Source organism: Paenibacillus sp. CH40, assembly GCF_024213605.1.
GTDB classification, from domain to species: Bacteria; Bacillota; Bacilli; order Paenibacillales; family Paenibacillaceae; genus Paenibacillus; species Paenibacillus polymyxa_B.
The window spans coordinates 115,343-173,013 of sequence record NZ_JANAVQ010000006.1 but is presented as its reverse complement, the minus strand read 5'-3'; the positions used below and the strand labels follow the sequence as shown (position 1 = coordinate 173,013).

At 44.3% G+C, this 57,671-nt stretch carries 53 protein-coding genes, 1 tRNA gene and 4 pseudogenes (1 of these 58 cut by a window edge); 22 read left to right on the top strand and 36 right to left on the bottom strand.

The genetic code is table 11. The features are described 5' to 3' along the window. Positions 1–56 precede the first annotated feature (56 nt). The 3 genes from NLX73_RS18450 to NLX73_RS18440 all read right to left on the bottom strand — a co-directional run bounded on the left by NLX73_RS18450 (position 57) and on the right by NLX73_RS18440 (position 3,157). Positions 57–1,352 (bottom strand): ABC transporter substrate-binding protein, encoded by a 1,296-nt coding sequence (locus tag NLX73_RS18450; RefSeq protein ID WP_254326941.1) that lies wholly within the window; start codon positions 1,350–1,352, stop codon positions 57–59. An 86-nt stretch (positions 1,353–1,438) separates the two neighbouring features. After that, positions 1,439–2,275, bottom strand: coding sequence for a carbohydrate ABC transporter permease (locus NLX73_RS18445; RefSeq protein ID WP_061829999.1), 837 nt, complete (start codon positions 2,273–2,275; stop codon positions 1,439–1,441). Further along, entirely contained in the window at positions 2,276–3,157 is an 882-nt protein-coding gene (locus NLX73_RS18440) for a carbohydrate ABC transporter permease (RefSeq protein WP_025721893.1), read from the bottom strand. It lies immediately after the preceding gene. Between the two features lie 206 nt (positions 3,158–3,363). Between NLX73_RS18440 and NLX73_RS18435 the strand changes: the two genes are divergently transcribed. After that, on the top strand, positions 3,364–5,178 hold the full coding sequence (locus tag NLX73_RS18435) for a sensor histidine kinase (RefSeq protein WP_254326940.1): 1,815 nt from the start codon (positions 3,364–3,366) through the stop codon (positions 5,176–5,178). A gap of 7 nt (positions 5,179–5,185) precedes the next feature. Next, positions 5,186–6,820 carry a response regulator transcription factor gene (locus tag NLX73_RS18430; RefSeq protein ID WP_254326939.1) on the top strand — a complete coding sequence of 545 codons (1,635 nt, stop codon included), beginning with the start codon at positions 5,186–5,188 and terminating at the stop codon, positions 6,818–6,820. Here the strand turns inward: NLX73_RS18430 and NLX73_RS18425 are convergent. The 3 genes from NLX73_RS18425 to NLX73_RS18415 all read right to left on the bottom strand — a co-directional run bounded on the left by NLX73_RS18425 (position 6,786) and on the right by NLX73_RS18415 (position 9,818). After that, positions 6,786–7,373 carry a GNAT family N-acetyltransferase gene (locus NLX73_RS18425; protein ID WP_061830002.1) on the bottom strand — a complete coding sequence of 196 codons (588 nt, stop codon included), beginning with the start codon at positions 7,371–7,373 and terminating at the stop codon, positions 6,786–6,788. The genes NLX73_RS18430 and NLX73_RS18425 overlap by 35 nt on opposite strands. A 126-nt stretch (positions 7,374–7,499) precedes the next feature. Continuing rightward, entirely contained in the window at positions 7,500–8,624 is a 1,125-nt protein-coding gene (locus tag NLX73_RS18420) for an NADH-dependent flavin oxidoreductase (RefSeq protein WP_254326938.1), read from the bottom strand. A gap of 243 nt (positions 8,625–8,867) precedes the next feature. After that, positions 8,868–9,818: a bile acid:sodium symporter family protein gene (locus NLX73_RS18415; protein WP_254326937.1), complete on the bottom strand. Its 951-nt coding sequence runs from the start codon at positions 9,816–9,818 to the stop codon at positions 8,868–8,870. A 242-nt stretch (positions 9,819–10,060) separates the two neighbouring features. On the opposite strand from NLX73_RS18415, the gene NLX73_RS18410 reads away from it, so the two are divergent. Next, a complete protein-coding gene (locus tag NLX73_RS18410) occupies positions 10,061–10,816 on the top strand; it encodes a tryptophan-rich sensory protein (RefSeq protein WP_254326936.1) in 756 nt (251 codons plus the stop codon). A 328-nt stretch (positions 10,817–11,144) separates the two neighbouring features. Here the strand turns inward: NLX73_RS18410 and NLX73_RS18405 are convergent, their stop codons facing one another. Further along, positions 11,145–11,525, bottom strand: a complete 381-nt coding sequence (locus NLX73_RS18405) for a RidA family protein (protein ID WP_254326935.1) — start codon at positions 11,523–11,525, stop codon at positions 11,145–11,147. A 325-nt stretch (positions 11,526–11,850) separates the two neighbouring features. On the opposite strand from NLX73_RS18405, the gene NLX73_RS18400 reads away from it, so the two are divergent. Together NLX73_RS18400 and NLX73_RS18395 are read left to right on the top strand one after the other, a co-directional pair. Continuing rightward, the gene (locus NLX73_RS18400) at positions 11,851–12,249 is read left to right on the top strand and encodes a MerR family transcriptional regulator (RefSeq protein WP_254326934.1); all 399 of its coding nucleotides are present in this window, start codon (positions 11,851–11,853) and stop codon (positions 12,247–12,249) included. A gap of 65 nt (positions 12,250–12,314) precedes the next feature. After that, a complete protein-coding gene (locus tag NLX73_RS18395) occupies positions 12,315–13,481 on the top strand; it encodes an MFS transporter (RefSeq protein WP_483311708.1) in 1,167 nt (388 codons plus the stop codon). 280 nt (positions 13,482–13,761) lie between these two features. Here NLX73_RS18395 and NLX73_RS18390 read toward each other — a convergent pair whose 3' ends face one another. The 6 genes from NLX73_RS18390 to NLX73_RS18370 all read right to left on the bottom strand — a co-directional run bounded on the left by NLX73_RS18390 (position 13,762) and on the right by NLX73_RS18370 (position 19,634). Next, positions 13,762–14,481, bottom strand: a complete 720-nt coding sequence (locus NLX73_RS18390) for an NAD(P)H-binding protein (protein ID WP_254326932.1) — start codon at positions 14,479–14,481, stop codon at positions 13,762–13,764. A gap of 46 nt (positions 14,482–14,527) precedes the next feature. Next, complete coding sequence (locus tag NLX73_RS18385) at positions 14,528–15,973, bottom strand: ATP-binding protein (RefSeq protein ID WP_250267324.1); 1,446 nt, start codon at positions 15,971–15,973, stop codon at positions 14,528–14,530. Positions 15,974–16,146: 173 nt separating this feature from the next. Next, a complete protein-coding gene (locus tag NLX73_RS18380; RefSeq protein ID WP_254326931.1) occupies positions 16,147–17,649 on the bottom strand; it encodes an HD-GYP domain-containing protein in 1,503 nt (500 codons plus the stop codon). A 785-nt stretch (positions 17,650–18,434) separates the two neighbouring features. Then, positions 18,435–18,743 (bottom strand): LexA family transcriptional regulator, encoded by a 309-nt coding sequence (locus NLX73_RS18375; protein ID WP_254326930.1) that lies wholly within the window; start codon positions 18,741–18,743, stop codon positions 18,435–18,437. A 99-nt stretch (positions 18,744–18,842) separates the two neighbouring features. After that, on the bottom strand, positions 18,843–18,965 hold the full coding sequence (locus tag NLX73_RS25015; protein WP_257785344.1) for a hypothetical protein: 123 nt from the start codon (positions 18,963–18,965) through the stop codon (positions 18,843–18,845). Between the two features lie 339 nt (positions 18,966–19,304). Further along, positions 19,305–19,634 (bottom strand): hypothetical protein, encoded by a 330-nt coding sequence (locus NLX73_RS18370; protein ID WP_023986776.1) that lies wholly within the window; start codon positions 19,632–19,634, stop codon positions 19,305–19,307. A 141-nt stretch (positions 19,635–19,775) separates the two neighbouring features. Between NLX73_RS18370 and NLX73_RS18365 the strand changes: the two genes are divergently transcribed. Continuing rightward, complete coding sequence (locus NLX73_RS18365; protein ID WP_254326929.1) at positions 19,776–20,144, top strand: VOC family protein; 369 nt, start codon at positions 19,776–19,778, stop codon at positions 20,142–20,144. Here the strand turns inward: NLX73_RS18365 and NLX73_RS18360 are convergent. From NLX73_RS18360 to NLX73_RS18345, 4 genes are all read right to left on the bottom strand, one after another. Further along, positions 20,129–21,793 (bottom strand): CoA-disulfide reductase, encoded by a 1,665-nt coding sequence (locus NLX73_RS18360; protein ID WP_254326928.1) that lies wholly within the window; start codon positions 21,791–21,793, stop codon positions 20,129–20,131. The two genes, NLX73_RS18365 and NLX73_RS18360, sit on opposite strands and share 16 nt — an antisense overlap. Before the next feature lie 195 nt (positions 21,794–21,988). Then, positions 21,989–23,281: a homocysteine synthase gene (locus NLX73_RS18355; RefSeq protein ID WP_023986774.1), complete on the bottom strand. Its 1,293-nt coding sequence runs from the start codon at positions 23,279–23,281 to the stop codon at positions 21,989–21,991. Positions 23,282–23,425: 144 nt separating this feature from the next. Beyond that, on the bottom strand, positions 23,426–24,043 hold the full coding sequence (locus NLX73_RS18350) for a nucleotidyltransferase family protein (protein WP_254326927.1): 618 nt from the start codon (positions 24,041–24,043) through the stop codon (positions 23,426–23,428). A 63-nt stretch (positions 24,044–24,106) separates the two neighbouring features. Further along, positions 24,107–24,754: a flavin reductase family protein gene (locus NLX73_RS18345; protein WP_483311707.1), complete on the bottom strand. Its 648-nt coding sequence runs from the start codon at positions 24,752–24,754 to the stop codon at positions 24,107–24,109. 107 nt (positions 24,755–24,861) lie between these two features. On the opposite strand from NLX73_RS18345, the gene NLX73_RS18340 reads away from it, so the two are divergent. Next, positions 24,862–25,551, top strand: a complete 690-nt coding sequence (locus NLX73_RS18340) for an ArsR/SmtB family transcription factor (RefSeq protein ID WP_254326926.1) — start codon at positions 24,862–24,864, stop codon at positions 25,549–25,551. A gap of 24 nt (positions 25,552–25,575) precedes the next feature. Here the strand turns inward: NLX73_RS18340 and NLX73_RS18335 are convergent, their stop codons facing one another. The 4 genes from NLX73_RS18335 to NLX73_RS18320 are packed head-to-tail and all read right to left on the bottom strand — an operon-like array spanning position 25,576 to position 28,192. Then, positions 25,576–25,818, bottom strand: coding sequence for a hypothetical protein (locus NLX73_RS18335; RefSeq protein ID WP_254326925.1), 243 nt, complete (start codon positions 25,816–25,818; stop codon positions 25,576–25,578). Between the two features lie 17 nt (positions 25,819–25,835). Then, positions 25,836–26,702, bottom strand: coding sequence for a hypothetical protein (locus NLX73_RS18330; protein WP_254326924.1), 867 nt, complete (start codon positions 26,700–26,702; stop codon positions 25,836–25,838). 58 nt (positions 26,703–26,760) lie between these two features. Next, entirely contained in the window at positions 26,761–27,354 is a 594-nt protein-coding gene (locus NLX73_RS18325) for a dienelactone hydrolase family protein (protein ID WP_254326923.1), read from the bottom strand. Further along, positions 27,338–28,192: an aminoglycoside 6-adenylyltransferase gene (locus tag NLX73_RS18320; RefSeq protein WP_254326922.1), complete on the bottom strand. Its 855-nt coding sequence runs from the start codon at positions 28,190–28,192 to the stop codon at positions 27,338–27,340. Before NLX73_RS18320 ends, NLX73_RS18325 begins: the two co-directional genes overlap by 17 nt. Positions 28,193–28,367: 175 nt before the next feature. On the opposite strand from NLX73_RS18320, the gene NLX73_RS18315 reads away from it, so the two are divergent. From NLX73_RS18315 to NLX73_RS18305, 3 genes are all read left to right on the top strand, one after another. Further along, positions 28,368–28,910: a GNAT family N-acetyltransferase gene (locus NLX73_RS18315; RefSeq protein ID WP_254326921.1), complete on the top strand. Its 543-nt coding sequence runs from the start codon at positions 28,368–28,370 to the stop codon at positions 28,908–28,910. 17 nt (positions 28,911–28,927) lie between these two features. Continuing rightward, positions 28,928–29,293, top strand: a complete 366-nt coding sequence (locus NLX73_RS18310) for a cupin domain-containing protein (RefSeq protein ID WP_023986767.1) — start codon at positions 28,928–28,930, stop codon at positions 29,291–29,293. A 150-nt stretch (positions 29,294–29,443) separates the two neighbouring features. Beyond that, positions 29,444–30,343, top strand: coding sequence for an alpha/beta hydrolase family protein (locus NLX73_RS18305; RefSeq protein WP_254326920.1), 900 nt, complete (start codon positions 29,444–29,446; stop codon positions 30,341–30,343). 79 nt (positions 30,344–30,422) lie between these two features. On the opposite strand, the gene NLX73_RS18300 is transcribed toward NLX73_RS18305, so the two are convergent. Next, positions 30,423–31,238 (bottom strand): DUF2935 domain-containing protein, encoded by an 816-nt coding sequence (locus tag NLX73_RS18300; RefSeq protein WP_103046830.1) that lies wholly within the window; start codon positions 31,236–31,238, stop codon positions 30,423–30,425. A 530-nt stretch (positions 31,239–31,768) separates the two neighbouring features. Here NLX73_RS18300 and NLX73_RS18295 point away from each other — a divergent pair. Continuing rightward, positions 31,769–32,803 (top strand): SPRY domain-containing protein, encoded by a 1,035-nt coding sequence (locus NLX73_RS18295; RefSeq protein WP_254326919.1) that lies wholly within the window; start codon positions 31,769–31,771, stop codon positions 32,801–32,803. Positions 32,804–33,078: 275 nt separating this feature from the next. Continuing rightward, a complete protein-coding gene (locus NLX73_RS18290; protein WP_254326918.1) occupies positions 33,079–33,723 on the top strand; it encodes a hypothetical protein in 645 nt (214 codons plus the stop codon). A 361-nt stretch (positions 33,724–34,084) separates the two neighbouring features. Here the strand turns inward: NLX73_RS18290 and NLX73_RS18285 are convergent, their stop codons facing one another. Continuing rightward, the gene (locus NLX73_RS18285; protein WP_254326917.1) at positions 34,085–34,327 is read right to left on the bottom strand and encodes a WGxxGxxG family protein; all 243 of its coding nucleotides are present in this window, start codon (positions 34,325–34,327) and stop codon (positions 34,085–34,087) included. A 155-nt stretch (positions 34,328–34,482) separates the two neighbouring features. On the opposite strand from NLX73_RS18285, the gene NLX73_RS18280 reads away from it, so the two are divergent. Continuing rightward, positions 34,483–35,001 carry a DUF3231 family protein gene (locus tag NLX73_RS18280; RefSeq protein ID WP_069290956.1) on the top strand — a complete coding sequence of 173 codons (519 nt, stop codon included), beginning with the start codon at positions 34,483–34,485 and terminating at the stop codon, positions 34,999–35,001. 170 nt (positions 35,002–35,171) lie between these two features. Here the strand turns inward: NLX73_RS18280 and NLX73_RS18275 are convergent. Further along, a pseudogene (locus NLX73_RS18275) lies at positions 35,172–35,342 on the bottom strand (transcriptional regulator); the annotation flags it as partial. Between the two features lie 434 nt (positions 35,343–35,776). Here NLX73_RS18275 and NLX73_RS18270 point away from each other — a divergent pair. Next, positions 35,777–36,769 carry a YiiG family protein gene (locus NLX73_RS18270; protein WP_254326916.1) on the top strand — a complete coding sequence of 331 codons (993 nt, stop codon included), beginning with the start codon at positions 35,777–35,779 and terminating at the stop codon, positions 36,767–36,769. 90 nt (positions 36,770–36,859) lie between these two features. Here the strand turns inward: NLX73_RS18270 and NLX73_RS25010 are convergent, their stop codons facing one another. Continuing rightward, on the bottom strand, positions 36,860–36,982 hold the full coding sequence (locus NLX73_RS25010) for a hypothetical protein (RefSeq protein ID WP_302055478.1): 123 nt from the start codon (positions 36,980–36,982) through the stop codon (positions 36,860–36,862). A 249-nt stretch (positions 36,983–37,231) separates the two neighbouring features. Further along, positions 37,232–38,084 (bottom strand): annotated as a pseudogene (locus NLX73_RS18265) (aldo/keto reductase). Between the two features lie 173 nt (positions 38,085–38,257). On the opposite strand from NLX73_RS18265, the gene NLX73_RS18260 reads away from it, so the two are divergent. The 4 genes from NLX73_RS18260 to NLX73_RS18245 all read left to right on the top strand — a co-directional run bounded on the left by NLX73_RS18260 (position 38,258) and on the right by NLX73_RS18245 (position 43,098). Continuing rightward, entirely contained in the window at positions 38,258–38,752 is a 495-nt protein-coding gene (locus tag NLX73_RS18260) for a MerR family transcriptional regulator (RefSeq protein WP_061830029.1), read from the top strand. A 364-nt stretch (positions 38,753–39,116) separates the two neighbouring features. Further along, a complete protein-coding gene (locus NLX73_RS18255; RefSeq protein WP_254326915.1) occupies positions 39,117–40,733 on the top strand; it encodes a spore germination protein in 1,617 nt (538 codons plus the stop codon). Positions 40,734–40,745: 12 nt separating this feature from the next. Further along, on the top strand, positions 40,746–41,972 hold the full coding sequence (locus NLX73_RS18250; RefSeq protein WP_254326914.1) for a Ger(x)C family spore germination protein: 1,227 nt from the start codon (positions 40,746–40,748) through the stop codon (positions 41,970–41,972). A 28-nt stretch (positions 41,973–42,000) separates the two neighbouring features. Then, positions 42,001–43,098, top strand: a complete 1,098-nt coding sequence (locus NLX73_RS18245; protein ID WP_254326913.1) for a GerAB/ArcD/ProY family transporter — start codon at positions 42,001–42,003, stop codon at positions 43,096–43,098. A 406-nt stretch (positions 43,099–43,504) separates the two neighbouring features. Here the strand turns inward: NLX73_RS18245 and NLX73_RS18235 are convergent. From NLX73_RS18235 to NLX73_RS18225, 3 genes and pseudogenes are all read right to left on the bottom strand, one after another. Further along, positions 43,505–43,675 (bottom strand): annotated as a pseudogene (locus NLX73_RS18235) (transcriptional regulator); the annotation flags it as partial. A 683-nt stretch (positions 43,676–44,358) separates the two neighbouring features. Further along, entirely contained in the window at positions 44,359–44,724 is a 366-nt protein-coding gene (locus NLX73_RS18230) for a cupin domain-containing protein (RefSeq protein ID WP_250268990.1), read from the bottom strand. A 485-nt stretch (positions 44,725–45,209) separates the two neighbouring features. Then, positions 45,210–45,572 (bottom strand): cupin domain-containing protein, encoded by a 363-nt coding sequence (locus NLX73_RS18225; RefSeq protein WP_013308297.1) that lies wholly within the window; start codon positions 45,570–45,572, stop codon positions 45,210–45,212. Positions 45,573–45,796: 224 nt separating this feature from the next. Between NLX73_RS18225 and NLX73_RS18220 the strand changes: the two genes are divergently transcribed. Then, a complete protein-coding gene (locus NLX73_RS18220) occupies positions 45,797–46,660 on the top strand; it encodes a LysR family transcriptional regulator (protein WP_069290826.1) in 864 nt (287 codons plus the stop codon). Between the two features lie 119 nt (positions 46,661–46,779). Here NLX73_RS18220 and NLX73_RS18215 read toward each other — a convergent pair whose 3' ends face one another. The 7 genes and pseudogenes from NLX73_RS18215 to NLX73_RS18185 form a co-directional block, all read right to left on the bottom strand. Continuing rightward, positions 46,780–47,013, bottom strand: coding sequence for a hypothetical protein (locus NLX73_RS18215; protein ID WP_250267307.1), 234 nt, complete (start codon positions 47,011–47,013; stop codon positions 46,780–46,782). Between the two features lie 215 nt (positions 47,014–47,228). Next, positions 47,229–47,582 carry a hypothetical protein gene (locus NLX73_RS18210; protein WP_254326912.1) on the bottom strand — a complete coding sequence of 118 codons (354 nt, stop codon included), beginning with the start codon at positions 47,580–47,582 and terminating at the stop codon, positions 47,229–47,231. Continuing rightward, positions 47,579–48,448 (bottom strand): MSCRAMM family protein, encoded by an 870-nt coding sequence (locus NLX73_RS18205; protein ID WP_254326911.1) that lies wholly within the window; start codon positions 48,446–48,448, stop codon positions 47,579–47,581. The genes NLX73_RS18210 and NLX73_RS18205 overlap by 4 nt, the downstream gene beginning before the upstream one ends. A gap of 135 nt (positions 48,449–48,583) precedes the next feature. Beyond that, positions 48,584–49,030 (bottom strand): annotated as a pseudogene (locus NLX73_RS18200) (NucA/NucB deoxyribonuclease domain-containing protein). Positions 49,031–49,476: 446 nt separating this feature from the next. Beyond that, entirely contained in the window at positions 49,477–50,892 is a 1,416-nt protein-coding gene (locus NLX73_RS18195) for a tetratricopeptide repeat protein (RefSeq protein ID WP_254326910.1), read from the bottom strand. A gap of 515 nt (positions 50,893–51,407) precedes the next feature. Next, a tRNA-Thr gene (locus NLX73_RS18190) sits at positions 51,408–51,479 on the bottom strand. 73 nt (positions 51,480–51,552) lie between these two features. Then, positions 51,553–51,900: an MTH1187 family thiamine-binding protein gene (locus tag NLX73_RS18185; RefSeq protein WP_013308518.1), complete on the bottom strand. Its 348-nt coding sequence runs from the start codon at positions 51,898–51,900 to the stop codon at positions 51,553–51,555. Between the two features lie 525 nt (positions 51,901–52,425). On the opposite strand from NLX73_RS18185, the gene NLX73_RS18180 reads away from it, so the two are divergent. The 3 genes from NLX73_RS18180 to NLX73_RS18170 all read left to right on the top strand — a co-directional run. Continuing rightward, positions 52,426–54,759 (top strand): ribonucleoside-diphosphate reductase subunit alpha, encoded by a 2,334-nt coding sequence (locus NLX73_RS18180; protein WP_250259623.1) that lies wholly within the window; start codon positions 52,426–52,428, stop codon positions 54,757–54,759. Positions 54,760–54,779: 20 nt separating this feature from the next. Next, a complete protein-coding gene (locus NLX73_RS18175; protein ID WP_029517885.1) occupies positions 54,780–55,811 on the top strand; it encodes a ribonucleotide-diphosphate reductase subunit beta in 1,032 nt (343 codons plus the stop codon). Positions 55,812–55,976: 165 nt separating this feature from the next. Next, positions 55,977–57,671: the 5' portion of a methyl-accepting chemotaxis protein gene (locus NLX73_RS18170; RefSeq protein ID WP_254326909.1), read on the top strand. 57 nt of this gene lie beyond the right edge of the window; the window shows 1,695 of its 1,752 coding nt (coding positions 1–1,695); its start codon is at positions 55,977–55,979; its stop codon lies beyond the right edge, outside the window.

Below are 57,671 nucleotides of genomic sequence, written 5' to 3'. Positions count from 1 at the left end.
TTCAGGATCATGCAATCTCCCTGAAATATGAAGGCTTTATCGCGTGCTTTTGTTCATTATTTGGTCTTCAAATTATCCCATGTTCTCTGGAAATCCTCGAATAGCTTCCCGGCATCCGATTTACCTGCCACATAAGCTTGCATCTGACTTCCGAATTCTTGCTGTGCTCCTTCAGGATAGCGGCTAAAGAACCAGCCCAACAGTTTGTTTTCCTTACTGTATTTCACCACTTCCGCACCCAGTTGGCCCATATCAGCCTCTGCCCCTTCGATGCTCTTGAACGCTGGAATAAACTTGAATTCCTTGGTGATATACTTTTTACCCTGCTCGGATGTCACCATCCAGTTTAAGAACTCCTTCGCCTCGGGTTTGACAGTCGAATTTTTATTAACTACCCAGTTGTTAGCGACACCTACAAACAGCTTATCTCCGGCTGTTGCGTCTTCACCAATCGGCATAGGCAAAATACCCAAATTCAGCTTCGGATTAATACCGTCAATTTGGACCTGAGTCCAGTTCCCTTGCTGCATCATGGCAGCCTTTCCAGTGGCGAAGTTCGTTACCTGCGTGTTGTAATCGGTCGTGAGCGGCTTCGAATTGCCATACTTCATTGTCAGATCGAACAGCTTAATCCACTCGGCGAATACAGCGTTGCCCGGAATCTTTGCTGTTCCATCATTTAGTCCTTTGACGAAGGCCGAAGGGTCCGGCTGATTGGCAAATGCCACGTTCAGCAAATGATTGCCCAGCACCCAAAACTCCTGATATCCATTAGAAAATGGAGTTATCCCTGCGGCTTGGAGCTTTTGCGCAGCGCCCTCCAGTTCGGACAATGTTTTAGGGGTCTCCGTAATCCCCGCCTTCTTGAACAAATCCTTGTTATAAATAAAGCCGTACCCCTCCAGATTCATCGGCTGGCCATACAGTTTGCCGTCTTTGGTCATCGGTTCTTTGGCGACATCGACCACATCGCCAACCCAAGGCTGGTCAGACAGGTCCTCCAAATATTCCAGCCACGTATCCAGCTCGCGGTAACCTCCTACGTTAAAAATATCCGGCTGCTCCCCGGAGGCGAACTTCGCCTTTAACGCCGCTCCATAGTCACTGCCCCCGCCCACGGTCTGAATATCGAGCTTGATCCCTGGATGAGACGCTTCGTATTCCGCTTTCATGCGATTTAGTGCTTCTGCAATCTCTACCTTAAACTGAAAAATGTGAATTGTTTTTTCCTTCACTTCCTCTTTGCCTGCGTTTTGTCCGCCACTGCTGTTACAACCTGCCAAAACCAGGGCAAAGGCCGCGAGAAGCAAGATCAGTGCTTGAGCTTTCTTTTTAAAAGTATGCGTTTTCATTTTTATGTTCCTTTCTATTCTAAATTTCAAAGTGTCCTCCGTTTGCGGAGTGGCACACCGTGTACATTTTCTGCTCATCGCCACACTCAACCTTTGACCGAACCAGCCATAATACCTTGTATAATATATTTTTGCATGGCCAGAAAGAATACGATGACTGGCAAGATGCCCAGCACCAGAGCAGGCAAAGCCAAATCCCACTGCTTCGTGTATTGTCCAAAAAAGGCATAGGTCGCAATCGGAATCGTGCGCAGTTCAGCCTTTTGCAGTACCAGAGAAGGCAGGAGATAATCATTCCAAATCCAGAGCGTATTTAAAATAATAACAGTTACCATCATCGGTAGCATCAACGGATACACAATTCGGAAAAACACTCCGTAAGGCGTACAGCCGTCCACCGTAGCTGCTTCTTCCACCTCGACTGGCACACCTTTGACGAATCCATGAAAGAGAAAGATCGACATAGGGGCTCCGAATCCCAGATAACAGATTACCAGACCACTTATACTGTTCATTAAATCCAGTGTACTTACAACCTTGACCAAAGGAATCATCACCGATTGAAAGGGAATAACCATGGCAGCTACGAACAGGCTGAACAACACTCGATTATAACGCGTCGGACGCCGGACCATTCGGTAAGCAGCCATTGAGCTGATCAGTACGAGCAGTAGATTACTAACTACCGTAACTATAAGTGAATTCCATAAAGCTTCGGGAAAACGCGTGATGCTCCACGCTCTAGCGTAGTTGCTCCATACAAAGGTTTGTGGCCAGGCCGCAGAATCGGTGAGCAGGTCACCAAAGCTTTTGACCGAATTCACGAATAAAAAGTAAAACGGGACGAGGAATAACAATGCGACGAGGATCATCACCATCTCGGTCGCCCATGTTCCAAAGCGGTAGCGCTTGCTTGTTTCCATTTACGCTTCCACCTCCCGACTTTTCGTCAGTCGTACCTGAAGGCTCGTAACCAGAGCAACAATGATAAAGAAAATGAGTGCTTTAGCTGTTCCCAGCCCATAACGATTATTCACAAACGCTTCATTGTAAATATTGAGTGCAACCGACTCTGTGGACCCGAAAGGACCGCCCTTGGTCAGTGACAAATTGAGATCGAACATTTTGAATGACCATGATATCGCCAGGAAAAGACATACTGTAACGGCAGGCATGATCAAAGGAAGTATAATCGACCGCAAAATTTGCATCCGGCTTGCTCCGTCAATTTCAGCTGCTTCCAGCATATCGCGGGGCACATTGGTCAGGGAAGAGATATAAATAACCATCAAATACCCGGCAGTTTGCCAGATAAACACGATTACAATGCCCCAGAAGGCCGTGATCTCATCTCCCAACCAGGACAGATTGAAGAAGGACAAGTTCGTGCTCTCTCCGATTGCTGCAAATCCCTTGACGAAAATAAACTGCCAGATAAAGCCCAGCAACAGACCTCCGATCACATTGGGCATAAAAAAGATGGTCCTGAGTACATTTTTTGTTTTCAGCGGTTTGGTTAGAAAATACGCCAGCAGAAAGCCAAAAATATTAGCAGCCACCACTCCTACTACCGTAAAACGGACCGTAAACCAGAACGCTGTCCCAAATTTGTCATCATTCCATAAAATGTGACTAAAATTATCCAGCCCGACCCACTTTGCCTCATTGGCTACCCCATTCCACTCTGTAAAAGAATAGTACATTCCGAGCATGAAAGGGATTACAATAATGATAACGAAAAATAACGTCGACGGCCCTACAAAAATACATTGCTGGAGCCATTGCGACGACTTGGCGCGATTCAAACCGATCCCCCCTTTGTTGTCTATTGGTGTCTGGAACGCTCCCTTACGGCTTTCTTTCAGCAGCATGATGCTTGGGCCGTACGGATATGCGATTCACATGTTCATTATGTCGAATAAGCGCTCTCGAGAACACGTAGGATCGTGAACCATTAGGGGGGAAAATATTGACCTCTGGCTCAACTTGAATTGTGAAAGGAGCTCACTGCATGAAATTTCACAGTATTCGTTCCCGCCTGATCTGGTTTTTGCTCATTGCGGTCACTCTGCCGCTGCTGCTGTCGATGACTATGACCTTCGTTCTCACCAAGCAATCCTTACGTGAGCAGGCCACACAAGAAAATGAACGGCTTATTTTTCAGGGAATTACGAATTTGGATAACTATTTACAGGGGCTGAATCGCGCGTCCATCGGAGTCTATAATGACCCCCATTTTCTGCGTAATCTGGCCAAAATTCCGGATGATTACCGGGCCGTCGCTGAAATTTACACTACACTGCAAACGATGATGAATGCTTCGTCAGGCATTGACCAAGTGTATTTGCATTCTTTTGAGGCTGGGCAATCCACGTTGATTACCAGTACAGTCCCGCTACGGGAATTCCGACTGGAGCCCTTTACCGGTTCTATTCATTACGGCCCTTCCGGACTATTCATACAGCCTTCGCACATGAAGCATATGTACGGCTTTTCGGCGGTTTCCTATGCGGAGCACAGCACAAAGCGGCAGGTATTTACACTTCATCGGGCGATTCGGAACATTCCTGCCTCAGAGACGCTTGGGGTACTGGCTATAGATGTTGATCTGGAGCCGCTGCGCAGTATTTGCCGTCAATTGTATGATGCGGATACAGAGGAGCTGTTTTTGATCGATCGGAACGGAACAATCATATATAGCGGAAAAGAAGCAGCGATTGGAACACACTGGAAGGAATCTGACCTGCTCAATCGAATTTCTAAAGAAGGCGAGCACGGAGTGATTGAGGATGATACGGCACTGCACGTGTACGGCAAGCTGGATGCCAACCTGTCAGGCTGGACGCTCGTCAAGAAAATTCCACATCGTACGCTGTATTTACGGGCTACCCGCCTGACTCAGATTAATGCGGTCATTACAGGCGCAGCGTTGCTACTTGTCATTGTTGCCACGTTATGGATTTCGATAAAAATCACGGAACCTATTAAGCGACTGACTCGCTACATAAACCAGATTCAGTCCGGTCAACTGGATGTAGACATTCGGGCCATGAGTAACGATGAGATCGGAGTACTGTCGCGCCGTTTCAGACAGATGATGGATACCATCAATAACCTCATTTTGCGGGAATACAAGCTGGAGCTGGCTAATAAGACACATCAGTTGAAAGCGCTTCAAGCACAGATTAATCCTCATTTTTTATATAATACGCTACAATCGATTGGAACCCTGGCTCTACAGCATGAGGTACCGCGGATTTATTCTCTGCTCTCTTCCCTTGCCAAAATGCTGCGCTATAACATGCGGGACCATACGGTCGTTACACTCAAGGAAGAAGCCGAACATGTAAAACAATATCTTGATTTACAAAAGGAACGCTTCGGTGAGCAATTAGAGGTCACTTACCAGTGGGAAGATGAGGTCCTGAATGATCGGGTGCCTAAAATGATTCTCCAACCGTTGGTAGAAAACTACTTTAAACACGGTGCCGATCCCCGGCTGGGGCCCGGTGAAGTTCGCATTACAGGCAGACGAATCCGGGAAGGCATTGTGAAAATAACCGTGGAAAACAACGGAACTTCCATTCCACAGGCCGAATTGGAGCAGCTCCAGCATATGTTAAAACGTCCGCTGAAAGCCTACGAAGAGCCGGACACTAGCGAGCAGGATTCCATTGGCCTTCGTAATGTTCTATTGCGTATTCAGCTTCACTCGGAGGATGGTTCCAACACCCTGTGCGTAGACAACATCCTGCCTCATGGTGTCCGTTATACACTCGAAATTCGCACTGAAGCCCCTGCAGAAATTCATATTAAGGGAGAGTGATCTGTCAATGAAAGTCCTGATTGTGGATGATGAGAAGCATGTACGCCATGCCATTCGGATGCTCGTACATTGGGAAGCGTGCGGTGTGAGCGAGGTACTTGAAGCTGAGTCGGGCGATCAGGCGATTGAGGTCATTACCGCCCTTTCCCCACCCGTTGTACTTACGGATATGCGGATGCCCGGCAAGGATGGAGTAGCACTGATGGAGTGGATTCAAGTGAATTCCCCAGCAACCCGAGTTGTGGTGGTCAGTGGTTATGATGATTTTGACTTGGTTCGACAGGTCATCCGCCGGGGAGGCATGGACTATATTCTTAAGCCCGTAGATCCAGTGGAGATTAACGAGGCTCTAAATAAAGCCACTCAAGCCTGGCGGACAGCGGAGCAAGACAGGAACAGGCAGACGATGCAGGCCATGGAGGTCAACCGGATGAGGCCGCACTATGCTGATAAGCTCCTGACTGAGATCGTTTCCGGTATAGCGAGTACCCCTCTTTCCATTACGCCCTTACGTGAGGAGTTACGTCTTCCTGCAGCTATTCAGATATGTAATGCAGCTGTGATGAGTACCACGCAGCTGGATGCCGATATACTGGACAAATATAAAACGCGTCGTGCGCTTTTGAGCTTTTCCCTGATTAACATCTGCAACGAATTCCTTGGAACTTCTCAAACCGGAATTGCATTCCGTCATCTGGAGCGTATGGACGAAATTATTCTGCTATATTGGGGCGAGCCAGCTCGTTGGCCGCTGCTCTTGCAGGATATTCACACAGGGATCAAAACGGCTTTACGGTGTTACATGCACATCGGGGTTGGCTCTTTTGGCTCTTTTGGCGCTTTTCCCATAGCGGCAGCCACTGCCTACCAAGAGGCACGGCAAGCGTTGTGGAAACGGGATGTGTTGCAAACCGTCGACTGGATGCACCAGAGTTCCCAGGCACGGCAGAGCATTCGTCTTCCCCAGTTGCCTGAGATGGAAGAGGAACTGCGGCTTAGTGCACTCAGCTGTAATGCCAATCGTGTGTCGATAGCGGTAGGCCACTGGATAGCAGCCGTAGCCGAGCTGCCTTCGGTGACAGCAGAGCAGCTAGCCAGTTGGAATCAGGAGTTGGACTGGATGCTGGCCCGCTGGCTGAATGACAGACCCGGAGATACCGATGGCGAGGAACTGGCAGATGAGTCCGGCTCCATTCATGCCTTGCCGGTCGACAACCGTGGCATGCTTTCCCTGCCCTTATGGCAAAGACAAGTTGAAAACCGACTGCTGGCAGCCGGTCAGGCACTTACACCAAGCCATAGCCCAAACAACCCGACCATCCGTGATATTGCCCGCTATCTGGATGCACACTATGACGAGGACATTTCTCTACAGGATATGGCGAGTCGCTTTTATCTCAGTCGCGAATATATTTCTCGTAAATTCAAGCAGGAGTACGGGGTTAATCTGTCGGACTATTTGTGTCAGATCAGGATGAGCAAGGCAAAGCTATTGCTGCTGAATGACAAGCTGCGCCTTCATCATATTGCCGGTATGGTCGGGTATCAGGATGAAAAATATTTTGGCAAGGTGTTCAAAAAACTGGAGGGGGTCACGCCCGGCGAATTCAGAAAACGCCATTCTGCAAATCCTCAGCCGTGACCGCATACAACACGTGATCTTCCCACACACCATTAATCTTCAAATAGTTGAGAGCCAGCCCTTCGCGGCGAAATCCTGCCTTTTCCATCACTCGATTGGAAGGCGTATTTCTTGGCATCACTCCAGCTTGAATACGGTGTAATTCCAACTCATTTAAGGCGTAGCGTACAATATCCTTCACTGCGGAAGTGGCATAGCCTTGTCCGTGGTATGCAGGATCTACAAAGTAGCCCAGATTGGCGTTTTGAAAGGGGCCTCTAGCGATACCCGACAGCTCCATTCTGCCGATCAGCTTATCATTTTCCGGCAAAAAAAGTCCAAACGTATATCCCTGTCCGGCTTGTGCCGCTTCCAAACCGTTAGAAATCAGACGCGCCTGTTCTTCCAGCGTAAAGTAAATTTCAGGTCGTTCTGGCTCGAACGGTTTGAAAAAATCAAAATTTTCACGTCTGATCTCTAATAAACGTTCTGCATCACTTACTTGTAACAATCGAATCTGTAGCCCCGGATGGGTGGACTTTATCAAAATCGCGCCATTAGCTTTATGTAACATTGTCATTTTCCTTCTTTCTCAGTTATTCCTATATTATTGTTCACGGTTATTATTGTTCACGGTCACGAGACAGGAAAATACCCCAGGTGCATGAGAGCAGCCTAGGGTATCTCCATCGTTCAAAATTTAGTCCGTAACAGGCATCCAGCCTGGAAGGGTCGTCAACGCACCCCACAAGTAGTCAGGAATGACTAGCTCCTGCTGGGCTTGCTTGGATAATGTCGTGCGAATGGTATCTTCTGTGCCGTTTTGCACCTTCTGAACCCATTGCGGCTCCATCAAAAGCGGACGTCCCAGCGATACAAGCGGTACACCTGTCTCCAGTGCTGCAAGCGCCTCGTCCGGTGTATTCAGCGACCCAACTCCCATAATCGGCACACGGTTACCTACCTTCTCATGGATGAGAACGGTACGTGACCGTTCGTCACTACGGTCACGGAACGAACCACCGAAGAAATGATTTACGGAAATGTGCAGGTAATCCAGCCCTTGATCCGCCAGACGGTCTACAAGCACCATCGTATCCTCCAGCGTAATGCCTGATGTGTGTCCTTCCTCAGGAGACAAGCGGTATCCAAAGATGAATGGCCGCTTTGCATGTTCTGCAATCACTTTCTTCACTTCGTGAACAACCGCCAGTGGAAAGGTCAATCGTTTTTCAAGACTTCCTCCCCATTCATCGGTACGAAGATTGGAGTGCGGGGAGAAGAACTGCTGCACCAGGTAACCGTTCGCTCCGTGAAGCTCCACACCATCATAGCCTGCTTCAATCGCGCGGCGAGTTGCTTCGCCATAGGCACGGATGACGCGGTGGATATCATCAGAGGTCATTTCACGCGGCACAGGCGCACCTTCTTTTTCCTCGGCTACTGCGCTTGCACTGATCGGCTGTCCATCTGGAATTTGATCTGGTGGACACAGGCGGCCACCATGATAAATTTGCAGGATTGCTTTTGCGCCTTCTTGATGAATCGTATCCGCCAGACGACGCAGGCTCGGAATCATTTCATCCTTGTCCGCACCGAACTCATTGACAAAGCCTTTGCCATCTGGAGTTACATACACACAAGCGGTAATAACCGCGCCTACACCACCGGAACGTTCACGGTAGTATGCCAGCTCCTGGTCACTGACTTCACCATTTTCGTGGGAAGCAAAGTTAGTCATAGGTGCCATGGTAATACGGTTCTTCAACGTAACACCGGATGGCAGGGTAAAAGTTTCAAATAGAGACTTATATTTTGGGTTCATTCGTTCTCTCTCCTTCAGTTTAAATCAGATCAGATAATATAAGGCTGTTGAGCATGAAGCCGAATACGATGCAGTTTTCCTTCCATACGAACTTAAACTCCTGTTGCTTACTTAAATACAGTGGTTGTAATAACCACAGTATAAAGATCCGCAACTACAAAGTCAAATCTATCCTTTCTGACCTTCCCTAAACTGTTCGAAAAAGCTGAACCACAGCCACTTGTCACAAGCCACTGACAAAGCTTAATGGTTCCCGGATGTGCTGTTCTTCTCCTCCCGGCGGGAAAACCAGGTCGCGAGCAACGAGCCGGAAATATTATGCCACACGCTAAAAATCGCACTCGGTACAGCAGCAATCGGATTAAAATGAGCTGCTGCCAGCGCAGCGCCCAGTCCGGAATTCTGCATTCCCGTTTCCAGCGTAACAGCTTTACGCTTGGAAAGATCCATGCCGAACAGCTTGGCAAACCAATATCCAAGCAGGAACCCGATACCGTTATGCAAAATAACCACACCAAAAATAATCGGACCTGTCTCCAAAATCTTGCCTTTGCTGCCTGCAATCACAATAGCCACGATGAGCATAATCACCAGTGTTGATATGAGCGGCAGCGCCTGGACACTGGCTTCTGCCTGTTTGCGAAATAGCGATTTGACGATAACACCCAACACAATGGGGACAATAACTACGATGAGAATATCCATGATCAGCGACTTCGCATCAATATTCATCCAACGTCCAGCAAGCAGGTTAATCATCGCCGGAGTAGCCAGTGGAGCAATCAGCGTCGACACCGAAGCAATCGACACGCCCAATGCCACGTCGCCTTTGGATAAGAGCGTCATTACGTTGGAGGCAGTTCCACTCGGACAACAGCCTACCAAAATGACACCTACCGCAATATCCGGTGGCAGCTGCAATACTAATGCCAATCCAAAGGCCAGAAACGGCATAATCAGATAATGCCCGACCACACCAATAGCCACATCCACTGGGCGCCGGAATACTTCACGAAAGTCAGCCGCAGATAAAGTTAATCCCATCCCAAACATGACAATGCCCAGAAATAACTGTATGTATCCTTTCAACCCTGTAAACGCCGCAGGAAAGAAAAATCCCAAGCATGCAAATAAAAGTACCCAGATGGAAAAGGTTCCTCCTACAAATTTCCCTACTTTCTCCAAGCCATTCATTCTACTTATCTCCTTACTTCTATATAAGTTGAATCTGAGGAATTTCAGCTTATATAGTGCTTAAAATTTTCACCATTGTACTACATATGACTGCATATACATACAACTTTTTATGATTATACCGGGATCAAGAAACTTTTTCCCGTTAGGACATATTCGAAAGCAAAGTGGGTATATTCATAATAGAAGTTGTGACCAGTCGGTCATTTTGGATCATCATTCGTTGAGGAGGAGATATCCCTATGTCACGAAGCCATCCGTATAAATGGTGGAATATTATTGCATTTATCGCTGTCGTTCTCGTTAACATTCTGGCTTCTACACTTCCTATCGGCGGCAGAAGCACTGCTGCTGTATCCAACATGTACCCTACCTTGATCACACCAGCGGGTTATGCTTTTTCCATCTGGTCGGTCATCTACGTACTGCTCGCCTGCTTTGTCGTGTACCAAGCTACACCTACAGGGCAATCCAAGACAAGCGTTCAGTCCATCGGTATTTTTTTTATTCTAGGCTGTCTCTTCAATATCATCTGGATTTTCCTCTGGCAGTATGTATACGTAGAGCTGTGCGTCATCGTCATTATTCTATACTTGCTTTCCCTGAGCGTCGTGTATGTACGTACCCGCACGCCGCAGCCAACCCTTGGAGAAATGTGGTTCGTCAAGCTACCGTTCAGCCTCAATCTCGGTTGGGTATCCATTGCTACTATTATCAACATTGCAGTGGCACTGGAAAAGAATGAATGGAGTGGCTGGGGACTCAGCGATACGACATGGGCGATTATTATCCTGCTCATCGGCACCGCATTGGCGATCATGGTCAGCTTCCCTTATCGCGACAGCATTTATCCTCTCGTATTTGTATGGGCCTATGTCGCCATCGCCGTCGAGCATCCGAACAATGAAAATGTACGGCTAGCCGCATTGATCTTGGCGGCAATCATTCTGGTGTACGCGCTATGGCTATTCTTTGCCCGTAATCGAGACCGGGATTAAAGAAAACGAATATGATCTCTAGCAAGAACAAGCGAGTTTGGGTCTGAATCATCTAGCCCAAGCTCGCTTGCTTTGTTTATTCATTTTAACCATGTGATTAGGTATGGACTTTAAGCAAATCTATAAGCTTGCTTGTCGAGTGATCTGCATTGATTTTCTTCATATTGATAATATAATCCGACCTTTTTTCATACAAACGAAGTATCATGTCGACAAATCGTTCAGATTCCAAACAAAACACATTAAATTTGAGCAAACGGGTGTCTCTATTTAACAGGGACACCCGTTTGCCATGCAAACTTTTTATTTTATGAACGGATCTTTCAGACTATTCGCCCTTCAATGCAATGACTTCAATCTCTACCAGTGCATCCTTGGGCAGACGAGCTACCTCCACCGCACTGCGTGCTGGGTAGGGTTGTTCAAAGAAAGAACTGTACACCTCATTGACGCTGACAAAATCGTTCATGTCCTTCAGGAATACAGTCGCTTTCACAACCTGGTTCATGTTGCTGCCTGCCGCTTCCAGAATGGCTTGTACATTGCTCAAGGACAGGCGTGCCTGCTCCTGTACATCCTTACCAAACTCACCTGTTGTCGGATTCAGTCCAAGCTGTCCCGAAGTGTAAATAAACCCGCCTGCCTCTACCGCTTGGCTATAAGGGCCGATAGCACCGGGTGCTTTTTCAGTAGCAATTGTTTTTTTCATATGGGATGGATTCTCCTTCCTGATACTGGTTCACCGTATTATAGCATGTGCAGTCCAATGCCACTATTCCGTGCGACGGGTTAACGTACAGGGTTTCTTTTAAGACACCTCATTGGGAAGGTCTATATTTTTTTATTTCCGCTGTAACCTTTAGCACCTATGTATCATCTAACTCCTATAACCTGCTACAAAATAAATTTTATAAATCCAGATACAGGTACAATGAACATAGCTAGTATAGACGGAAGTTTGGCGCAAGTCCTGAGACATCTACAAAACAATTAAATGTTGCTTTCGAGTTAACTCGAAAGTATATACTGTGTTCATGGAAAAGTTACTAACTATTCGACAGGTTGCTGATGTTACGAATCTTAGTGTTCACACGCTTCGCTATTACGAGAATATTGGTCTTCTTAACTCAATCCACCGAAATAAAAATGGTTACCGTTATTATTCACCTGAAGATATCACTTGGATTAAGTTTTTGACTCGACTGAAAGCTACAGGAATGTCAATCAACAAAATGATCGAAATCGCTGAGTTAAGGAGGCAGGGCGATTCAACTATAACTACAAGGAGGGTATTTCTCGAAGAGCACTATAAAGAAGTTCAAGAGCATATGATTGAACTTCAGAAAAATCTAAATTTACTTGCAGATAAAATCGTTATCTATAAGGAGATGGAGAAGAATTATGAATTAGAACATAAGATGGACAAAGCATGATCTTAATACTGTTTTATAATATATATGTTTATATATTAGTTTAAAATATAAGGAGAAAATTTCACATCCATATGAAAACGTCATTTGTAACCTTTATCATTGCCCTCGGCGTATTTGGAATAGTTAATACCGAGCTTGGAGTTATAGGTATTTTACCGCAGATTTCGAATCAATTCCAAGTCAGCATTTCTCAAGCTGGTATGCTTGTAAGCATGTTTGCGCTTATCATTGCCATCTCTGGTCCGTTCATGATTTTATTATTTTCCGGAATAAACCGAAAAAAAATCTTAGCAGGAGTGCTTGCTATTTTTACAATTGCCAATCTTGTTTCAGCATTTGCCCCCAACTATTCTGTCCTATTGTTTTCTCGTATTTTACCTGCTTTTCTCCATCCTGTTTATTTCTCAGTAGCATTTTCAGCAGCTGCAAGTTCTGTTCCCAAAGAACAAAGTGCTAAAGCAGTTTCCAGAGTTTTTACAGGATTAACTGTGGGGATGGTTTTAGGCATTCCAATCACATCATTTATTGGGGATCAGTTTTCACTCGAAGCTGCTTTTCTCTTTTCTGCTGTTATTAATGCTTGCACATTAATCGGTATAATAACTTGGATTCCATCCATGTCAGTAAAAGAAAAGTTATCTTATGGGAAACAGTTGAAAATTTTGGTTAAGCCACAATTGTGGCTCAACATTGCGGCCACTTGTTTCATTCTTGCAGCTTTGTACTCCGTATATTCTTATTTTGCTGAATACCTTAGAATAGTGACAAACATGAATGGTAAAACGATAAGTATCATGTTAATTCTTTTCGGAGCGAGCGGTGTTTTCGGTAATCTACAGGCAGCTAAGCTATTAAGCAAGAGTATAGTTAAAACAACCATTTTTTATCCTCTGCTGCTCGGAATCATTTATCTGCTGGTATTTTCTGCGGGGAATTACACGATTCCGATGATCCTTATTATCATTGCGTGGGGAGCTGTTTTTACAAGCGGCCTCATTATAAGCCAAACCTGGCTAACCTCTGAGGCCTCAGAAGCATCTGAGTTTGGCAATAGCTTGTTTGTATCCTTTGCAAATTTGGGTGTAACGATAGGCACCGCCTCAGGTGGCTGGTTCTTATCCCAAATGGGAATACACCAGATTGTATGGAGTGGTGTATTGTTTCTGATGCTTGCACTTATCTCCATTGGAGTAAAAATCAAGCTCTTTGATTTAAAAAAAGTTAAGGTTTAATGTTAATGTCACCACTGGAGGCCGTTGATGTTGGTGTAGCTAAAAATATGTTGATCATCTAAAAATCGAAGGAGAAAAAGAAAATTTGAAATGATCGTTGTACTGCTTTTTAAGACTTAATAATCCAGCGCGGGGGGATTAAATTACGGTAATAGCTAATGGCAACCGGACACGTCATTATATTGATGAATTAGAGATTACGGTGGATGTGCCACAACATACTACCACCAATAAAACACAAATAACGCCGCTGTTGTCATTTTTAACCCTAGCCGTGGTTTTATACGTTCTCATCAGGAGCCGTTCCTGTACCGGGTTCCTCATCATTGGATGTTAGTTCTGCTCCGATGACTCGAATGATGTCGTTCGGATAAATATGTACGCCACTCGCCTGTGCGAGAGCAATTCGTACCATGGCTCGTGCGATGACCGAGGCCGGGATAGCGCGGTAGGAAGCGAGCTTGCCCGTCATCAGGCCGTCCAGTGCCTTCATGACAACAGCGGCAGCGGCTTCACCCAAACGTCGTTCAGGTCTCGCGCCCAAAATCAGCGACGGACGGAACAAATGCAGCGCAGGCAATGCGACAGCAGCAAGCGCCTCTTCAGCCTCACCCTTGGTGCGATTATAAAACACGCGTGAGTCTGGATCGGCGCCCATCGCAGAGACCGCAAGCATCTGTACCGCTCCAGCTTCTTTGCCCAACTGGGCTGTCAGCACCGGGTAGTCTAGATCCACCTGACGGAACTGCTCCTTGGAGCCCGCCTTTTTCATTGTTGTCCCAAGGCAGCAAAAAACATCATCCACCCCTTCGAAGGCGAACGCCGCTTTCTGCGGCTGTTCCCAATCGATGAGCGCCTGCTCCAGCTTGGGATGCTTGATGTCCAATGGACGTCTGCCCATAACCATGACGCGGTTGTATTCCTTTTGCACCAGCAGCTCTCGTACAACATAACCCCCGACAAGCCCTGTTGCACCCACAACGACCGCTTTGCGTTCCATGATAGACCTCCTTTGTGCCATAGCGCTCCTGCTCCTACAATTGCGATTAGGTTAATTTAAAGGGTTGTTCGTCCGCCTCCTTGCTTTTGGACGGACACATCGGTAGGTACAGGGAAAATGTACTTCCCTTGCCCTCCTCACTCTCCAGACGGATAAACCCGCCCAACAAGCGGGAAAAATCACGGCTGATGGACAATCCCAACCCAGTTCCTCCATATTTACGATTAATGGAACCGTTCGCCTGCTGGAATGCCTCAAAAATAACATGCTGCTGAAGATTGGAAATACCGATGCCCGTATCTTTTACAGCAAATACAACCCAATCTCCCTCTTGTCCCTTTCGATCCAGATGTTGTGTACTGATTTCCAGCAATACACGTCCTTCATGAGTGAACTTAAAGGCATTAGACAACAGATTACGCAAAATTTGCTGTACGCGTTTGGAATCAGACCGGATTTCATTCGGTATAGGCTCATGCTCCTTCAAGCTGAATTCCAGATTTTTATCCTTCGCTGTGACCTCAAAATGCATCATCATCACCTGCGCTATCTCACGTACACTGACTGGCTCACTTACGATTTCCATGTGCCCAGCCTCGACCTTGGATAGGTCCAGAATATCGTTGATCAATTGGAGCAAATCATGCCCTGAGGCATAAATTAGATCACTGTACTGGTCTAGCTCGTCCTCATCCAGCTCTTTTCCCTGCTCGTTGATAATTTGCGCCAGATTAATGATGCTGTTAAGAGGTGTACGTAACTCATGCGACATCGTTGCCATAAAATCCGATTTATATTGGGAAGCCATCATCAGTTGCTTGGCACGTTCCTCTAGAATGACCTTTGCCTTCTGCAACTCATCTCGCTGCTCTGATAACAACTCATTCGCCTGCTTAATCTGATGATTCCGCTGCTGCTCCATCTGAAAGTCACGTAAAATCAGAGCAAATAAAAAACTGAGAACGATGCCGATAGGCAGTGTAAGAGGAACAACCTCCGCTACATAATAGCGCCAGGGAATGACGCCTAGAAAGGCAATATTTAACGTATTTACGATATTAACCGCTAAAATGGTTACCGATGCCTTGATAATCAAACGCCAGGTGGAACGGCGCATCCAGTAGTTCAATCCGGCGCACAGGACGCCCAGAATGCTCATATTCAAAAAGCCGACCCACGCCGCCATATGCAGGCCGAAGGTAAATCTCGTAAGTCCGATTGCGACCCCAATAATAATAAGCGTATAAGAGCGAGGATACACCAACGCCGCGATAATCAGCGGTACGAAACGCAGATCAAAAATAACTGTTTCACTAAAGTTAAAACCAAAGCAAGAGCTGACCCATCCGCCAAATATCACTAGCAGCACCGAGCTGACATATTTGAACCGCGAAGAGGTACGACTCAAACCATATTTATAAATCACGTTCGCCACATAGGCAACGGCAATCAGCATCCCCAAATTCATTAAAAACATCATTGAAAATTGCATGGACTCACACTCCCATAGCGCAAAAAATTGGATGCCAGGCCTATGTTAACCGCGTCTGCCTTTCTTGTACATCATAACATGAAGCCCCATCTTTCGACATGTCAAAAGATCTTATATCCGTATATAAAAAAAGCGAACCTCAATGGCTCGCCCTAGTGCTGATACCTATAGAGTCAGCTTGTGATGCCTTTGTTCCGGCGCCACTCTTTGACAAATAATTCGGCAAAATAAGGGTCCCACTGGGTTCCCTTTCCCTCTTCCAATATCATAACCGCCTTCTCTTCCTTCATACCTTGCCGATAGGGACGATCAGACGTCATCGCATCATAAGCATCCGCTACAGCAATGATTCGCCCGAATAAGGGGATATCTTCCCCTGCGAGCTGGTCAGGGTATCCCTTGCCATCATAACGCTCATGGTGCGAGCGCACGCCGGGCAAATAAGGGGCCATAGCATAAGCCGGCTCAACTTGCCGGAGAATGCTCTCTCCCATAACCGGGTGCATTTTAATCTGATCAAACTCCTCGTCCGTCAGCTTGCCGTCCTTGAGCAGCACAGCGTCAGCTACGCCGATTTTACCGATATCATGCAGCAAGGCTGTTTTGCGCAGCAAGTCGAGGTCCGTCTCATTCAAACCTCCCTTGCGCCCAATGAGTACGGAATATTCAGCTACACGCAAAGAATGTCCTGCGGTATAGGCATCTCGCGCATCCAGTGCTGCCGCCAAGGTGGCGAAGTAACTGTCCAATAGCTGACCGTTCTTCTCTTCCCGTTCCTTCAGGCCCTCGATCATGATGTTAAATCCTTCGACCAGCTCCGCAAATTCGTCGGAATACAAATCGCTGGCATTACTGTTCAGGCGGCCTTCCTTCACTTCATTCATTTTTTCCAGCAGATGGTGGATCGGTTGTTCGATCTCACGGGTCAGCAACCTGCCGCCCAGATAAGCAAAGGCTACACCAAAAATTAAAATCGTACCCGCCCAAGCCCAATAGGAGCTAGAATCCGTCGCCTCCAAACGTTCCAGGCGAATCTGTGTAGCTAAACAAAATAAAAATAAAGGAAAAGCACCAATGAGCGTCGCACTTAACTGAAATTTATGCCGAAGCGATAGCAGGACTCGTCCTCGCAGAGACAGGTTTAATCCATATTGCTGGTAGGTTCGATCACGAATTTCCTCCAGAAGCGGTTTGATTGCTCTCATGGTCAGGAAAAATTCAACCAGTGCGTGCATGGAAGCGACCAGACAAGCTCCTATACAGGCGATTCCTACATAATAAAAGGGAAAAGTAAGTTGTCCAGTATGTATCATCCATAACGCAATAACGGTTGCCGGGATAGAGAAGCCTAACAAATGCGGTCCAACAATACGTAAAACTGACAAATTAGGCAGATGATGAACCCGGATATACACCGCTTCTACATCCTTAAGCGTTTCCTGGTTACCTAGAAAAAAACGATGAACGGGTCTCAAATGCATTCGAAACACTATAGTTTCACAAGCAATCATAATAACGCTGGAAAATGCAATGATTTTAACAAGACCCAGAATTTCATAGTGGGCTACATTTAACGTGGAAAATACAAAAATCATACCTACCAACAATACAGCGATAAACGAACCTATAATATAGTTCAGGATAACATGCTGAATAAAGCGCTTATAGGTCGGCAAATTGCTACCCCTCTTTTCATCCGTACACTCTAAAATATCTTGTGTATTCAATATCGGAGTCCAACCATCAAAAGTTTACCTTCTTGCTCGAGCATTTTACATAAATACGAGGACGGCTTTTAATCTGCAATTTATAGATGGAAAATCATCTTATTCTTAATTAAGAAACTCGCGAGGGAAGGACATTTTAGCCAACATTTTTTCCAGTCTATCATCAAAAAACCAAAAATGACTTGTGTTTTATAATCATTCTTGCTATACTATTAGAATATGTATTAACCCCATAAGATTCCACGCAACAAGCTATTACTCCTAATCACCGTATGGAGCTTCTCCAAATTTTATGTATAACCCTAATGTAGAATTTTGAGCTTTTGCCGAAGATTTTCACATTCACACTGGCGCGGTCATCGGAGCCGCAAGGACGAAAGAGAGGTAGGGCTTTTGTCGTTTGGAAAATGAACAGTGGAATCACACTGCCCCTTATGAACATGCTGACCATATAATGCAAGGTAGCAGGGGTTGAATATATATTATGCCATCAAACGATGAAGTTTGAGCAGGCCGTGCAGTATATGCAAACTGCACCATCCTCCGGATGATCCCCGGGGGATTTTTCATATACGGAAAGCATATCTATGAACAAAAAAGTGGCCCTGCCGATACATCGGCAGGGCCTATAGCTTGATCAAAAAGGGGTTAATAGGGTCATTATAGTCTCGCTTTCTTAAAACTAAATGATATGCACCTTAAAAACTCATTAATTTTCCAGTTTTATATACCTTCTAATAATTCGTCCAATATTCTGTACCATCGGGCGGCATCGTTTGCGTAGTGGAACGTCTTGTTTCCGCTTGGGTGCGCCTTTGGGTCGAGGGACGTTCCCACCCTTCCAGTAAAACAACATGCTGGGTACCCGAATTGTTATCCCAAGTAATGTATCGCTCCTGTTCCATATGTCGCAAGGCGACTGTAATTTCAGCGTCTCGCTTGCCTGTTTTTACGGTCAATTCCGCCATTGTGGGCATGTGGCGATGCTGGGCGAAATAATTATACAAAATACGTAGCAGCTTTCGTTCCAAATCTGGCAACATCGTCTTCCCTCCTACAAAGAACATATGTTCCCATTATAACATATAAAAATGCACCCTCCTACTGGAAGATGCATTCGGGCTTGTATGCCCATGTTGAATTTAGTTTTTTTCCTTCTCCTGACGACCAATAGAGCGCAACCACCAAGCGATTCCACCAACACTTCCAAGTGCCAGAACCGTTAAGAAAATAATATAGAACAAATGAAATGCACGATCACTCATGGCAATCGCCTCCTTACTTTATGTATACACTTTCCAGCTAAGCCTGTAAACCTCTTTTTAGTCCCACGTTCTAATTTTCCCCAAGCACTCGACAATAGATACTTGCTTGAGATCTATCGGTACATACTAACTAAAAGTGGTTAATACCAAATATGAGACAGAACCAAGGAGGTTATTGAATATGAAATTCCTATTGATCGTGATCATCGTCGTGCTGATCGTTGTATTGCTTATGAGAAGACGCAGATAAGCAGAGTCATCCTCCATCGTTAAAAAATACAAAAAAAGGCTTTCGGTGATGTACCGAAAGCCTTTATCCATCTGAGGTTAAGGCGTAATTTACGCCTTGTTCTTCTTGTTATATTTAATAAAAGCAATTACAAGCGCTACAGCAAACAATATTCCGCTGACCACCCATGTTGTCAGAAATGCCATACCCAAACCGACATTAGACCCCATCGTCGGGTGATTCATGGCAGTAAACACTGATCCCTGCATCATAAATATGGTACAGAACAAAACAACGGGCGCTAAAATAATCGTGCTTGCTGTCTTTCGAGTACCAGATACTGCGATCACGCACAGAGCGGAAATCACCAAGATCACCCAATATATAACTGCTTCCCAAATCACTGAAGTGCCCACCTGTTCAACCTCTTTTCTATCCATTCGTATATGCCTCTTCTATTGTAACAGACGTCACACAGTGAACCAAGCCATAATTTGATCAGAAAAGGGGTAAACCCTGCGGATAACGTAAATAATGTACAGTAGCGATCCTACACCAAAGACATGAAAGGAATTGATCCCATGAGAAGTGCAAGTCCTTTTGTCATTGTAAACGATGTGCAGCAGTCCATTGATTATTACCAATCGGTGTTAGGTGGGAAAATCAAAGTGCTAAACAAGCAGGAAGGCAAACTCTTGCACGCTGAACTTCACCTGGGTAGCAGTCATATCCATTTTTCAGATTCCTACGGTAAACCGCTCAAAGCGCAGCATGTCCAAATCATTCTTGACTGTGAAAGTGAGGACGAGCTTAAGCAAGCTTACCACGCACTAGCAGAAAAAGGTACCGTTACCGTGGAGCTACAAGATACTTTCTTTGGTGCGCTGCACGGCGAAGTAACGGATCACCTCAACCAGATTGGATGGGTGATGAACTATTTTAAGAGATGATTACGTTCAGCCATAACCGAATACGTCTTATAGCCACCATCAACGTTCCTCACCCGATAACCGTATTGAGTCAAAATTCTGGCCGCAATATAGCCTCGCAGACCGACTTGGCAGGATACCGCGATCTCCATATCACTAGGGATTTCTGCCATCCGCTCTCTAATCTCGGCCAGAGGAATATGAACAGAACCTGGAATGGCTCCTGCCTGAAGCTCCACCGCATCCCTTACATCAATTATAAGACCACCATTGCGGTGAAAATCATCAACTTCATGCCACTGTATCGTTTGGACCAGTCCATCCATGATATTCGAAGCCACGTAACCCGCCATATTCACAGGGTCTTTTGCTGAAGAATAGGGAGGTGCATAAGCAAGTTCAATATCAGCCAGTTCACGGACGTTCAAATGACCACGAATAGCCGTCGCAATCACATCAATCCTTTTGTCTGCTCCATCAGCTCCAACAGCCTGCGCCCCATAGATCATCCCGTTCTCAGGATTAAAGAGCAGCTTCATAGCAATGGGTGATGCGCCAGGGTAATAGCCGGCATGCGAACCAGGATGAATATGAACAGCCTGATAAGGAACGCCCAGCCGCTGCAATGTTTTTTCATTATTGCCTGTAGAGGCTGCAGTCAATGCAAAGGTCTTAATTACGGATGTTCCGAGCGCGCCATCATAAGAAATTGCCTGACCGTTAATATGATCCGCCGCCAATCGCCCCTGGCGATTGGCTCCCCAAGCTAGCGATACCATCGTTGCAAACCCATGATTGCGGTCTTTGACCTGGATGGCATCCCCCACCGCATAAATGGCCGGATCGCTGGTTTGCAGTTGAGCGTTTACCTGAATGGCCCCGCGAAAACCCAGTTCCAATCCGCTATGCTTGGCCAACTCATTTTCAGGAACAACACCGATCGCCAGAATAACCATGTCCGTCTGAAGCACACCCCCGGAGGTCAAACGGAGCCGTGTACCCTGCTCTTCAAAAGCCGTGACTCCTTCCTCTAAACGCACCTCCACCCCGTTCAGCTTCATATGTTGTTCCACCAGTTTGGCCATTTCAGGGTCTAGCGGATTCAGCAATTGTTGTCCCATGTCAATAATGGTTACTGCAAGTCCACGCTCCCGCAAATTCTCGGCCATCTCCAGCCCAATAAATCCGGCCCCGATCACCGTGGCATGTTTTGGATGCCTTTCATCTACATATGCCTTAATAACGTCCGTGTCATGAATGTTTCTTAACGTAAATAAATTCGCAGCTTCATGTAATCCGGGAATGTCCGGTATCATCGGTTTGGCCCCCGGCGACAATACCACTATGTCGTACGGCTGCTCATCCGTTTCCCCTGTGATCATATCCCGGAAGCGGATGAGCTTATGCTCGCGGTCTATTTGTATCACTTCTTTCAGTACCCGTACATCTATATTAAATCGGTCTCTTATCCCTTGAGGCGTCTGGAGAAACAGCTTCTCCCGCGCATGAATTGTCCCGCCAATATAGTAGGGAAGACCACAGTTCGCAAAAGAAACATGCTCTCCGCGTTCAAACAGAATAATCTCGTCTTCCTCACTCCATCTGCGCAATCTCGCCGCAGCAGAAGCTCCACCTGCTACCCCGCCAATAATAACTATTTTCCTACCCATTTCTTCTCCTCCTTACATACCCTATGGGGTATAATATATACCTATGGGGGTATGTTGTCAACACACAAAAAGACGGAGGTTGCCCCCCGCCTGATCAAACACTGAACGAATACCGTTCTGGGTCGAAAAATCACTTGCGAATGCTATACGAATACTCTATCATACCTGGCTTAACAAGCCGCAAACTACTGATAATTACTGCTGGCTGGCCGCGATCGCCTGCTCCAGATCGTACAAAATATCGTCTATCGCTTCTGTCCCGACAGATAGACGTAGAAGCTCCGGTTTGACTCCGGCAGCGACCTGTTCTTCCACATTCAACTGCTGGTGCGTTGTGCTTGCCGGATGAATAATCAAAGACTTGGAATCACCCACATTCGCCAAATGAGAAAATAGCTTTACATTCGCAATTAGCTTGCTTCCCGCTTGGCTTCCACCTTTAATACCGAAGGTCAGAATCGCTCCCTGTCCCTTTGGCAAGTATTTCTGAGCTAATTCGTAGGACGGGTGGCTTGGCAGGCCGGTGTAGCTGACCCACTCCACATCCTTGTGGCCTTCGAGATATTGCGCTACCTTCAAGGCATTTTGACTATGTCTTTCCAACCGCAGATGAAGTGTCTCCAAGCCCTGAAGCAGCAGCCATGAATTAAACGGAGAAATGGCCGCTCCCAAGTCCCGCAGCAATTGGACCCGTGCCTTGATAATATATGCGATAGGCCCCACCGCCTCGGTGTAAACAACTCCGTGGTAGCTCGGGTCCGGCTCAGTCAGCCCCGGGAAACGACCACTCGCTTTCCAGTCAAACTTGCCGCTGTCCACGATCACCCCACCAATAGACGTGCCGTGCCCGCCAATAAACTTCGTTGCAGAATGCACAACAATGTCCGCTCCGTATTCGATAGGACGCAACAAGTAAGGACTTGGGAACGTGTTATCCACAATCAGCGGAATACCATATTCATGCGCAATCGCCGCTACAGCTTCCACATCCAGCACATTGCCCTGTGGGTTGCCAATCGTTTCGGCAAATAATGCCTTCGTCTTATCTGTAATGGCTTTGCGGAAGTTCTCTGGGTCATCCGAATCGACAAAATGTACTTTAATGCCCAATTTCGGCAGTGTTGTAGAAAATAGATTATATGTACCGCCATACAGACTGGAGGCCGACACAATTTCATCCCCAGCTCCCGCAATATTCAGGATGGAGAAGGAAATTGCCGCCGCTCCCGAAGCCGTTGCCAACGCGCCAGCCCCGCCTTCCAACGCGGCGATCCGTTGCTCGAATACATCCGTGGTCGGATTCATCAGACGCGTATAAATGTTGCCGAATTCTTTCAGCGAGAACAAATCAGCCGCATGCTCCGCATCCCGAAATCCATATGAAGTGGTTTGATACAACGGAACGGCGCGGGCAAAGGTAGTAGGATCAATTTGTTGTCCGGCATGGACAGCCAGAGTTTCGAATGACAGCTTGCGTTCTTCTGACATGATTATTTCCTCCCTTGTTATACGTGCTGTATGAATCGTCTCTTCCTGTATGCGTACTCATGGATGATTTTTCAATCATTCTCGCACAAAAAGAACGATTTGGGAAGATAATTCTCATTATTCAGATAGGATATATTAAAATGTTCAATTCAACTCCCAAGGAATAACTCTTAGTCCCGGCCAATTGGCTCTCCATCTTTGTACCTTGTTATTGTATATCTCTTGGGTTATCTGGACTTTATTAGCCCTCACGATCAACCCAAACAGATCATTTAATCCAAAAGGGGCGTAAACTTTCCAAGCTCCGCCCTCTGTCCTTCGCACGCCTAAGGCCGTAGCAGTCGTAGGCCACGTATTGATAGCTTCCTCTAGAGAGTTATACGGTTGGATCGTATAGCCAAAATGCTGTTCATACCACAAGTGAACGCGCGCCTGATTTTTAATATCCAGACGGACAGGCATATCCATATCTCCAAACTGTTCCCTGACGTTATGGATCACCTCGCATTCTTTGTCATACGATACGTCGGCATCATAATACACAAAATCAACATCGTTAATCCCATGTTGAAGGGGCAAGCCGAGCAGGTGATTCCAGACACTTTGCGCAATACACCCGGCACCTACGTAATAATGCTTTATTTCTAACTCAACTGCTTTCTGCAACACTGCATCCAGCATAGGGTTTGACTCTATAATCCGGGTTAGACCATCCATCTGAACAGCAAGATCCTGATTATAAACAGAGAAATTGGTTTTCAACTTGTACCCTCCATTTTCTAAAATAAATGCTTCATCAGGATTTATTTACATTTCATTATATCATCAGGTTTCAGACCGGAAGGTTTTGCCCAACTGCTCCCCAAGGCCGAAATAATGGCGGAAGTTATAGATGAGCGGGCTCCACTTTGCCGGATCAATATGGTTCTCACCGAGGATCATATCCTGATGAACATGCACCTGTACAGCTTGGGTTTCGACGATTGCAAAATAAGGAGAATGCTCAGGAATCCGTACCTCCTTCACCTTGGCTTCAATTTGAATAGGGCATTCTCTGATTCGGTCGGGTTTGACCAAACTCGAGTCAATCGAAGTTAGTCCACTGACTTCATATTTATCTTTTTGATATGTAAATCCATTTTTCTTCTTTTCCGCTGGAACAGGATTCTTGCCTGTATAAGGAGCCAAACGTTCTACATTTTCCCACATAGAAGGTCCCGGAACGTTAATTACACATTCGGGATGCCGCTTCATATTTTCAAATGCTTTTCCGCCTATTCCAATGCCTAGTACCACACAATCTCCTAATGCCCATGAGGAGGAAATAGGGCTAATATTGGTCGTTCCATCCTCATTCAGCGTGTTGAGTAAAATCACAGGGGTTCCGTAATATAAAATGCTAGGGTTAATCGTTTTAATGCCTGGGCTGAGATTCATCTGATTCATCTGATTTATTTCATTTATTTGATTCATTTGGTCTATCATCCCTTCACCTTCTGTTCATGTCTTCCTCCTTATTATAAAATGTAAATACTTTAACTTTCATCGAAGTATGGATTACAAAGGGGGATAACTGTGCCATGAGCACCAAATCAAATGTAGCCATGATTGCTTCTCTCGTCAGCGAGCCTTCCCGCGCAGCTATACTCACCGCTTTATTAGACGGCAGATTTCATACGGCAAGCGAATTGGCCCATATGGCAGGCATCAAACCGCAAACCGCCAGCTTCCATTTGGCTAAAATGACCGAGGCTCAAATCGTTACTGTGGAGAAACAAGGGCGGCACCGTTATTATGGCATTCAAAACCCCGAAGTGGCCCGAGTGATGGAATCACTTTTATCCATAGCTCCGCCCGTTCAGATTAAATCATTCAAACAAGCCTCCGAAGACGAGGCCATACGGTTGGCAAGAACTTGCTACGATCATATTGCGGGGCATTTAGGCGTGCAGATCATGAATTTTTTCATTCAAAAGGGGATTCTTTTCGAAGATCAGGACGGGCTTCATATCACGGAACCAGGAGAGGCTTTCTTCACTGACTTTCAGATTGATCTAAAAAAAACAAGACAAAAGCGCCGCTCCTTCTCACATAAATGCCTGGATTGGAGTGAACGACGCCATCACCTTGCAGGTGCTTTAGGAAGTGCTGTTCTAGACAGATTATTCGAATTAAATTGGATCGAGCGTCTGCCCACAACCCGAGCGATACGTATTACAGCCGATGGTAAAAAAGGTTTTAAAGAGATATTTTCGATAGAAGTCGACTAGATCATCATAGTTCTAGTCCTTCTCTTATTCCGCATTGGATTTTATGATTGGAGACAAGGCCAGTTGTTTTCTCGTCATTGGACGGACATAGGCATAATTGTTTTTTGGAGCCTTTCCTTTTGCTACACCTGCTTTATATCTTCCAGCTCCAGCCGGGATGGCGACCAAGGTTCCGTACGTTCTCATCGCTCGTTCAATCGGGAAAGATGTAGAACGCGTTCCGTCTGTAGATCCGGCAAAATGGACCGCGGCCGCATAGTTGTTCAACCGATCGTTACTGTCATTCAGCCATACGGAACCCGAATCTCCAGGCCCAGTTCGTCCCTGGGTAAAACGAATGACGGTTTGATCACGGAAAATCTTGATTCCCGAATCGCCTCCACGACTCCTCTGGCGAAGCCGTTGGTTTTAGCCATTCTTTTAAACGTCATTCCCAGACGGTAGCTCAATAAGTGCCCGGGTACGGTAATGAGGCCACCACTCTGGTTAATCAGATACCTCGGGTTAAGCAGACTGTTTGAATTGGCAATAGCGATGGCGGAGTCCTGAAAGTTAACACCTGTCGTAGTAAGCGGGACAAATTGAAAAGCTCTCCCGATCTGATCCGCCGTTCTGCCCCCATCTGCCGGGGAAGGCTGAATGGTATTGTGAAATTGGTTTGTATTCGTCGGGACTAGAACATGGGCATTACTCAAAATAAACAAAGTATTATTCTTAATAACAATGAGTCCTCCGGTTCCTCCTGCAGTGGTGGGAACCGTCGTTCCTACACTGACCGCACCGGGCACGGGGCGCCATCTTTGGCGAGGGTTCGTTTGGGTAGGAGCCGCCGCTTCCCTTTTGAAGGAACCCACACCTAAAATTCGGATAGGTACTGCAGAAGCCCGACTTATATTATGGGTTACTGCCTGCAATTTGGTTTGCGTCACAGCCGAAAGATTTCTCAAGGTATATAACACAATCGCCGCACCCTTTGCGGGTCTGTTAGGATCAGCATAGCCTACTCCAATCCCTGTTACTCCGTTCCGCTTTAGCATCGTTCGCCAAATCCGACTCTTCAACTTGAAGGCTTGATAAAAGGTAGCCACAGCCACATACATCCCCTTTTCATAGTCAATGATGTATATACATATGACTAATCCGCACATCATGACTGTGCGTTTCCCCAGAACAATGAAAAAGGTGTGGGCTAGATGAACTGTTCATTGATCAACCTTCCTTGAAGAACTCTACCATTTCTTCAAATGATTGCTGAGCTGAGTGTACGTTATATCGGGGAGAGTACGGGTCACTGAATCCGTGCTGTCCACTGAATTTATGTACCCGGATATTACGGTTGTCTAAAGTTGAAATGAGCTCATCCACATTAAATGATGGTTCTTCCTGTGGGAAAAAAAGCAGTATTGGACCATGTGGAGCTATTTCTAAATAATTTCTAATACGAGAGCCATAGTATCCTACGATTCCATCAACATACTTTTCTTTACTACACAGCCAGGCAATCGTTGCCCCTATGCTAAATCCGACGATAAATACCTTTTTATAACGAGCTCGATTACTTAATAATAAACTTTCGATATGATAGAAAGCGCGGTCAAATCCTACATTCTCCATAAAATTGGTGTAGGCAGTTTCCTCTTGCGAATAGTCATAAGGCGTTTCCTTGCCTAGTAAATTTGGACAAATGACGTCATAACCCTGATCTGATAATAGGCTACAAAAATTTTGTATATGCTGGTTAATCCCATAAATCTCATGCAGCACAACAATTAGGGTGTCCGACTTTTTATCTATGCTTATCATGTTGTCCCCCTAACCAGGATTGGATATGGGAAAATAATTCATCCGGATACGCGTATTTATACTTAGCTGCCACTTCCGAGGATAATCGTTTGAACAACTCAAAGGATACGACCAGTGCTTCCCAACTATGATTGGTATCATATTCCCCAAAAGATTTTTTCAAATCAGCAACGACATCTTGGTCAGCCCATTCATTTATGAATTTTCCTGCATGCCAAGTATCATATTCCCATCCATGTACAGCTTTTGCATGCCACTCTATCATTTGCAGCAATAATTGTTTACAGTCCATATCTCTTTGCTTAGCTACCCACAGATCATTGCGCAAAATTTGTTTAGCCACATAGAGAGAGGCGAAGCAATACATGTTAACAACCTGTAGATAAGCACCTTCAGATATCGGAGGAGTATCCGGGATCGTTGTGGATTGAGGGATGATGTGGTTTCCATTTCCCGTCTTATCGAGCAGCATCCTGACCCCCCGCTGAAATCCTTCAGGAATACGTCCATTTTTGATTATATGATCCAGATCAGAGGTATGACGGAATAGAAAATCAACCTCAGCCCCTTGGTCAAAGAGAACGAGTTTTTCCGGATCTCCTTTTGCCGTTCGAAACATAAAGCTGGTCCAAACCTTGCCGATGCTTAACAACCATTGATCATTTTGAAGATAGTAATCTGGATTCGTTGAAAAGACGACTACATCCAAGTCAGAAAACTCATCAAAAGGTTTGTCCTCTCTTGCCCGGGACCCAACGATATAAACCGCAATAATTTCCTCATTAGAGAGTCCCCATTCGGATATACGCTCCTCAAGCACTTCGTAAGCATTATTCATTACAATATATCCTCCTTTTTTAGAAAACATTATATCCAATCCAATAATTACGGTATATATTTTTAGTTAACATTCAAAGGAATGCTGCCTGATATACACCAATCATCAAATCATTTCCCAATCTTCAGCCTGTGATATAATTCTTTCAATATTACAGTTTGGAAGGATGGTGCAAATGTCGGAGCAGCGAGTATACATCCGGTTCTCTGAGGAGACGGACGCCGCAGAGTTGGCAGCAATGTACAAGCGCAATCAGGAGTTCTATGATAAGTTTTCGCCAAACAACCAAGAGAAGTACTATACGGAGGAGTACCAGCTCCAGACGATTATTAAGAGCAAGACCGACATGATGGAGGATCGGAAATATTCCTTTGTGGTATGCCACAAGGAGGACGACCGGATTATAGGCAGCATAGGTCTATCTTTTGTGGTGAGAGGACCGCTTCAGAGCTGTATGATCGGATACAGCCTAGACCAAGCATATAACGGCAAGGGTTATACGACGGAGGCGGTGAAGCAGGTGGTTCGCTATGCTTTCGATGAGCTAAAGTTTCACCGGATCTTCGGGGAAGCCTCTCCTCGGAATCCAGGATCCATCCGTGTGCTTGAGAAGGCTGGCTTTCACAAAGAAGGCATCTCTCGAAGCAACGTAAAGATCAACGGAAAGTGGGAGGATCACCAGGTACTGGCGATTATAAATCCGTCTGAGGATATCTAGTTTAAAAGGAGGGTATTATGAAGTATCAATCAATCAAACTGCATGAAAAGTTATCTAAATTTAGTGATCATTGGTCTCCGAAAGTTATTGGTGAAATGAATGACTATCAATTTAAATTGGTGAAAATAGTCGGGGATTTTGTATGGCACGATCATCAAGATACCGACGAGGTCTTTATTGTACTTGAGGGCGAGATGTTCATTGATTTTAGAGATGGACGGGTACAGGTTTCTCAGGGAGAAATGTTTATTGTACCTAAGGGGGTCGAACACAAGCCTTTCGCACATGAAGAGTGCCATATCATGCTAGTAGAGCCGAGAGGTGTAGTAAATACTGGAGGAGCGGAGTCAGAATTAACGGCAGTCAATGATATTTGGATTTAAATATATAACAATAATTAGAAGATAGTGAACAAGAGAAATTGAGGCTGCTCGAAAATGGAGCCGTATACACTCGGCAGCTGTCTATTTTTTCACTAAGCAACGGGCAGGAGGATAGTTAAACAAAAATTCGAGAAAGGAAACGTATGGTGGATGATAAGAAACGCAGAATTTAAGAATAGTTATGCAGGATGGCGAGAAGTAGAAATAAAGGATTCCTCCCTAGGCATTACATTTCCCATGATGGTAATGTATCCAGCGGACGAGCCCGAACAAATAGAGCGATTGGGTCCATACCAGTTAGAGTTGGCGAGAGAGGCAGAGCCATCGGAAGGAAGGTTCCCTTTGGTTATCATCTCTCACGGTACTGGCAGTACGCCGCTTGTGTATCGGATTTTGGCGCAGCATTTAGCACGCAACGGTTTTATTGTCGGCATTCCAGAGCATCCATTTAACAATCGTAATGACAATAGTTTGGAAGGAACAGCCCAGAATCTTATCTATAGACCTAGACACCTTAATATGGCCACCGACTGGTTTTTCGACAGCATGCTGTTCAAGGACAAATTAATACAGAATGCTGTGTCGCTCATTGGACATTCCATGGGCGGTTACACGGCATTAGCAGCGGTGGGTGGCGTACCGACTTCTTTTCCTCACGAGACCCCGGATGGGAAACCTCAGCTTATAGAGGCTACACCAAATCACCGAGTAAAATGCCTCGTTTTACTCGCACCAGCGTCGGTCTGGTTTCGAGCTGAAGGTAGCCTGCGTGCGGTTAATCTACCTATCTTAATGATGGATGCAGAGAAGGATCAGTACACTCCTTCTTTGCATGCGCGTATAATATTGGATGGCGTGCCAGATCCTAAGAAGGTACAATACAAAACCGTAAAAAACGCCGGACATTTCTCCTTTCTGAGTCCTTTCCCGGAATCGATGAGGACTTCGGCCTTTCTCCCATCGCAAGACCCTCCCGGCTTTGATCGCGAACATTTCCATAGGAAGCTTAATGCTGACATATTGGATTTTCTATGTACTCATACACGTTAGTTGAATGATAACAGCGGCTGTCTAAGACTTTATTTTTCAGGTCTTGGTCTGCCGCTGTTGGATTTTTTGCTAGGTTATCTCAGTGCATGATTTCTCTCTTATTCACCTTAACACCTGATAAGGATTGATCAAACATATCGAGAATAAAAAGGAACCTCTCTGCTTCACGAAATACATGATCGGCCAATAAAGGATGGATAATGCTTTTTATTCGGCACTCGTCGATTAAATCACGCGCTGTTTTCTTAAAATCACGCAAGGACTTCACAGAGACACGATTTTCATCAACAAATTGACTCAGGAGTGGAACGGTTTGTGACTGTGGCCGCATATGACTTAAATCAATCGCTTGAAACATCAGCATATCAAAATCATTACTAAACTCCCTAGCTTGTTCAACCAGTTTACGCTCGGATGGATCAAGCAAATGGCCTATAAATTTTGCGTGATCAGCCATGATTTTTAAGAAAAATACATTTTCATCAATAATTGCATCAGGTAATGGTTCAAGCTTTCCTGAATTGAGTTCCCCTAAACGATTTCTGAAATAATTGGCTTCCCGGCTTACGTGATCTACCAGTAAGGGAAAATTGGTTTGCCCAGGAAGTTTGCATTGTAATATAAGGCCCAATACCATTCTCTTAAATGCCCAAATATTCGTCGCCGCATTCTGAACTTCCGTATTAAACTCTTTGATTGTATAAGGATCTGTCTCGGTATTAAATTCATGCGACCTTTTCTCAATATCCTCAAAAATGGCGTAGAACCGATTGGCTTCTGTTTTAAGTTGAGTATCTTCCGCTCGAAAACCTAACCCCAGAAAAAAGGAATGCTCCTTCATGATCCTGGACCAAAATCGTATTTCATCTAATGAGCGTGAAACGAATGCATCCAATCATATCCCTCCTCTATGTGAGCAAAAAAGCACTTACTTAGTCATATGGGATATGCCTTGTCATTATGAATATCGAATCCTACGCCTCATACAATCTAATTCCGAAGTTGAGCTATTGTGACTCGTAACTCTGTTGCCTTATTTATGTACGTGAAATATTTCTCTATACTGGCTATTGACCGTCGGAGTTATTAGATCATTTAGGGTTTTCTCCTTGCTTTATATGTGCGTTTCACGACGATCACCTCAAATATTCCATTCGGTGAACCACATATGGATTCCTTCCGCTTTAAACATTTCTGTGTATGTATCATATATCCATTGTTTGTTACGAAGCTTAACCGGATGTTTCTTCGAAACCTCCAATCGAAAGACTAGTGCCTTTATACTTTCGACGACCTACGTTCCTCCGGGAAAAATTAAATTCCATAATAATACTCATATTTGAATATATATCATTTAATGTTTGGACAATTCTCCCAATCTAATTCTATAATTCACTTGTTATTACATATATTTAGGAGGAAGTCATGAAAAATATTTTATTCAAAAAACTAGGAACAATAGTGTTAGCCCTTCTCATTGGAGCTTCGGTGTTCTCATTGTTCCCTACCGTTACAAAAGCTGAGACTACTAATGTAACTTGGAAAAACGGGTCTGTAGTAACTACTCTTGGGAACGTAGGACAAAGCGACAAAGCGACAGTAGGAAAAACAAAAGGAAAATGGTATTGGGAAGTAAAGGTTAGCCACAGTATTTCATTAGTAGGAATAACAGGTGAATCTGGTCCGAAATATCAAGCATACTACGGTTATAGTGGTCAAATTATAAATAATATTACATCAGATGTACGAACAGCTTACGGTCCTACGTTTGGACTTAATGATGTTATCGGTGTTGCACTGGACTTAGATAACGATAAAATTGTTTGGTACAAGAATGGCGTTTTCCTAGGAGCCAACACCGTTAAACCATCTGAACTAGAAGGAACACAGGTCTTCCCGATGGTCATGAATGGAACTGGTGGATATATGACTTACGAAGCTAATTTTGGAGCAAGCGATTTTAAATATCCTATTCCTGAAGGATTTTTACCTTATCAAGATTCGGGTACATCTACAACACCTGACCCATCTACAAAGCCTGATCCTTCTACAACACCGGATCCTTCTACAAAGCCTGACCCGTCTACAAAGCCTGATCCTTCTACAACACCGGATCCATCTACTAAACCAGATCCGTCTACAAAGCCTGACCCATCTACAACACCAGATCCATCTACAAAGCCTGATCCGTCAGATACCGATGGGGCCTCCCAACCAACTGGTGACCGCGCCATTCTGACTGTAACGATGGACAATGGATTTGATAAAGAATTCGATCTGAGTAAAAAAGAACTCAATGCCTTCATCGCGTGGTATGACGCTAAAGATGCTGGTAGAGGTGCTTCATTCTTTGCCATTGACAAGCACAATAACAACAAAGGTCCATTCAGCAATCGCAAAGACTACGTAATCTTCAACAAAATCCTCACATTTGAAGTAAGCGAATACTCAACTAAATAAACATATGAAGGGCTTCATGTCGGCTAACATGCCGATGAAGTCCTTCTTTACATTTACTGTAATCTCGAGATCACGCCCAAACTGCTATACTGGACGATACATTTTTTCTAGACTAAAGGTTTGCAGATCGTTTGTTTCAATAAAAAAAGCACGGCTTCCAAAAAGCCTGGAAGCTGTGCTTTGCTTATATATTCAACATTAATATTCGATAATAAAGGTAACAAGATAAAATGAGCAACTACCTCAACCGATGAGGATACACAGGAGAATTCGTCATGTTAAAAAAAGTTCTATCTATTGCTCTACTTTCTGTAGCTTTAACAGCTTGTGGAAGCAATTTTAAAGAAACAACGACAAGGTCTGGGTCTTCAAGTACATCCTTTGCTACTGAACAAACAACAAGCAATGAAAATACTGCTCAGCAAGCTTCTACAGATAATCAGGTCACAGATAAGCAATATTCATTTGCCGAATTCATGAGGGATGGGACACCCGTGTTAACAGAAGATCAAGCTTCTATGGAACAAACATCTTATGACTTCATTGTTAAAAATAGTGACTTATTTCCTTCCACAGATAAAAGCAAAGTCATTAATCTAGTAGACAAATCTGTAACAACAAAACACTTAAATAAAAATCTGAATTTATACTTAAACAAATTTGTAAAAATAACCGGCGATGTAATAGACATAGAAGAAGATAACATTCCTATAGGGACAACGGCGATCGTTTACATTAGTGATGAAAATGATAATACAGTAATGGCAGTTTATCCGGGTGCAAGTGGAGAGATTTTTGAAGGAGACGTTGCTTCAGTTATTGGAGTTCCTATCGCTAATTTTTCATATGAAAATGTTTCAGGTGGCTATACGAATACTACATTGTTAGCAGCTTCTTTTCTCACGAAGGAAAATCAATAACATTGAGTTGTAGGAGAACGTATTTCGGTTCGACATGCCGAACTGCATTTATAGTTGTATTAACGGATCATTAAACCGATAAAAAAGCTTTCTATACCACCCTTTGGGGTGATTATAGAAAGCTAATCTGCTTGGCAGCGTCTATAGCGCTCACTTAAAATTTTCAGGAAACTGGTAGTGTCAAACCAAAAGGTTGCCGATATTTTGAACGCGAAAGAGAAACTTGCCATCATCGCAGAGATCAAAAGTGGTGTCTTAATCTTTATTTTCCGTCTAAAGACATAGTTCGAATAAAAACAATCCCCTCCAGCCAAGTATGGTTAGCGGGGATTGTTAAGTTGTTTTTGAGTTGTATTTACGATTATCTTTTATTGTGGTTTTCAGGCGCGCGACGTTTTAAACCTGCCAATCCAACCAACCCCAACAAACCAAGCCATCCCCAATTATCATTATCGTCATCATTATTATTAGTAGTTAACATTTGTGTTCTACCATTGTCGTTTGTGCCCATATTGTTTTGACTGTTTTCAGCAAATGCTACTGCGGCTCCAAAGCTTGAAATCATTAATGCAACAACAACCATTATCTTCATTTTTTTCAACATACCTAAACCACTCCTTTAGATTTGTGTTTTCAATCAATTTTTTAATGTATTTAGCATGCCCAGTAGAACTTATTTCTTATACACACATTAAATCTTCACTACTGGGAATCATAAATTTGTATATCATTAAAATTAAAAAAGGAGTGGTTTTTATAATGGGTATCCTAAGCGGGAATCCAAAAGACGAGCCCATGCATTACGGAGAAGTTTATAGTGTGTGGCAGTTTTCAGCGTTAGCGAAAGGCAGCGTTTCATTTTACCAAGCATGCTTAAACCACGCAGGAGACAAAGAGCTCAAAAAAGTACTGGATGATCTTATTGATCAAGCTAAACTAGAAATCCAAGAATGCGACGCAATGCTTACTGATAATGGGATTGCCCCAGCTCCTATTTTGCCTGAAAGACCCCCTGTGAAACTTGAGGATATCCCGGTTGGTGCAAGGTTTACTGATCCCGAAATTGCAGCTAAAATCGCATTAGATACCTCTGTGGGATTGACGTCTTGTAGCCAAGCTATGGGTCAATCCATTAGAGAAGACATCGGGGCTTTATTTGCGAAATATCATCTAACTAAGACTGCTTTGGGAGTCCGTATTCTAAAAATGAACAAAGAAAAGGGTTGGCTAATACCTCCTCCTCTTCAATTAAAAAGACCTGAACCAGTTAAAGCCTAAAATTCCAGCATAATTCTTTAACACACTTTTCCTTAGATCGTTCAACAAAAATCCCCGCCGACCAGTTAAGGTTTGCGGGGATTTACTTTGCTTACGTTTAAGAACCTCCGACCTGTTATTGAGGCGGTATATCATGTGAGTGAACAGGTACAGTAACAATAAACAAAAAGCTACCCGCGATGATTAGCAGTATCATTTTTCTCAACATTGTTCATCCACACCTTTTCAATAAAATTTAAAAATGCTGCTTTGGTTTCAGGAACCGCATAATCCCGAAAATGCAAAAACAAGCCCAAGCAGTTTATAAAATAAGTCTCATTATTTAGTGTATGATAACCTAGTCCCGTAGTGTAGAATTATCCGCCCCCATAAATATAGTTATCTTACTCTAAAGCAAGCAGCCTAATTTTTATGTCCTCTGTGCGCCCCCCGTCTTTATCTCCAGATCCTTAATAGCTGGCATCTTACGCGGCCTGCTGAAAGCTAGTAGACTGAACGGCGACGTTAAGCTAACGAGCGGGACAGTTCCAGAGGAATACAAGCATTTAGGAAGTTGGCAGAACAATCGTCAACAACAAAGAAATTTATAAAATTATGCTACTCAAGTCTCAAGACCTATTCACCAAATAAATTTAAAATTGAATAGATTGTTTCACAATCAACATTGATATGCGGCGAAGAGGGAATTTATTCGACCAGAAGATGTCAGTTGTTCTCTCCCTAATATCTCACAAAAGAAAAGCACGTTAATTACTCAGTCGGAGGAATCACTATTTTGAGAAAGCTATCATTCTTTATTGCCATTATCATGTTAGGTGCAATGTTGTCCGCTTGTTCTGCCATTACATCCACCGTGGATCAAGCGTCTGCAGGTTTTACGTCCGGCGAGAGCAAAGAAATCGAAAAATACAATGCGTATGTGAGGCTGAATAACTTGATGACAGGCAGAATCAATGAGGTTCTGGTTCATTATTTTGAGAAGTTCGGAGTTGATTCACAGCCTGTAATCGAGAAGAACTTCAGCTTCATCATGCTCGGCGTTGCTGAAACTGAGCGGGAAGTTATTGATAAAGCGAACGGCTATACCGCAAGCCAACCTGCTTTTGCGAACGTAGACCCCGTAGTGATCAAACTGACACCGGTCATCAATGATCTGTTGTCCGTCCTGGACGAGATGAAAACCTACTATGATACAAAAGGCTACGTGGATGATGATTTCGCAAAAGGAAAACAGCTGCATACCAAGCTGGTAAGTGCCAATCTCGCTTACGAGACTGTCTCCAAACAATACTTCACGGCTATGCAAAAGTTGGGTAACGAGCAGCGTCTGGCTGAACTGCAAAAACTCAAGGATTCAGACCAGCAGATCAGGTATAATGCCTTGAAGTTCATGATAGATGCCGAGGCTACGGCCATTGAAATGGATGAGCAGGGTATCACCGCCGACAATGTGCTGCAGCTTGATATGACGAAGTTTAAAGCCAAATACGACATTATGACCGCAGATCTGAGTGCGCTCATGACAATCTCAAAAGACAAAAATCGAGTTCAAAAAGAAGGGATTAACAGCTTCAGTATCAGGAACTATGTTGATTCAGCCACTGAGGCAAAAGCGGCTGCTTCGAAAATCATTGAACGCATCAATAAGAAGGAACCTGTATCTGATTCTGACCTGAACGGCCAGTTCCTGAACACTACGGATGGCACACCTGAGAATTTCAATTATAAGCTAAGCAAGGCAGTCGAACGATATAATGAAATAAATTAAGCGTATCTAACGATAGGGGCTGCGAAAACAAATACGGAGTTCCGGTAACGAACAAGCTCTGCCAACCATAAGGTTAGCAGAGCTTTTGCTTTAAAATCCTCCAATGGTAACTTGAGGGTGAATGCTATGATGGTGGTTAAAAGCTTGATCCGGCACATTAACCATAAACAAAAAGCTAGCCACAATAAGCAGCAGTACCGATTTTTCCAACATTTTTATCCACACCTTTTCAATAAGATTTAAAAGTGTTTAAAAACATTGGCGATTCAATTACAGGAGAGAACACTAAATAATTGCTCTAATAGGAGGTTTTATTATGATTAAGCGAAAGATAGCATCATTATAAAGCAGAAAAGCGAATCCAAGGGTCTATTCAAGTAAAGAAAGGACAGAGGTGACCGCCCTGTCCTTTCTTTATAGATGAGGATAAACGCGTGATAAGTTTACGGTTCAATTCAAGGTTTACAGATCGAATCTCCAGTTGCCCATCATCTTGGCGACTTCCGGGTCGCGGTACGATAAGAAAAGACTTTCCCGCGTATCGAGGGTCGAAATTTGTTCGATATCGTCCGCGCTCAACTCAAAATCAAAAATGTCAAAGTTTTCAACGATCCGCTCTTTTCTCACCGATTTTGGAATTACAACGACTTCACGCTGAACAAGCCAGCGCAATACGACCTGAGCGACGGACTTTTTGTGTTTTTCTGCGATCGAGACCAGCACTTCGTTTCTGAACATGTTGTTAAGTCCCTCAGCGAACGGGGCCCACGACTGATGTTGAACTCTCTGCTCTTTCATAAAAGCTGCGCTCTCTGTCTGCTGGTAGAACGGGTGCGTTTCGATCTGGTTGACGGCGGGCACGATTTCGTTATGAACGATGAGGTCCATAAGGCGGTCGGGTAGGAAGTTGCTGACACCGATCGCCTTAATCTTGCCTTCGCGGTACAGGTCTTCCATCGCACGCCAAGCACCGTAGTAATCGCCGAACGGCTGGTGAATAAGGTAACAGATCGAGATAGTCGAGTTGCAGCTTCTTCAAGGATTTGGCAAACGCGAGCTTGGCTCTCTCGTAGCCGGCATCCTGAACCCATAGCTTGGTCGTGATGAACAGCTGCTCACGCGGTACGCCGCTGCGCTTGATCGCACGACCGACCGCTTCCTCATTCAGATAACCGGCGGCGGTGTCGATCAGGCGGTAACCAGCCATCAACGCTTCATATACGGCGTTCTCGCATTCTTCAACATCTGGAACTTGGTAGACACCAAAGCCGATAATCGGCATTTTCACACCATTGTTTAATGTCACGGTTTGCATTGTAATTCCTCCCATTGTTCAAATGTAAAGCAAACGGCCGCGGAACTGGGAAATCGGGCACCTCAGTGGGATTCCGCTTACGGTCGACTTGCATTACAATAAACCTATCGCCTTCGTGTTACACGAAGTCAAGCCGTCTTCAAAAAAATTTACTTTTCCAAGGAGGATTCCACATGTATACAGTCAAAGAAGCCGCCCAGATAACGGGACTCACCGAGCACGCTGTACGCTTTTACACGGATAAAGGCCTAGTACCAAGCGTACAGCGCAATCAAAACAACATTCGGATGTTCGACGAAGAATCGATCAACTGGTTACATGGCGTCAAATGTCTCAAGCAATCCGGGATGCCGATTGGAGTCATTAAAATGTACGTCGATTTCTGTCTCGAAGGGGATTCGACCATTCCGCAACGCTACACACTCATGATGGAGCATAAGAAAGCGGCGCTCGTTAAGCTCGAAGAAGCCAAACAGCACGTTGCCCATTTGGAACAAAAAACGGCCCTATATCAGGCCATTCTGGAGCATCGTTCTCCAGACACGACCAATCCTGGCAACTGGGATAAAATTCAGCATATGCATAGTGACGTTTTTTACTCGCCCTCTGTTCGGAAGGCTAGAGATCTACGTGAAACACAACTGCTCGAAGAAAATACTCTTTTTTAAACTCCTGGTTGGCTTAGGATGAACAAGATTTACATCAGTCTAGATTGCACTAAACACAGAAGCGTGAGTTCAATGAAAACAGCGACAGTCTAGGACTTTATTTTCTCCGTCCTTTGCTGTCGCTGTTTCAATTTCTAGAGTCAGTCTAAACTTATTTTATGGAACTTGGACGGTATGACAATTCGAAAAAGCAATGTGTTGCTTTTTTCTAAACTTATATCTTAAATTACTTCTGTTGCTCTAATACTGCGGATTTTAAAATATATTTCAGTATGAATAAGCCTGTAGACTACAACAGTACATATAAATCGTAGAATAGCAGCATATTACAATTGACCGCTAACTAGAAGGGAACTGTATTGCTATGGTTGACAAGTTAAAAAAATGGCTATTTAAGCAGCCTTCACGATCTAATAGTGGCACGAGCCTTGAGCCAGTTAATGACGAAAAATCGACTGAGCTATCCGAAGAGCTGAGTATCACGCTTAAGGACAACATGACCCTACTGAAGCAGAAAATAGGACATAGCACGGATTTCAACCTTCGTTGTTTGAACGATGAACAGGGCAATCCGGTTCTCGCTGTAGGTTTTCTTCAAGGTTTGATTGATCAACAAATTTTAACGACACTGTTGGAGGAACTCACTGCAGGTATTCGAAATGGAGATGTCTCTAATCGTAATGCTGAAAGTTGGTTGATGAGTCTTATCCCTATTGGGGGTATCACTTGCCTTGAAAATGAGCAATCACTTATCGATGCCGTTCTTTATGGACAGGCAGTTCTCCTCGTCGAAGGCAGATCCAAGGCCTTTGCAGCTTCTATCAGCGGCGGGGCTAAAAGAGCTGTTGAGGAGCCAACATCGCAGACAGTAATTCGCGGTCCTAAAGAAGGATTTACCGAGGATATTTCCACCAATATCGCACTCCTCCGGAGAAGGATCAAATCAACTGAACTCCACTTTGATTCTCGAATTATTGGATCATACACGCAGACGAAGGTATCGGTAGCTTATGTTCGAGGCATTGCAGATCCAGAGGTGGTTAAGGAAATCTCCAGACGGTTAGATTCCATTAACACTGATAGTATTCTCGAAAGTGGATATATCGAGGAATTTATTCAAGATGGGGTATGGACACCCTTTCCAACCATGGTTAACACCGAGCGGCCGGATACTGTAGCAGGCAGCTTGCTTGAAGGGCAAGTAGCGATATTGGTTGATGGGACCCCATTTGCCCTGATTGCTCCCGTAACCTTTTTTCGGTTCATCTCTTCCAGTGAGGACTACTACCAACGTTATGATCTAGCATCTTTTCTTCGGATCGTTCGGATGGCATCCTTTTTCTTGGCATTGCTTTTACCCGCGTTCTTTATTGCAACAACTACGTTTCACCAGGAAATGCTACCTACAACAATGCTCATCACTTTAGCTGCACAGAGAGAAAATACACCATTGCCAGCCCTACTTGAGGCAATGATAATGGAGCTCACCTTCGAAGTCATCCGCGAAGCAGGAGTACGAATGCCTCGTGCCGTAGGGCCTGCAATCTCTATCGTTGGGGCTTTGGTTCTTGGACAAGCTGCCGTTCAGGCGGGATTGGTTTCCGCAGCTATGGTCATTGTGGTATCATTCACAGCCATCTGCAACTTTGTGTTACCTGCATTCAGTATGGCTGGGTCTGTTCGTTTGCTCAGATTTGGACTTATGCTAATGGCAGGTTTATTGGGGTTATACGGCGTTTTGTCAGTCTTGGTTCCCATCCTCGTTCGATTAGTATCTGTGAATTCGTTTGGCGTTCCTTATATGATGCCGCTCGCACCTTTCTATAAGAGCAATATGAAAGACCTGTTTGTGCGTGTACCTAGGTGGAAGATGAAGAAGCGCCCTGTAATGATTGGGGATTCCAATCCAGTAAAGCAGGCAATGGAACAGGAATCATTTGCAGAACAGGCGGGGGAACACGGCCGAGATCCAATGGCGTAAGGAGGAATCGATTTGTCTCAATTAGGCAGGTTTATTTGGGTCTTGGTCATATTATTCATTTTGCCGGGTTGCTGGAACCGAGTCGAACTGAATGAGCTGTGGGTAACTGCAGCTACAGGAGTAGATATGATGGACGATGGACAGTGGATGGTGTCCTATCAGCTTATTGTTCCCTCCGCCCTTGCAAGTGGTACCGGAGGAGGAACCGGAGGGTCTTCTCAACCAGCATTCCATGTATTCTCTGTAAAGTCCAAAACCTATAGCCAGGCGTTATCGTACAGCAATTTAAAAACATCAAGACGAATTTACGTAGCACATAATCGTGTTGTATTTATCGGCAAAAGAGCGGCTGAGAAGGGAATGGACCGTTTAATCGATTTTTATCTTCGTAATACGGAAGCGAGGGAGATGGTCAATATGATTGTAACGGACGGATTAGCATCCGATCTAATAAAGAAATTGTTGCCGCCTGAAAAACTTCAAGGCGCCGCTATGGCTGAATTAGTCGACAAAGAGAGTAATATGTTATCGATGTTTCCAAAAGTCAGGGTATATGATTTTGTATTAAGCATGAACTCGGATTCCAAATCCATCGGGGTACCTGTCGCCGAGTTGATCGGAGAAAGAGACTACCAGAACGAGCAGGAAGCAGAGAGTCTAGATGTCTTCAAAAAAACCTCGGCCCCGCTCAAACTGGCATTGACTAAATTGGCGATATTCCAAAACGGAAAGCTTAAAGGATTTCTCAACAAGAAAGAGAGTCTGGGAGTATCTTATCTGTCTCAAAAGGTTAGCAATACTGAAGTTTCGTTCCCATGCGACGAACAACCCAGTAGGGAAATGTACTCTTCCCTGCTAGTAAACTCAACTAATGTGAAGATCACACCACAAAAAACGAGTTCTCATTACACTATGCAGGTTGGAGTGAAAATTAACGGGACTTTAAGTGAAACAACATGCACTAAGGATATTTCCATGATGAAGACCATACATGATATGGAAAAAGAGATTGCAAAAGAAGTGACCAGTACGATAAATGAGGGCTGGGCTAAACTTCAGGAACTTGGGGTAGATGCAACTGGTTTCGCTGACCGGATTCACCGGAGGTTCCCAAAAGAGTGGAACACAGTGAAAAAAGACTGGGAACAGGAATTCAAGAGGATAGAACTGGACATTCGAGTGGATGCACGGATTAAGCGTCCTGGACTCCTGCAGAAGCATATCGGAAGTCAAACCTAACCCATTTGTAAAAAGGGGCCTAAACAGTATGAATAAAACCGTCACCAGGGTATCCGGGTTAGTTATCGCTTTCTCCTTGTTTCAGGTTGGCAGTACAACATTATTCCTATTGGGAGCTAAAGCCAAGCAGGATGCATGGCTAGCCATGCTGATCGGTGCACTTGCAGGCTTCGTCCTGCTAATCATGTATTTATACATGCATAAGCTTGACCCACACCGGGATTTGTATGAACTCCTATGCCATTATTGGGGAAAATGGGTTGGTAGTCTGGGTGGTCTTCTGTTCATCAGTTACTTTGCTTATGAAGCTTCCAGGAATGTCAGAGACATGGGTGAGCTCGGCGCATTGACATTGCTGAACAGAACCCCTACCGAAGTTATTACGTTTATAGCATTAATTGCCTGTGCCGATGTGGTATGGTTTGGGCCGAGAGTCTGGTTCCTTCTATGTCATATATTTTTTCTTCTGCTTTTTTTTGGTTACAGCACTTTACTCTTGCTTACTCCTTTTACGGGACTCATTCACTTTGAGTTTTTGTTTCCTGTATTGGAGAACGGTTTAACTCCCGTAGTGAAGGCTGCCATTCCCGAGATCATGTCTTTTCCCTTCGGTCAGACGATTCTTTTTCTTGTGCTGTTCAAGCTTGTCACGGATAAACGTAAATTACAGCGGTCGATCGTCATTGTTTACTGGATCACTGCTGTGTTCCTTATTGTAATGAATGAGCTAACAATCCTCGTTCTAGGTCCGAAATGGGCAGCATCAAGCACCTATCCCTTATTTGAGGTTACACAACTTATTCAGCTACCAAAAACATTCGAGAGAGCTGATGTTCTGTTTTCGATGATTCTATTTATTGGAATCGGAGTCAAAACAGCTGGTTTTATGTTTGGTGCCGTTATTGGACTTCAAACAATAACCCCTTTTAGATATAAGCCTGCGTTACTGTTGCTGAGCATTATCATATACGGCCTTACGTTTCTCTCCCCAAGGTTAACCGAATTTTTGTGGTTCGGTCTTAATGTTGCTTTGATTCAAATCTGGCCTATCTTTCAGATTGCTCTACCTGTCCTCCTTTTCCTGACCATGCTAATTCGGAAGAAGAAGAGAAGGGCTTATAGTTAGCAGCTACTGTAGTCATGAGCATGTTGATTTTACGCACCGGTTGAAACTTCTTCTACGGAAGGTCGTGTGGCGAAAAACCTGCTAAAACAGGATTTCAAGGCGCACAAACCTAATCAAAAATGGGCACAGATATCACGCAATATCGTGTAGGGAATTGCTGGGTATATCTATCTTGATTAAAGATTATTCAACAATGAAATTGTAGCCCACCAACTCAGCGAACATAACGACAATCGAATTGATTGTACAGACGTTCGCCAAAGCCTTTGCCAAGCAAAAAGACGTGACCGGACTGGTCGTTCACAGCGACTAGGACTTCCAGTACACGTCTCACACTTACCAAGACACGCTTCCAAATGTTGGCACCCAAATCAGCATGTCTTGTCATTTTACAACTATTTATCTGAGCCTCAGTAATGCGATCTATCTGGTTAACAGACATAGACTTATTCCCTGTCACAATAGCACTTACTATTCCCCTATTCATGCCTGCTATATGCCCGAATTGCGTTAGACTCATGCCCTCTTGTTTTAAGTATCTGTCTAATTCTGCTCGTATCGTAGGTGTATACTTCATGCCATAGCCACCCTTCGCATAGGAATTCCATATTTTCTAAAAACAAAGAAGATTGTCCAGAATCATAAAAAAGCGCGCCATCCAAAAAGCTTGGAAGCCGCGCTGTGCTTGAGATGATAGCTATGCTGGTGAAGAAAATTGAAACCCCGGCCTACGCATTACGAGTGCGTTGAAATAGAGTTTTGATGGGGTTTACAAGGCTCCTATATCCTATCCAACAATAAATAAGGTTCCGTCAGGTATTACAGATATCCGTATTTCGGTAGAAGATTTGGTAGAAGAAAATAATTGAGGCAATAAGACGAGACTAATGCCTAATGTTCTCTAAAGTACCCTTCTCCGTCTCCTACAAGCATGATGATCTTCTGATTGCGATCCCACCTCTCCAGATGGCAATATCCCGTAGTATAGAATTTTCCGCCCCCATAGAGTTAGGTATCTTGCTCTAAAGCAAGCAACTTTTATGTCCTCCGTGCACTTCCCCGTCTTTATCTCCAGTTCCTTCATGGTGGGCATCCGTCGAGAAGGAAAATCGCGAGCAAAATAAAATAAGTATTAGACTCTCCCTAAAATTGAAACAGCGGCAGCCATGGACGAGAAAATAAAGCCCTAGACTGCCGCTGTTTTATTGAACTATCGTTTCCCGTTACTTTAACGATGTAATCGAACTGAAGCTAAATGCATTAGATCCAAATATCATTGACTGCTGTTAATTCTGACTCAGTCTCGCCAGTGTTTACTACGCCCCTGGGCTCTACCAACATGATATGACACTCCTGGTTAGCGAAAGTTTTGTGTTCGACACCCCTTGGTACAATAAATATCTCTCCTGGGGAAATCTTTACTTGGCCATCGCGGAAATCGATGAACATCTCCCCTTCGAGCACGATAAACACCTCGTCGGTATCTTGATGATCGTGCCATACAAAATCCCCATCTATCTTGACCAATTTAAATTGATAGTCATTCATTTCACCAATGACTTTCGGAGACCAATGTTCATTGAACTTAGATAATTTCTCATTCAGATTAATAATTTGGTAATTAATATTAATATCTCCTTTCTCTTGATATTCAATATACCCCGCTTATCCATTTTAGGCTCACGTAGTTTGAGCGAAGGGTTTGTGGGCAAATAGGTTTCTTCATATGCAAAACGGAATAGGGAGCGCACAAAATGGATGCGGTCCCTAGGCTACTTGGCTTTAATCGATCTGACTGCTTTGCTAGGTATTCCTTCAGCAGATTAATAGTTACCTCGGAAATATCTATATCCCCGAGATTGTTACCAGCATTCTGTACTGCAACGCATATGCTTTCAATGTATTTGGACTAAATCCCTAGATTCGCTTATCCGCTTCATAATGACGCCAAAGTTCGCTTAAAATCATAATAAGATCTCCTGGCAATTAATTCTAGTTCGCTTCTATTAGGAGGTTTAGACTATTTGTTCAACTAGCGTTTCCCATTAGTTGAATCATTAGCTAAGGATCGAATCAAAATCAGTATAATTATTTCACTGATGAGCGTTTCATCAAATTCGTTGAGGAATCGAAACGGTTCGTTCATTTACCACATTTCCCGTGTTTAGAGTAGTTTTTGGTTCGATTAATAGTAAATGGACCTCTTCTTCAGCAATTGGCTGATGTTCAACCCCTTTAGGTATAATAACAAACTCCCCTTCGTTAACAGCTATTTCACCGTCTCTCAAACGGATTAGTAGTCTCCCTTTCCATACGAAGAACATTTCGTCCTCGTGATCATGGTGATGCCAAATGAATTCACCCTTGATCTTTGCCATTTTTACGTATGAATCGTTCAACTCTCCACCTATTCTGGGATTCCAATAATCAATTATTTGCAAAAATTTATCTTGTACATTGACCTTCGAAATCATGAGATTCCCTCCTCATTATTGGTAACGTGTACTGCATTTTGCCCCGGCTAGAATCTCCTTTTCCCCATTCTCCTCCTCATTATCAGATAACGAGGTACTCAATCACTTGGTTTTGGTGTAAATCCCTCTTATTCACTAAGTTTACATACTGCGATGCATCACGTAAAATTAAAAAATAGTGTATAGATAATCACATTTTGTAATGCAAAAAGGAGAGAGTTGTTTTGGACATTAGATCTTTGGAGGTGTTTAAGGCAGTAGCAATTGAACAAAGCATTACAAAAGCTGCTGAGAAATTGAATTATGTACAGTCCAATGTTACTGCACGAATACAACGTCTTGAGCAAGAGTTGGGCGTTCCTCTGTTATATCGATATCATAAGAAGGTATCCTTAACGCCTGCAGGACGTGAACTGTTGCCGCATGTAAACAAGTTGCTTTACGATTTCGAGGAAGCGATTGAGGCAGTTAAGCTTTCTTCTGCCCCGCGGGGAACTTTGCGCATTGGAGCTATGGAGTCAACTGCTTCTACACGATTGCCATTGATTTTTACACAATACCACAAGAAATTTCCACAAGTAGAATTAAGCTTATATATGGCACCTACTGTAGATCAGGTTAGTACCATTCTCAAGTATAAGGTAGACGGCGCATTTGTGGATGGGCCAATTCTTCATCCGGAAATTGTTGAATACCCTGTCTTTGAAGAATCTCTAGTTTTGATTACAAGCTACTCTCCGGAACCATTCCAATTAGAATTGATTTTACATGAACCACTGCTTTCGTCATTCGCGCATTGCATCTATTTGGGACGTTGGCAGCGATGGCTAGAGGACAATGGCTATGCTCCTATGAAGGTGATGGAATATGGCACTCTAGAGGGTGTCCTTAAATGCGTTGAAAACGGGTTAGGAGTCACCGTCTTACCAATATCTATGGTTGAATCACGGATGCAGGGAAGACTTAACTGTCATCCATTACCGGAACCGTACAGAACAGTGCCCACTGTGTTTATAAGGCGTCGTGACTCATACATGACCAGTGCTCTCTCACGATTTATGGAGCTGGTGGGCATAACTAATCTGTGATTTGTTGCTATTTGCCAACTTAGAGTATTATTCGTAGGTATAATGACTTGTCCCAGAATTTTATCAGTAAATGAAAACAAAGAATGAGAATCTGAAAATAAAGAAAGACTCCATACCGGCTAAATGCCAGCGGAGTCCTTTTTCACATCTACTCTAAATTCAAACTGATTACGGAAGCAATAAGATCCGTTAATCTTAACCGACTCCGGTGTAATATTCTCCACTGCTTTACCGTAATCCACAATATCTATCAAACCCTCGCCCAACGGCTGTACAACATATACTCTTACCTGGCTTAATGCAGCTGCAAATAGTTCTCTATCTGACTTTAACACTTTATATGTATGATTCATGCTGATCACCTCAATAATTCATTCGATGAATGATGTGGTAATTCCTTTAATGAAATAATCCCCGCCAACCATGATCCCTATTTTCATCGTTATCAGTTTGGTGACTTATTGAAGCAACAATTTTTCTTTCAAGAACTTTTTAGTAAGGCAGGAAAACAAAAAAAGACGTTCCCATGATCCCGAGAACGCCCTTAGCTTTATTTTGAAGACACCTCTTAAATAACGGCTTTAAATTTCTTGCGTTTCGCCCGTTTTTTATTTCTCACGGACACCCCCAGTTCGATTTTTACCGGGCATATTTTACGGGACTTAGGAGATGAGTATAGCTTTCTTTTACTGCTCCATTTTATTGCATTTCTGCAACCTTCTTCACTGCGAATATAGAGCTGGAACCGCTGCTTATAGACGATTCTTTTTTTTCTAACAACCAGACAAAAAGTTACTCGGACAGGGCTGAAGCCATAGCTGATGGAACCATTCCTGCCGTGCAGAGCCAGAGGGACCCATCTACTTTCACCGGAACCGATTGAAAAAACAGAACTGCCTGTCAGAATATTTTTATCCTTCATCCTGTATTCACCTGAACTGTCGCTTTCACACGATAGATTCCCGGTGGCAAATCGCCAAACAGGTAGAGCCCCCCCTGATTCGTACGCGTAATCTGGATGATCTGTTCCACTCCTGCGGTCAAAGTATAGAGTGCCACTAGCGCATTAGGTATAGCAACACCATTCGCTTGGTCCGTCACGATACCACTTACAGTCCCTGTATTGGCATTCGGATCAGCTGTCAGATTAATATCAAGGGGGACATACTCAGGACTTTGGATTGTCACAGGGGCACTTTGGTTGGACAAATATCCGGGTAGGACCGCCTGGACGAAATAGGTACCACTCGGAAGTTCAGCAAACAAATACTGCCCTGATGCGTTGGAAGTCACTGTTCCGATCGGAGTAACCGTAGTCCCATCTGTTTGAAATAGACTAACCAAAGCATTATTCACGGGTTCATTATTGGTAATATTCCTTACTATACCAAACATGGCTCCCGTCGTTGCAGCGGGATCGGGTTGTAAAGTAATAGATACTTGTGTTGGTCTGCCTTGTGTAACTGTTAACGGAATACGGACAGGTGTCAGGTAGCCTGGTTCAGATGCAGTGATTAAATAAGAGCCTACTGGAACATTAGGTATGATAAAAATCCCTTGGGGATTACTGTTAACATGCGCATATGGCACCCCTTGAGAAGTATATACCTGCACTGTAGCAAAAGGAACCGGATTCCCATTAGGCAGGAGGATTGTTCCCTGCACCACACCAACGGAGGTGATGGACGAGGCTTGAAGTTCTAGATTGACACTCTCTTCTTCGTGCCCATCCAAGGTAAATGGAGCACTTGGCTGAAGTTTGAAAAAGTCAGAAATTGGAATAACCATGACCTCCTTTCACAAAGCTTACAACTCAATATATGCTTGGGAGTTCATAAACGACTGGTCAAACAACCTTACTCATACTTTTTTTAGCGTTACTAACATGATTAGGGCTAATAAGCCTTCTGTCGCGGGGATTTGCTATTTCGCGATAAATTCCACTCGGGTACCATCTTCATATTCATCCAGTTTGTGACCGACCCATGATCCAGCTCCACGATTATCCTTTGGACTTATGTACTTAATGTCTGCACCCTCTCCACCTTCGGAACACATCGCCATAGGCCATTAATCGCGATCCTTGCCCTTCTTGGTGGGTATACCTTTCAGAGATAGTTCACGGTTATGATCGGCTCCCTCTCGGTCTATGGTGCATACTGGTGATTTTCCTGCTGCTATAGCCTCTTTAATGTGCTGGGCTGTTTCGGGATACCGATCTGACGGAAATTGCAGCTTAACCGTGTCCGCCGATACCTGGGTTACTGGAACGGCTACAGGGTCGCTCTTAGTGGTCTTTGCAACTTCTTGTTGTACGCTACAGCCAGCTAATAAGATTGTTATTAGTACGGTGAATATCCATTTTAACATATGTAAACCTCCCTAAACGTAAAAACACCCCACCGGCTTGAGCCAGCGGGGTGCTACCGATGCTTTTATAAGATGAGTATAATTGGTTTGGGTGATTTTGTAAATACAATATATATGTTTATGCCAATTACCTCAGGATAGGTATTCGGTTGTGGTAATTCCTTCAACGACAAAAAAGGTCACATATCAAATTTCTTTTTAACTACACATTAATTCTTCAGTTTTGGGGATTATAAATAAACAAGGAGAGGTTTTGAAAGGGTACTGTTTAATACACTGTCCTTAGATTCGTTAAAACACACTGTCTCCTCAGATCGTTCAACAAAAATCCCGCCAACCAGTTAAGGTTAGCGGGGATTTGCTTTACTTACTTTTAAGCTCCTCCATGTTGTACTTGAGGCTCTATATCGTGCGAGTGAATAGGTACAGTAACAATAAACAAAAAGCTAGCCGCGATGATCACCAGTGCCATTTTTTTTAACATTGTTCATCCACACCTTTTCAATGAGATTTAAAAATGCTGCTTTGGTTTCAGGAACTGCATGCTCCCGAAAATGTAAAAACAGCCCCATACAATTTATGAAGTAAGTCTCATTATTTAGTGTATGATAACTTACCATTGAATACATCAAATGTTTAAAACCATCATCGTAAAAGCTTCGATGTAAATAATAATGAGCTAACTCGTAACCACACCACGCAAAATAATCTGGTACCACTTGTTGAGTATACATATCACTTGATGAGTGTTGCGATAATGATACCATGTCCGCTTCAAAGCGTTTAATTATATTACTAACATCGATATCATATCGGTTAGCCGCTATCATAATATTCAGCAGTTGGATGACCCTGTCTTCTTCAGTTGTATCCTCCGCCGTATCAATATATTCAACATAATCTTGTAGCATCTTTGTATCTCCGGATAAAAGCTTATTTACAATAACATTAGCTTTTGCCCAGTGCTTAAACAAGCCAATCCAGTGTTGGGTATCTTCATCTGTTTCTTTAACCCAATCTAAATTAGCATAGGCGTATGTATATTGTAGAGCTTGTTGATAATCGCCTTGGGCTTCATAGACACTTGCACACAGCAGGTCAGCATAGGAAATGTATACAAACAAAGGACGAGTCAGCTTCTTAGTAGATTCATTACGTTCTCGACTCCTCTGTTCATGTTTCAAATTATATTGAATTTCCGCTTTAGCTCTCATTATTCTTGCTACTTCCTCAACCTTGTCCCATTTACGCAAAGACCTGTACACGTTAGCTAAATCCTTCAGTGCGTCAAGTTGGTCCATTTCATCCGGACGTTCAATGTAAGGCTCGAACAACGTAGCTGCCTTGAGATTACGACTCTGATCGTCACCGACTTGAATCGTAAATATACGATACTGACAGACTGCCAATCGTTCTGAATGTTGATATTTCTCCGCTTCAGCTACCCCCTCATAGAGCAGCAATGCAGCCGCATGTCTTCCCTGCGACAATAATTCTTCTGCAATGTCAAATAACTTGGGCGAATATAGCAGATTATCCATGATGGCTCCCACTACTCGACGGATTGCATCCAACTTGCCCAACTCCGCACAGCGAAACAAAAACGGCTCGATTCGCCTCATATTCGGAGGATGGTCGATGATGTAGTTTTCTATGAACAAGTCATAAAAGTGACCTTCAGGTAAACCCATAGCCTCAGTAATTCGATCCAGTTGGTTAACAGACAAAGGCTTGTTTCCTGTCACGATAGCACTTACTGCTCCCCTATTCATATCCGCAATATGACCAAATTGTGTTAAACTCAATCCTTCTTGTTGTAGGTATCTGTCTAATTCTGCTCGAATCGTAGGTGTATGCTTCATGCCATAGCCACCCTTCGCATAGAAATTCCAGTATTTTATAATCATTTACTATTTTTGTCCAGTAATTAACAGTTGTCAATATCTTTTTTTGCGAATCATGTGGAAAAGCCACGTTTGTCATAAGGGCACCCCTGTAAACAAAAAAACACCCCACCGACGTTAAGCCAGCAGGGTGTTTCGTATTTCCAAACGCTTGTGATTATTCCTCATTATCTGTAGTTGGACTGTCAGCCGACTTACCATCCACATAAGCCTCAGCCAGAATGTAAGCAATCACTGCACCGAATGCACGACATTACTATCGTATTTTGGACACAATCGTAAAAGAGCACCCTGACTTTCCGCGGATTCGTTTCTATGATCTAAGACACGCTCATAACAGGGAACTCATGAACACTGAAAAAACCACTTTACTATACTAAAGGTTAGAAGATTGTTGGAAGATTGTCCAGAATCACAAAAAAGCGCGCCCTCCAAAAAGCTTGGAAGCCGCGCTGTGCTTGAGTTTTATAGAATGCTGGTGAAGGGAATTGAACCCCCGGCCTACGCATTACGAGTGCGTTGCTCTACCCCTGAGCTACACCAGCAGGTCAGTGTAACTGACAACAAAAACTATTATACTCTTAGTTACATAAAAATCAATCACTTACATCAACTTTTTCAACTAGGATTTGGATTTAGTTCGGTAACATTTCCTGTCGCGGTGCCAGATAGTTTCTCTGCGACGGAACGGAGCTTTTGGTGACTGGAGGAAGGCTTGTCACGGCGATCATCAATTTTGACCGAGGTGGAAACACGCTTAGCTCCAGACAGGAATGGCGCTTCGTGCAGCGCAGCAATGGCGGTGAACACATCGTCCAACGAACCTTCAATAATCGTACTCATGGAGGTAAGCTCATAGGTAATTCCTTTTTGCGTCTTCAACACTTTTTGCATCTGGGCAACGTAGTCGCTCAGGCTTGTACTCCCCGTTCCAATCGGGATCACTGTCACTTCTGCAATAGCCATCGCCAAGTTCCTCCTTTAATTTAAAATCGTCGCTTCTTTAAAAATCTAAAATCTTAGTCCGATAGAGCGAGCAACCTGATTTCACAAAAATAGTTCATATGTATGCTGCTTGTTTCTGTAGGAAACACTCTATCATTCATTGTACCGTTCAAACTGCCTCAATTCAAATACAGCCCGCGACTTCTCTGCATATTTTGATTTTCCATTCCTTTTCCTTTACGTATGGCTTCGAATGTTGCTATAATACTCCTTGCACTTATTTGAAATTTTAAGTTTATATACACAATATGTTGGGTTAAATATTCATAACACGTCTAAATATAGTGATGTAGCCGATAAATCGTACGGGAACCATCTTTTCCCCCTTCATTGGCAGGTGCATCGCTATTTCTATGTTATTGGATTACATACAGCCCCCAAATGCTGTCTGACCATCGCTTTTTTCGCCATTATCTTCTCATCATGATCATTTTCATGCCTATTCCCTAGTATGATTCCAAATCAGGAAAGCGAGGAATTAATCCTATGCCACAACTCGTAACCAAACCAAACAATCGCCAGTTGGCTTTTGATGAAATACGCATTTCCGTATATGCCGACCGTGTACTCAGCGGGCTGGACAAGCTGGATAAAGATCGTCTCATTCGTGGTGTAACTAGCAAGCTGCGCCGGGACGAAGTCACTGGGGATGACATCAGCAACGCGTTTGCGATGGCTGCCCTTGAATTGGTTAGTAAGGAAGAACCGGACTGGAAATTTGCCGCTGCACGTGCTTTGCTCACTTCCTTGTATAAAAAAGCGGCCACTCACCGCCGTTATAAATCCTATGCGGACGAGCCTTACGGTGCTTTTTATCCACTGATCACTGATTTGGTCCAAAAAGGAATTTACCGTCAAGAACTACTCGACTACTATACCAAGGAGCAGATTGATGAGTTGGGTGATTCCATATTGCCGAAAAATGATCTGCTGTTCGATTATATCGGGCTGTTAACGCTGTCTGAGCGCTATTTGGCCAATGATTTTGACGGACGCGTAATGGAACTGCCGCAGGAACGCTACATGATCATCGCGATGTACCTGATGCACCAAGAGCCTGCCGACAAGCGGATGGATTTGGTCAAGGAAGCATACTGGGCGATGAGCAACATGTACATGACAGCAGCTACACCAACCATGTCCAATGCCGGAAAAAAGGTGGCCGGACAGCTCTCCAGCTGCTTTATCGACACCGTAGACGACTCGTTGGAAGGCATTTTCGACTCCAATACGGATGTAGCCCGTCTTAGCAAAATGGGCGGCGGCATCGGCGTATACCTCGGTAAAGTACGGGCGCGTGGCTCCGATATCCGTGGACATAAAAATACAAGTTCCGGCGTCATTCCGTGGATTCGCCAGTTGAACAATACAGCTGTTAGCGTAGACCAATTGGGTACTCGCAAAGGTGCAATTGCCGTATATCTGGACGTATTCCACAAGGACATCCTCGCGTTCCTTGACCTGAAGCTGAACAACGGTGACGAGCGAATGCGTGCACATGACGTGTTCCATGGCGTATGTCTGCCTGATCTGTTCATGGAGCGGGTCGAAGCACGTGGTGAATGGAATCTGTTCTGTCCGCATGAAGTGAAGAAAGTGATGGGCTGGAAAGATGACAATGGTCGTCCACTGGGCCTGGAAGATTTCTATGATGAAACCTTCGGTTCGGGTACCTTCCGCGAAAAGTATGAGGAGGCGTCACAGCATCCCATTCTCTCTCGTATTACAGTGCCTGCCATCGACATTATGAAGCGCCTGATGAAGTCACAACTGGAAACAGGTACACCGTACATGTTCTACCGTGATACGGTAAACCGGGCCAATCCGAACCGCGCCCATGGTATGGTATATTCCTCCAACCTGTGTACGGAAATTATGCAAAACCAATCTGCAACTGTAGTAGAAAAAGAAGAATTGGTCACCAAGGACGGACAAACACGCATCGTTATTTCCAAAATTCCTGGCGACTTTGTGGTGTGCAACCTGAACTCCATCCATCTGGCTCGTGCGGTTCCGGCAGGTGTGCTGGATCGCCTTGTACCGATTCAGGTACGTATGCTGGATAATGTTATTGATATCAACAACATTGAAGTACTGCAAGCACAATATACGAACAGCCAATATCGCGCAGTCGGTCTGGGTACATTTGGACTGCATCATCTACTCGCACTGGAAGGTATCCGTTGGGAATCCGATGAAGCAGTAACCTATAACGATCATTTGTATGAAAAAATTAACTACCTGGCAGTCAAATCCAGCATGGAGCTAGCGAAAGAAAAAGGCCGTTATGCCAAATTCGAGGGTTCTGACTGGTCTACTGGGCACTATTTCACTTCCCGTGGCTATACGGATGGTACACGTGAAGGCAAATTTGTCACTACGTCCGAGTGGAGCGAGCTTGCAGAAGAAGTCAAACAAAATGGTGTCCGCAACGCATGGCTGTTCGCCATCGCGCCTAACGGGTCCACGTCTATTATTGCAGGCTCTACCGCCAGCATTGATCCATTGTACGAGCTGCTTTCCTATGAAGAGAAAACAACTTACAAGATTGCTAACCCTGCACCGGATTTGAACGAAAAAACCATCTGGTACTACAAAACGGCTTTCTTGCTGGATCAACACGCTTCGATCAACATGGCTTCTGCACGTCAGCGTCATATTGACCAGGGCCAAAGCTTTAACCTGTATGTACGGCCTGATATTAAAGCAACTGAATTTTTAGAGCTGCACATCCATGCCTGGAAATCAGGTATGAAATCGACCTATTATGTACGCAGCCGCGCACTGACGATTGAAGAATGTGATAGCTGCGCATCCTAAACTAAAGGAGAGAAGCTCTCATGCAGTTACAGAAGATTTTTAACACGGAAGCGCCAAATCGCTCTACCCGTATTATTGAAGGCGAAAGCTCCGGTATTTTGAATTGGAACGATATTCGGATGCCGCATATGTACAAATTGTATAAAGTGCTGCTGCTGAACCACTGGATTCCAGATGAAATTCCAATGTCCAAGGACGCGTCCCAGTTCCCTGTGCTGGATGCCGAAGAACAGCGCACCTTCAAAATTAACATCGGCCTGCTGGCTGTACTGGATTCGATGCAAACGATGTTTGTCGGGGATGTAAAACGCTATTTTACCGACTCGTCACTGGAAGCTATTTCAGCGATTATCGGGCAGCAGGAAGTGGTGCATAACCAGTCCTACTCCTACGTTCTGTCTTCTTTGGTGTCAGATCAGGAACAGAAGGAAATTTTTGAATATTGGAAAAACGATCCCGTCCTGCTGGAGCGTAACACATTCATCTCGGACATTTATCAGGAGTTCCGCGATGAGCAGAACCCACAAACCTTTTTCCAGGCGATGGTAGCCGATTTGATTTTGGAGGGCATTTTCTTTTACAGCACATTTGCTTTCTTCTACAATTTGGCCCGTGATCAGAAAATGATGGCAACCAGCCAAATGATCTCGTATATTCAGCGTGATGAAAATCAGCATTGCTACTTCTTCGCCGAAGTGTTCAAGCAGCTATTGTCCGATTTCCCTGAGCTGAATACCAAGGAAAATACGGACTATGTCTATCGTATGATTGACCGAGCTGTGGAGTTGGAAACGAATTGGGCGCATTATACGCTCAAAGAGGTTCGCGGCATCGACTTGAACGAGCTGAGCGATTACATCAAATACATGGCAAATATGCGCCTGAGACTGCTTGGTATGGACAAAGCGTACGAAGGCGTAGATGTAAACTGTATGCCTTGGATCAAACCATTCTCAGATGAAGCGCTGAATGCGACAAAAACGGACTTTTTTGAAGCAAAATCACGCAATTATGGCAAGGTCGGAGATGACAACGGATTTGACGATTTGTAAGTCATAAGATACAGCCTTAGCTCGGTACTTACCGGGCTAAGGCTTTTTTCATGAGAATTTACGCAAATACGCAAAAAAATCATGAAACATCTGAATAACTATTCATATTTTCCTATTTGTACACGATATATATGAAGGTGAAAAAAACCTAGTAAGGAGCATATTATGAAAAGCAGCGTTAAAAAAAGAATGGGATTACAATCCAAACTCTACTTCATCTTGCTCATTCCTTTAATAGTGATTGGCGTCATTGTTCTGTGGACGACCAATCAATCTATCCAGAATGCTTCTCTATCAACCATGCAGCTAAACAATGAAACGCTGGCAAAGAACACGGCCCAGCTATTGGACAAATCCGCAGTCAAGAGCTTAAATACTGATTCATCTGAGCAAAGCAGCGAGTATAAACAACTTCGTAACGAGTTAAATACGCTCAGGCTACAAACTGGAATCCTGTACATCTATATGTACAACCGTGTGGGCAATGAGTGGAAAATTACGGTGGATGGAGCCGCATGGGACGACAAAGACTACAGTCCATTCGGAACTCCTGTAAGTTTTACCCTTAAAGAAACGGAAGAGAAATTGAAACAAGGGGAAACAGTGACTACAGATATTACAACGGACCCTGAGTGGGGGACGATGTTTTCCTCCTTTACTCCCATTAAGGATACAGATGGAACCATCATTGGTTATTTGGGAATCGACCGATCCCTGTCCTCTGTGACTGAAGTATACGAACATACCTTGCCCGAGGCCTACCGATTAGTGATCCCTGTTATCTCTATCATTCTGATCATCTCAATTGCGGCTATGATGCTGGTAACCCGGCGGATACTACGTCAGGTGAGATTTATTAAAAATACACTGGAGCAAGTAGCCGACGGCAACCTTACGGTTACATCGTCGCAAGTAACATATGATCAGTTAGGCGAAATCAGCAAATTGACAAACAAAATGGTGGAAGCCATGTCCAATATGATTGTGGATATTCAAAGCAGTTCTAGCACACTCCAGCATGCATCAGAGAATATCGTCGTGACAACGGAGGGAACACTCCACCAAACTGAGGAACTGTCCCGTACACTCCAGCAAATTGCCGATGTCTCTATAAACCAGGCGGATCAAGCAGTGGAATCGGTTCAACAATCTGACCGATTAGGACAAACGCTGGATGAAGTCGGAAGCCATGTGCAACAATTTACGGATACGGCCCATCATCTCAATGAGGTTCGTAATCAGGTAGCCAGTGAGCATGAACTGTTATTAGAGAAAGGACGAGAAAGTGCCCTGCGTATCAAGCAGATGCAGCGTATGTCACACGCATTAACCGAAAAATCGCGCGAGGCGGCTAACATCGGTCAGCAAGTACAGGGCATCGTAAAGCAGACGCAGATTTTGTCCTTTAATGCATCTATTGAAGCCTCACGTGCAGGCGAAGCTGGCAAGGGTTTTTCTGTGGTCGCTCATGAAATGGGACAACTTGCACAGCAATCTGCCATATCGATTCGGGAAATCGATGAAATCTTAAGAAGCTTTGTTGAGCAAATTGAGCAAATGGGTGATCAATTTGATGAGAACATAAAGACCGTCAATGAACAAGAAACCCAAATTTCGGTATGTCTACAGTCTGTTGACAAAGTCACCCAGGTTTCACAGGAAGTTCAGGAGTTAGCCGCACATCTAGCTCAATTGACGGCAGAGATGCAAGAGGTACGTCACAGCGTAGACCAACATTTAAATCACACAGCCAGCGCGGCACAGCAGACTGCCGGAATGACAGAAGATGTATCAGCAAGCGCCGAGAAGCAGGCCCTAGCGGTAAAAGAACTATCCGAAGTAGCCCGTAATCTCACTACA

Excerpts from the sequence above, each read along its gene's own strand:
- NLX73_RS18450 (WP_254326941.1), bottom strand. The coding sequence starts at position 1,352 with ATGAAAACGCATACTTTTAAAAAGAAAGCTCAAGCACTGATCTTGCTT.
- NLX73_RS18445 (WP_061829999.1), bottom strand. The coding sequence starts at position 2,275 with ATGGAAACAAGCAAGCGCTACCGCTTTGGAACATGGGCGACCGAGATG.
- NLX73_RS18435 (WP_254326940.1), top strand. The coding sequence starts at position 3,364 with ATGAAATTTCACAGTATTCGTTCCCGCCTGATCTGGTTTTTGCTCATT.
- NLX73_RS18430 (WP_254326939.1), top strand. The coding sequence starts at position 5,186 with ATGAAAGTCCTGATTGTGGATGATGAGAAGCATGTACGCCATGCCATT.
- NLX73_RS18425 (WP_061830002.1), bottom strand. The coding sequence starts at position 7,373 with ATGTTACATAAAGCTAATGGCGCGATTTTGATAAAGTCCACCCATCCG.
- NLX73_RS18420 (WP_254326938.1), bottom strand. The coding sequence starts at position 8,624 with ATGAACCCAAAATATAAGTCTCTATTTGAAACTTTTACCCTGCCATCC.
- NLX73_RS18415 (WP_254326937.1), bottom strand. The coding sequence starts at position 9,818 with ATGAATGGCTTGGAGAAAGTAGGGAAATTTGTAGGAGGAACCTTTTCC.
- NLX73_RS18410 (WP_254326936.1), top strand. The coding sequence starts at position 10,061 with ATGTCACGAAGCCATCCGTATAAATGGTGGAATATTATTGCATTTATC.
- NLX73_RS18405 (WP_254326935.1), bottom strand. The coding sequence starts at position 11,525 with ATGAAAAAAACAATTGCTACTGAAAAAGCACCCGGTGCTATCGGCCCT.
- NLX73_RS18400 (WP_254326934.1), top strand. The coding sequence starts at position 11,851 with ATGGAAAAGTTACTAACTATTCGACAGGTTGCTGATGTTACGAATCTT.
- NLX73_RS18390 (WP_254326932.1), bottom strand. The coding sequence starts at position 14,481 with ATGGAACGCAAAGCGGTCGTTGTGGGTGCAACAGGGCTTGTCGGGGGT.
- NLX73_RS18385 (WP_250267324.1), bottom strand. The coding sequence starts at position 15,973 with ATGCAATTTTCAATGATGTTTTTAATGAATTTGGGGATGCTGATTGCC.
- NLX73_RS18375 (WP_254326930.1), bottom strand. The coding sequence starts at position 18,743 with ATGTTGCCAGATTTGGAACGAAAGCTGCTACGTATTTTGTATAATTAT.
- NLX73_RS25015 (WP_257785344.1), bottom strand. The coding sequence starts at position 18,965 with ATGAGTGATCGTGCATTTCATTTGTTCTATATTATTTTCTTAACGGTT.
- NLX73_RS18370 (WP_023986776.1), bottom strand. The coding sequence starts at position 19,634 with ATGGATAGAAAAGAGGTTGAACAGGTGGGCACTTCAGTGATTTGGGAA.
- NLX73_RS18365 (WP_254326929.1), top strand. The coding sequence starts at position 19,776 with ATGAGAAGTGCAAGTCCTTTTGTCATTGTAAACGATGTGCAGCAGTCC.
- NLX73_RS18360 (WP_254326928.1), bottom strand. The coding sequence starts at position 21,793 with ATGGGTAGGAAAATAGTTATTATTGGCGGGGTAGCAGGTGGAGCTTCT.
- NLX73_RS18355 (WP_023986774.1), bottom strand. The coding sequence starts at position 23,281 with ATGTCAGAAGAACGCAAGCTGTCATTCGAAACTCTGGCTGTCCATGCC.
- NLX73_RS18345 (WP_483311707.1), bottom strand. The coding sequence starts at position 24,754 with ATGAATCAAATAAATGAAATAAATCAGATGAATCAGATGAATCTCAGC.
- NLX73_RS18340 (WP_254326926.1), top strand. The coding sequence starts at position 24,862 with ATGAGCACCAAATCAAATGTAGCCATGATTGCTTCTCTCGTCAGCGAG.
- NLX73_RS18330 (WP_254326924.1), bottom strand. The coding sequence starts at position 26,702 with ATGATGTGCGGATTAGTCATATGTATATACATCATTGACTATGAAAAG.
- NLX73_RS18325 (WP_254326923.1), bottom strand. The coding sequence starts at position 27,354 with ATGATAAGCATAGATAAAAAGTCGGACACCCTAATTGTTGTGCTGCAT.
- NLX73_RS18320 (WP_254326922.1), bottom strand. The coding sequence starts at position 28,192 with ATGAATAATGCTTACGAAGTGCTTGAGGAGCGTATATCCGAATGGGGA.
- NLX73_RS18315 (WP_254326921.1), top strand. The coding sequence starts at position 28,368 with ATGTCGGAGCAGCGAGTATACATCCGGTTCTCTGAGGAGACGGACGCC.
- NLX73_RS18310 (WP_023986767.1), top strand. The coding sequence starts at position 28,928 with ATGAAGTATCAATCAATCAAACTGCATGAAAAGTTATCTAAATTTAGT.
- NLX73_RS18305 (WP_254326920.1), top strand. The coding sequence starts at position 29,444 with ATGATAAGAAACGCAGAATTTAAGAATAGTTATGCAGGATGGCGAGAA.
- NLX73_RS18295 (WP_254326919.1), top strand. The coding sequence starts at position 31,769 with ATGAAAAATATTTTATTCAAAAAACTAGGAACAATAGTGTTAGCCCTT.
- NLX73_RS18290 (WP_254326918.1), top strand. The coding sequence starts at position 33,079 with ATGTTAAAAAAAGTTCTATCTATTGCTCTACTTTCTGTAGCTTTAACA.
- NLX73_RS18285 (WP_254326917.1), bottom strand. The coding sequence starts at position 34,327 with ATGTTGAAAAAAATGAAGATAATGGTTGTTGTTGCATTAATGATTTCA.
- NLX73_RS18280 (WP_069290956.1), top strand. The coding sequence starts at position 34,483 with ATGGGTATCCTAAGCGGGAATCCAAAAGACGAGCCCATGCATTACGGA.
- NLX73_RS25010 (WP_302055478.1), bottom strand. The coding sequence starts at position 36,982 with ATGTTGGAAAAATCGGTACTGCTGCTTATTGTGGCTAGCTTTTTGTTT.
- NLX73_RS18260 (WP_061830029.1), top strand. The coding sequence starts at position 38,258 with ATGTATACAGTCAAAGAAGCCGCCCAGATAACGGGACTCACCGAGCAC.
- NLX73_RS18255 (WP_254326915.1), top strand. The coding sequence starts at position 39,117 with ATGGTTGACAAGTTAAAAAAATGGCTATTTAAGCAGCCTTCACGATCT.
- NLX73_RS18245 (WP_254326913.1), top strand. The coding sequence starts at position 42,001 with ATGAATAAAACCGTCACCAGGGTATCCGGGTTAGTTATCGCTTTCTCC.
- NLX73_RS18225 (WP_013308297.1), bottom strand. The coding sequence starts at position 45,572 with ATGATTTCGAAGGTCAATGTACAAGATAAATTTTTGCAAATAATTGAT.
- NLX73_RS18215 (WP_250267307.1), bottom strand. The coding sequence starts at position 47,013 with ATGAATCATACATATAAAGTGTTAAAGTCAGATAGAGAACTATTTGCA.
- NLX73_RS18210 (WP_254326912.1), bottom strand. The coding sequence starts at position 47,582 with ATGAAGGATAAAAATATTCTGACAGGCAGTTCTGTTTTTTCAATCGGT.
- NLX73_RS18205 (WP_254326911.1), bottom strand. The coding sequence starts at position 48,448 with ATGGTTATTCCAATTTCTGACTTTTTCAAACTTCAGCCAAGTGCTCCA.
- NLX73_RS18195 (WP_254326910.1), bottom strand. The coding sequence starts at position 50,892 with ATGAAGCATACACCTACGATTCGAGCAGAATTAGACAGATACCTACAA.
- NLX73_RS18185 (WP_013308518.1), bottom strand. The coding sequence starts at position 51,900 with ATGGCTATTGCAGAAGTGACAGTGATCCCGATTGGAACGGGGAGTACA.
- NLX73_RS18180 (WP_250259623.1), top strand. The coding sequence starts at position 52,426 with ATGCCACAACTCGTAACCAAACCAAACAATCGCCAGTTGGCTTTTGAT.
- NLX73_RS18175 (WP_029517885.1), top strand. The coding sequence starts at position 54,780 with ATGCAGTTACAGAAGATTTTTAACACGGAAGCGCCAAATCGCTCTACC.